Genomic DNA, 57,671 nt, shown 5'->3' on the forward strand with positions numbered 1-57,671 from the left:
AGCTCCAAGCTCCAAGCTCCAAGCTCCAAGCTCCAAGCTCCAAGCTCCAAGCTCCAAGCTCCAAGCTCCAAGCTCCAAGCTCGCCAGGGTGGCGGGAGGGCCTTCCCCAGCGTCAAGCCGCCTTTGCTCTCACTTGCTGCTTGCCGCTTGAAGCTTGTGGCTGCCCCTCTGCCGAACCGCTTCGAACAGGCAAACGCCCGTGGCGACCGACACATTGAGGCTGCTGACGCTACCGGCCATAGGCAGCTTCACCAAGTAATCGCAATGTTCGCGGGTCAAGCGGCGCATGCCCTTGCCTTCAGCACCCATGATCAGCACCGTGGGGCCGGTAAGGTCCTGCTGGTACAGCTCCTGCTCGGCCTCGCCGGCCGTACCGACCGTCCACAGTCCACGCTGCTGGAGCTTTTCCAGGGTCCGTGCGAGGTTGGTCACCGCCACCAACGGCACCACTTCGGCCGCTCCGCAGGCGACCTTGCGCACCGTGGCGTTCAGGGTGGCCGACTTGTCCTTGGGGATGATCACCGCCAGAACGCCCGCGGCATCGGCGGTACGCAGACAGGCGCCAAGGTTGTGCGGATCGGTCACACCATCCAGTACCAACAACAGGGGCGGCCCCTCGGCACGGTCGAGCAGTTCCTCGAGCATGGCCTCGCCCCAGACCTGGCTGGGGCTCACTTCGGCAACCACGCCCTGGTGGGCGCCGTCCTCGGCCCATTCGTCCAGTTCGCGGCGATCTCGCTGACCGACAGTGACCCTGGCCTCCTGGGCGAGCTGGATCAACGCCTGCACGCGCGGATCGTGTCGACCTTCCGCCAACCAGAGCTGCTTGACCCGCTTGGGATGATGACGCAGCAACGCTTCCACGGCATGCACGCCGTAGATTTTTTCCAACTGACTCATGACTTCGCCTTACGTTTACGCGGGGTCGCTCCCGGTTTGGCGGCTGAGGAGGACTTGGATGGCCCCTTGCGATGCTTCCTGGGGCCGCCGCTCTTCTCCGAGCCGCCCTTCTCGGTGCCGCCCGACGGCGCCTTGGGCGGGCTCTTCTTGCCCGGCTTGCCACTCTTCGCCTCGGCGAGCAAGGCCTGTTTCACGGCACGACTTTTCTTCACGTCGGTGTTGCCGAGCATGGCATCGGCCTGGGCCAGCAGCTCCGGCGCAACCGGGACCGCGGCTTTTTCAGTCTTGCCCTTGCCGCGCGGCACATCGCCCGCCTTTTCCTTCCGACCTTTCTTGGCCGGGCGCCGATCGCTGGTCGACTCAGGCTCCGGCGAGCGCTTCTTCCGCCCGACCGGCCGCTCCAACTGCGCCTCGGCCAGTTCGAAATCGATCTTGCGCTCGTCCAGATCGACCCGCATGACCCGAACCGCGACGCTGTCGCCAAGGCGGAAGCTGCGACCGCTGCGTTCGCCGGACAGGCGATGATGCACCGGATCGAAGTGGTAATAGTCCGCCGGCAGCGCGGTGACGTGCACCAGGCCCTCGACATAGATGTCCTTCAACTCGACGAAGATACCGAAGCCGGTCACCGCCGTGATGACTCCATCGAAGCTCTCGCCAACGCGGTCCTGCATGAACTCGCACTTGAGCCAGTTGACCACGTCGCGGGTCGCCTCGTCGGCGCGCCGCTCGGTCATCGAGCACTGTTCGCCGAGATGTTCCAGAGCCGGTTCGTCGTAGGGATAGATACGCGCCTTGGGCATGCTCGCCGCGCCAGCCCGGCGGACATGCGGCGTCTCGCGCTTGGAGCGGATCACACTGCGGATCGCACGATGCACCAGAAGGTCCGGGTAGCGGCGAATCGGCGAGGTGAAATGGGTATAGGCCTCGTAGTTCAGGCCGAAGTGCCCATTGTTGTCGGCGCTGTAGACCGCCTGGCTCAGCGAGCGCAGCATCACGGTCTGGATCAGGTGGAAATCCGGGCGTTCCTGAATCGACTCCAGCAGTTTCTGGTAATCCTTCGGAGTCGGACCGTCCTTGCTGCGATGCAGGCTCAACCCCAGCTCGCCGAGGAAGGCCTTGAGCTTTTCCAGACGCTCGGCCGGGGGGCCATCGTGCACGCGATACAGCGCGGGGATTTCATGCTTCTGCAGAAAGGCAGCGGTGGCCACGTTGGCCGCCAGCATGCACTCTTCGATGAGCTTGTGCGCATCGTTGCGCTGGGTCGGCAGGATCTCAGCGATCTTGCGGCCGGAGCCGAAGACGATCCGGGTTTCCTGGGTTTCGAAATCGATCGCACCCCGGGTGTGGCGTGCCTTGAGCAGCACTTTGTAGAGCGAATAGAGCTGCTTGAGGTGCGGCAGGATCTCGGCGTACTCACCGCACAGCCGCTTGCCCTCCGGGCTCTTCGCCTGTTCCAGCATGGCGCTGACCTTGTTGTAGGTCAGGCGCGCATGGGAGTGGATCACCGCCTCGTAGAACTGATAGTCGGTGAGTTTGCCACTGCGGGAGATGGTCATCTCACAGACCATCGCCAGCCGATCGACGTGCGGATTCAGCGAGCAAAGACCGTTGGACAGCTCTTCCGGCAGCATCGGCACCACCCGCTCGGGGAAGTAAACCGAGTTGCCGCGGTTCTTCGCTTCCTCGTCCAGGGCCGAGCCGACCTTCACATAATGGGAGACGTCGGCGATGGCGACGAACAACCGGTAGCTACCGGAAAACAACCCGCCCTTCTCGCAATACACGGCATCGTCAAAATCGCGTGCGTCCTCTCCGTCGATGGTTACGAAAGGCAAATGGCGAAGATCGACACGCTTGGCCTTGTCCTTTTCCTCAACCTCCGGATTGAGCTTCGCCGCCTCCTTGAGCACCGCGTTCGGCCAGACATGGGGGATGTCGTAGCTGCGCAGGGCCACGTCGATTTCCATGCCCGGCGCCATATAGTTGCCGATGACTTCGACGATGTCGCCCTGGGGCTGGAAGCGCGAGGTCGGCCAATGAGTGATCTTGATCTCGACGAACTGACCGATCTTGGCGCCCGCGGTACGCCCGGGCGTCACCAGCACCTCCTGCTGGATCTTCGGGTTGTCGGCCTCGACGAAGCCGATGCCACTTTCCTCGTAGTAGCGGCCGACAATTGTCTCGTGGGCGCGGGAAATCACTTCGACGATCGAGCCCTCGCGACGGCCACGCCGGTCGAAGCCCGAGACCCGGGCGAGCACCCGGTCGCCATCGAAGACCAGGCGCATCTGCGCCGGGCTGAGAAAGAGATCGTCGCTTCCGTCGTCCGGAATCAGGAAGCCGAATCCATCGCGATGACCGCTGATGCGACCGAGGATCAGATCGAGCTTGTCTACCGGGGCATAGGCACCGCGGCGCGTATAGATCAGCTGGCCATCACGCTCCATGGCGCGCAGCCGGCGACGCAGGGCCTCCTGTTGATCGTCGGTATGCAGCCCGAACTCATCGATCAACTGTTCACGGCTCGCCGGGGAGCCGCGTTCCGCCAGGTGCTTCAGGATCAGCTCGCGGCTGGGGATGGGATTCTCGTATTTTTCCGCTTCGCGAGCGGCCTCGGGATCGAGGGAGTGCCAGTCGGCCATCAGGAGGGGTTCACCTTGTCTATTCTTCGATGTGTTTGCCATGTCCCTATTGAAGCGCGAAACGCTGCTCGGGTCAGCCCGACAAACGGAATAAAATTTTTTCAACAACAGGGGTTTACAACCCAAAAGCTCATCCGTATAGTGCGCGCCACAACGACGGCAAACGTCGCTGTAGTTGAAAGTAGATGATGAATCGTCGAAATCAACGCCCAGGTGGCGGAATTGGTAGACGCACTAGGTTCAGGTCCTAGCGGTGGCAACACCGTGGAAGTTCGAGTCTTCTCCTGGGCACCAAATTCCAGACAAAACCGAGCCAATGGCTCGGTTTTGTCTTTTCTACGCTCGAAAAATTCGTCGAAAAGGGGCTGACAGTGCATCAGCCCCTTTTTCGTCAGGCGCGGAATTGTCCCAGGCTGGCCTTGAGCTGGCCGGCCAAGGTATCCAGCACACGCCCGCTGGCCGCGGTCGCCGCGACAGCTTCCGCCGCCCGCTGCGCTTCGCCGTGAATCACCTCGACCCTCCCCCTCACCGCCAGCGCTCCCTCGGCTTGGCGTGAGGCGGCCAGCGTCGCCGAGTCGATGGCACCATGCACATCCTCCACTGCCACTTGGATCGAACGCTGTAGCTCGCTGCTCTCCCGCAATGCCACCAACCCTTCACTCGCCTGCTGACCGGCTTGGCCGATGGCCGCCACTGCTTCCCGCGCCCCCTGCTGCAAGGCATTGATGTGCGCCTGGATATCGCCGGTGGACTGCTGCGTCTTGCTGGCCAGCGCCCGGACCTCGTCGGCCACCACGGCGAATCCACGCCCGCTCTCCCCGGCCCGGGCCGCTTCGATGGCAGCGTTGAGCGCCAGCAGGTTGGTCTGCTCGGCAATGCCATGGATCACGCTGAGCACCACTTCGATCTGCTCGCTCTGCCGAGCCAAGCGCTCGATTACCGCCGAGCCGGTTTCCACGCGCGCTACCAGCTCCTCGATGGAATGCCCGACCCGCCCGGCAATGGCCGCGTTCTCGCCAGCCGCCCTGCGAATCGACTCGACCCGCTGCAACGCCTCCTGCATCGCGCGGCTCTCCGCCTGGGCCTGCTCGGTCATTTCGGCCAGCGCCTGCAGGCTGCCGGAGACTTCATCGCGCTGGCGTCCCGCCGCCGCCTCGGCGGCCGCACTTCGCGAACTCAGCCCGGCGATTTCGACGCCGGTGCGCTGAGCCACCTCCCCTGCCTCGCGGACGATGGGTTGCAGCTTGGCAACGAAGCGATTGACGGCCGCAGCCATGTCGCCCACCTCGTCGCGACTGTGCAATTCGACACGCCGCGTAAGATCTCCCTCGCCGGCCGCCAGGTCGTTCAGCGCCGCGATCAGCAAACGCAGGCGGCTGACTACCGTGCGCCCAAGCACCAACGCCAGCACCATCAGGACGCCGATCCCGATGATCACCAGCCCGGTGCCAATCCGCCAACGCAACGTCCCGGCGGCCGTTTGGACGGACTCGCGGGCTCCGGCCGAAATACCGGCCGCCGCGTCCTGGGCCGCCTGCAACCGTGCACTCAACGCCGCCGAGCTGTCCGCCGCCGCCCCCGCCAGGCTGTCTGCCACCAGTTGCCCGCCGCTGGCGATGAGTGCGTTGAAGCGTGTATCCAAAGCCGCCAGCTCGGCCTCAACGGTGGCCGTCGAGACCCCCATCAGGACTTTGCCGATTTCGACCCCGTTCGGACTGATGGATGCCTCGACGAAATACACCGACTCATCGTGCCGGGCCGCCTCGAGCACCTGATCCAGTGCCCGCTCGCCCTGACCTTTAGCCAACAATGCCTTGATCTCCGGCCTTTGCCGGTTGAGATAGCGGGTCAGATGCTGGCCCTCGGCATCGTCGTAGATCACGAACAGCACATTAGGATTACGTTGCGCCCGTCGGGCGAATTCCGACAGCGTCGGTATGTCGTTATCCCACATCGCCCTGGGCGCCACAGCCGCCAGGAGTTGCGCCATGTCGTTGGCGGACTCTTTGAGGCTTTTCTCCAGCGCTGCCCGCAGTTGCTCCTGTTCACCCTGCAATCGCGAAGACAATCCCGTCGACAAGCGCTCGCGTGTACTGGCCGACAGGCTTTCCAGCCCTGCCGACAACTCGCCGCCCGCCTGTTTGAGCTCAACGCCCAGTCGCTGCATGTCGCCTTCCAGACGGCTGCCCAGATCAGCTTCCAGCACCTCGACTGTGCTTCGAGTCAGTGCAACCGCGACGAGGATTTGCACCAGCAAGGCGATTCCCAGCGCAAAAAAGACAGGACGCAGCAGGCGACTGCGCAACAGGGACAGGATGGCGGACACGACAGGCTCTCCTAAACGACCGTTACCGGGTTAACGGCGACTTCCGGAATTTATTCAGTGCCAGCAAGCAAAATGCCATAAAAATTTTTGCCGCAACGAAAAAGCCGCCCGAAGGCGGCTTTTCGATGGAGCGAAGCGAGATCAGGCGAACGGATGGCGCAGGATGATGGTTTCGATGCGGTCCGGGCCGGTGGAAATGATATCGATCGGCGCCCCTACCAGTTCTTCCACGCGTTTGATGTAGGCACGCGCATTGGCCGGCAGCTCTTCCAGGCTCTTCGCGCCCAGGGTCGATTCTTTCCAGCCGGGCACTTCCTCATAGACCGGCTGCAGGCCGATGTAGCTGTCGGCATCGGTCGGGGCGTCGGTCAGGAGCTGGCCGTGCTGGTCCTTGTAGCCGGTGCAGATGCGGATGGTGTCGAGGCCGTCCAGCACATCGAGCTTGGTCAGGCAAAGACCAGAGATGCTGTTGATCTCGATGGCGCGACGCAGGATCACCGCATCGAACCAGCCACAGCGGCGTGCACGGCCGGTGGTCGCGCCGAACTCGTGACCGCGCTTGGCCAGGAACGCACCGACGTCGTCGAACAGCTCGGTCGGGAACGGGCCGGAACCGACGCGGGTGGTATAGGCCTTGGTGATACCCAGCACGTAGTCCAGGTACAGCGGGCCGAAGCCGGAACCAGTGGCAGTGCCGCCAGCGGTGGTGTTGGAGCTGGTTACATAGGGGTAGGTGCCATGGTCGATGTCTAGCAGCGAGCCCTGGGCGCCTTCGAACATGATGTCGGCCCCTGCGCGACGCAGCTCGTGCAGACGTGCAGTGACGTCCAGCATCATCGGCTTGAGCTGGTCGGCATAGACCATGGCCTCATCCAGCGTCTTCTGGAAGTCGATCACCGGCTCCTTGTAGTAATGCTGGAGCGCGAAGTTGTGGTAATCGAGAATCTCACCCAGCTTGGCGGCGAAACGCTCACGGTGGAACAGATCGCCGACACGCAGGCCGCGACGCGCCACTTTGTCTTCGTAGGCCGGGCCGATGCCACGCCCGGTGGTACCGATCTTGGCGTCGCCACGTGCCTTCTCGCGAGCCAGGTCGAGGGCAACGTGGTAAGGCAGGATCAGCGGACAGGCCGGGCTGATGCGCAGGCGCTCACGCACCGGCACGCCCTTCTCTTCCAGCTTGGCGATTTCACGCAGCAGGGCGTCGGGGGCCAACACCACACCGTTGCCGATCAGACACTGCACGCCTTCGCGCAGGATGCCGGACGGGATCAGGTGCAGGACGGTCTTCTCGCCCTCGATGACCAGGGTATGGCCGGCATTGTGCCCGCCCTGGTAACGCACCACGGCGGCTGCCTGATCTGTCAGCAGATCGACGATCTTGCCTTTGCCCTCATCGCCCCACTGGGTACCCAGGACTACGACATTCTTACCCATAACGCTTGTCCTCATTCGCGGAAGCTTGATACCGGCCGCTGCCGGCGGAAATCTCAGGTCGCCAGCGGCACGACCTGCCATGAACCCTCGCGCAGCGACAGCTGGCGATCGCAGCCCAGCTCGACGGCATCCGCCTCGCTCTGGCCCGGCAAGGCCTGAACGACCCGCTCGCCGGCGCGACGCAGGCGCTGGATGGCCTGCCAGAGGTAAAGATCGTGGCTATCCGGCGCCCAGACACCGCCAGCCGTTTCGGCAAGCGGCATCCGGCCCAGGGTGACCAAGGTCTTCAGATCGGTGGAAAAACCCGTAGCCGGACGCGCCCGGCCGAAATCGGCGCCGATATCGTCGTAGCGCCCGCCTTGGGCGATCGATTGACCGACGCCCGGCACGAACGCCGCGAAGACCACTCCAGTGTGGTAGTGGTAGCCGCGCAGCTCGCCGAGATCGAAGTACAACGGCAATTCCGGATAGCGCAAGCCGAGTGCATCGGCGATGGCGATCAATTCATCCAAGGCCGCATGCACGTCGGATGGCGCCTCGACGAGGCACGCCTGCGCCAGCTCGAGCACTTCCCGTCCGCCGCAGAGCTCGGCCAGCGAACGCAGCATGGACGCCAGCGCCTGCGGCAGGCCTTCGGTCAGCTCGGCGACTTCGTCCATCGCCTTGCGCTGCAGGGCATCGAACAACCGTTGCTCGACCTCGCCGGACAGATCGGCCGCGCGAGCCAAGCCGCGATAGATACCGACATGCCCCAGGTCCATGTGCACATCGGGCACTTCAGCCAGTTCGAGCATGTCCAGCATCAGGCTGATGACTTCGACGTCGCTGGCGGGGCTCGCATCGCCGTAGAGTTCGGCGCCCAATTGGATCGGGCTGCGCGAAGTGGACAACGCGCGCGGCTGGGCATGCAGTACGCTGCCGGCATAGCAGAGGCGGCTCGGCCCTTCGCGACGCAGGGTATGCGCATCGATCCGCGCCACTTGCGGTGTGATGTCGGCGCGAAAGCCCATCAGCCGGCCGGAATAAGGGTCCGTCACCTTGAAGGTACGCAGATCCAAATCCTGGCCCGCTCCGGTGAGCAGCGACTCAAGGTATTCGATGTGCGGCGTCACGACGAATTCGTAACCCCAGCGATGGAACAGGTCCAGCACCTGACGCCGTGCGGCTTCGATGCGCGCCGCTTCCGGCGGCAGTACTTCTTCGATGCCATCTGGCAGCAGCCAGCGGTCTACCGTTGCCATTTCGCCTTCCTCTCGATCGGGCGGCAAGCCTTCAGTGAAGCAGATACAGGAGGGTGGTCCCCAGCAGCATGCTGGCCAGCCCCATGAGGCGCAGCTGGCGATCAGGCAATTGCAACAACTGCATGAGAGCCCCGCGCCAACGTCGCGGATAGAGGAAGGGCAGGATGCCTTCCAGCACCAACATCAAGCAAAAGGCTATGCCGAGTTCCTGCCACATGATTCCCGCAGACGCAAAAAAGCCGGGGTTTTTCCCGGCTGGCTCATCATAACACGTTTTAACCGGCGGTCATCCCGGCGGGCGACTGGCGCCCGCCGGACGGCCTCAGCGCTTGGCCTGTTCCAGGTAATTGAAGAACTCGCTCTTCGGGTCCAAGACCAGCACGTCGCCCTTGTTCGAGAAGCTCTCCCGATAGGCTTGTAGGCTGCGATAGAACGAGTAGAACTCCGGGTCCTGGTTGTAGGCACTGGCGTAGATGGCAGCTGCCTGGGCATCGCCGTCACCGCGGGTCTCTTCCGCTTCGCGGTAGGCCTCGGCAAGCAGGACGCGACGCTGACGATCGGCATCGGCGCGAATCCCCTCGGCAAGCTCGCGGCCCTTGGCACGGTGCTCGCGCGCCTCGCGCTCACGCTCGGTGCTCATCCGCTCGAATACGCTGCGGTTGACCTCTTTGGGCAGGTCGATGGCCTTGACGCGCACGTCAAGCACCTCGATCCCCAGCTCCTTGCGCGCCATCCGGTCCAGCGAGCCGGTGATTTCTGCCATCAGCGCATCGCGCTCGCCGGATACCACCTCATGCAGGGTACGCTTACCGAACTGGTCGCGAAGCCCCGACTCCAGGCGACGAGACAGACGCTCGTCGGCGATCTGCTTGAGGCCAGAGGTCGCGGTATAGAAGCGCTCGGCATCCGCCACGCGCCATTTGGCGTAGGCATCCACCATGACCGCTTTCTTCTCCAGCGTCAGGAAGCGCGAGGTAGCCGAGTCGAGCGTCAGCAGACGTGCGTCGAATTTGCGCACCTGGTTCACGATCGGCATCTTCACATGCAGGCCGGGCTGGACATCCGCCTCGACCACCTTACCGAAACGCAGCAGCACAGCACGCTCGGTCTGCGCCACGATGTAGAAGCTGTTCCAGGCGACCAGCGCCAGAACCACGCCGACAATCAGGGCGATCAGCGACTTGTTGCTCATCAGCGGCTCTCCCTCGAACGCAGGTTACGCTGCTGCAGATCGTCGACGATCCGCGTTCCCATATCGCTGCCCGTCGCCGACTGCCCGGAAGAGCCGGAACCGGAGGCACTGCCGCCACGGTTATCGATCATCTTGTCCAAAGGCAGGTAGAGCAGGTTGTTCTGGCCGTTTTCACCGGTCACCAGAACCTTGCTGGTGTTGCTGTACATCTGCTGCATGGTGTCCAGGTACAGGCGCTGACGGGTTACCTCGGGCGCCTTGCGGTATTCGGCAAGCAGCTTGGTGAAGCGATCCGCCTCACCCTTGGCACGGGAAACCACTTCGTCGCGGTAACCGTTGGCATCCTCGAGGATGCGCTGTGCCTGACCACGTGCCTCGGGCACCACGCCGTTGGCGTAGGCTTCGGCCTGGTTCTTCTCACGCTGCTCGTCCTCGCGGGCACGGATCACGTCGTCGAATGCCTCCTGCACTTCACGTGGTGCCTGGGCGCTCTGGACGTTCACCTGGGTCACGGTGATGCCGGTGCGGTAGGTATCGAGGAACCGCTGCAGGCGCTCCTTGATCTCGCTGGCCATGGCGACACGCCCCTCGGTCAGCACCTGGTCCATCTCGGTGGAGCCAACCACATGGCGCAAGGCGCTTTCGGTCGCGTGCTGCAAGCTGACTTCCGGCTGATCCACGTTCAACACGAAGTCCTGCAAATTGCTGATCTTGTACTGAACGGTCAGCGGTACTTCGACGATATTTTCGTCCATGGTCAACATCTGGCCCTGCTTGCTGTAGGCACGCTCGCGGGTGACATTTTCCTGGAATTTGCGATCGATCGGCGGGAAATAGATGTTCAGGCCCGGACCTACGGTCTCGTAGTACTTGCCGAAGCGCAGCACCACGGCCTGCTCCTGCTCATCGACTACATAGATTGCGCTCCACAGCCAGAGCGCAGCGAGAATGACCAGCACGATGCCGACCAGACCGAAGCCGCCACCTCCCCTGCCATCACCGTCGGCGCCGCGCTTCTTGCCGCCGAAGAGACCATTCAGGCTCTCCTGTAATTTGCGGAAGGCCTCGTCGAGATCCGGCGGCCCCTTGCGGTCGCCACCACGGCGCCCCCCCCAAGGATCCTGATTATTCGAATTGCCACCCGGCTCATTCCAAGCCATAGCGCTCTCCATACTGATAACGAAGACGCACCGAAGGCGCGTCCGCCAATGCTACCGAATGCCCGACTCCGCCGGCAAAGCCGCCGGGTCGCGCTTTATTGCAAAGTATGTTGCTCGAGGAACTCGTTCGGCTGCAGCCCCGCCCGGCTCACCAGCCGATGCAACTCAACCCTCGGCAAACGCACTTCCAGCAGGCTGCTGCCTGTCTCGTCGTGCCCTTCGCTCAGAACCGCCCCCATGGCGAAAAACTGTGAACGCAGCCGCCCCAACTGTTGCGGCAACTGCAAAGTACCGACGAACAGGTCGTCGCCCAACAGCTCGGCGATGGCCTGGCGCAACAGATCGAGACCGCGGCCGTCACGGGCCGACAGCCAGACACGCTGCGGCTTGCCCTGGGCATCGCGCTGAAGCTGCGGCTCCATGCCGTCGAGCAGATCGAGCTTGTTGTACACCTCGAGCATCGGCAAGCCTTCCGCGCCGATTTCCCCCAGCACCGCCATGACCTGCTCCATCTGAGCCATGCGCTCGGGCTCATGGGCGTCGATCACATGCAGGAGAAGGTCGGCATTGCTCGATTCCTCGAGCGTCGCGCGGAAGGCTTCCACCAGTTTGTGCGGGAGATGCCGGATGAAGCCCACCGTATCGGCCAGCACCACCGGCCCCAAGTCATCCAGCTCGAGGCGACGCAAGGTGGGATCGAGGGTGGCGAACAACTGGTTGGCCGCATAGACATCCGAAGACGTCAGGGCATTGAACAGCGTGGATTTGCCGGCGTTGGTATAGCCGACGAGGGAAACCGAGGGGATATCGGCGCGCTTGCGGCCACGACGGGCCTGCTCGCGCTGCCCTCGCACCTTTTCCAGCTTCTGCTTGATCTGGCGGATGCGAACACGCAACAAGCGGCGGTCGGTTTCCAACTGGGTTTCACCCGGACCGCGCAGGCCGATGCCGCCTTTTTGCCGCTCCAGGTGAGTCCAGCCTCGAACCAGGCGGGTGCTCATGTGCTCCAGTTGGGCCAACTCGACCTGCAGCTTGCCTTCATGGGTGCGCGCGCGCTGGGCGAAAATGTCGAGAATCAGACCGGTACGATCCAGCACACGACATTCGAAGGCGCGCTCAAGATTGCGTTCCTGACTGGGCGTGAGCGTGTGATTGAAGATCACCAGCTCGGCCTGTTCGGCCTTGACCCGCTGCTGAAGTTCTTCGACCTTGCCGCTGCCGATCAGATACCTGGCGGTCGGCTGGGTACGCGGTACGCTGACGAAAGCCACCGTATCGGCTCCAGCCGAAAATGCCAGTTCCTGGAATTCCTGCGGGTCTTCACGCGCTTCGGGATCTTGGCCATCCAGATGAACCAGGATGGCCCGCTCACCACCACCGGGGCGCTCGAAGAACAAGGCGGGCTCCTATCAGGCGTTACCGGGCTCGGGCTGTTCGGATTCGGTCGCGCTGGGCAGACGCACCGGACGGCTCGGAACCACGGTCGAAATGGCGTGTTTATAGACCATCTGGCTGACAGTATTTTTCAGCAGAATCACGAACTGGTCGAAGGATTCGATCTGGCCTTGCAGCTTGATGCCATTGACCAGATAGATGGAAACCGGGACGCGTTCCTTACGCAAGGTGTTGAGGTAAGGGTCTTGTAGCGAATGCCCTTTTGACATGTGCCGCACTCCTTTAAGGGTTAAATCGTTGTAGTAATCAAAAACCAATGGCTTATGCCGCCCCACCCCCAAGGATAGACGGCAACTGGAAAGATCTCAGGTCAATATGGAGACCGACTCCAGGTATTTCAAGGCACGTGGCAGATTGTCGCGGGCCAGGCTGTCAAGCCAGTGCAGATTGGTCCAGCTGCGCAACCAGGTGAACTGTCGCTTGGCCAGTTGGCGCGTGGCAATGATGCCGCGCTCCTCCATCTCGTCCCGGGTCAGTCTGCCGTCCAGATAATCCCAGACCTGACGGTAACCCACTGCACGTATAGACGGCAGGCCAGCATGCAAGTCACTTCGTTCACGCAGAGTTTCGACCTCCCCGACAAAGCCCTGTTCCAGCATCAGCCGAAAACGCTGGGCAATGCGCTCATGCAATACTTGGCGCTGTGCCGGAGCGATGGCCAAGTGCGCGACAGTATAAGGCAAATGCCCAGTACCGGAGCCGTCTAAAGCGGGATTTTGCGCGGCCTGACGCTGGCGATGTGCTGTCATTGTCACTCCACTGACCCGGTAAACTTCCAGCGCCCGCGTCAGACGTTGCGGATCGTTGGGGTGGATGCGCGCCGCCGACTCCGGGTCCACTTCCTGCAATTCCCGGTGCAATGCGGCCCATCCCTCCACCGCCGCGCGCGCCTCCAGTTCGGCACGTACCGCCGGATCGGCGCTGGGCATGTCTGCCAGACCTTCCAGCAATGCCTTGTAATACAACATGGTGCCGCCAACGAGCAGCGGAATGCGGCCCGCTGCCGTGATTTCAGCCATCGCTGCCAGTGCATCGTCGCGGAACTCGGCAGCCGAATAACTTTCGGCAGGGTCACGAATATCAATCAGGCGATGAGGGAACTCCGCGAGCACGTCCTTCGACGGCTTGGCGGTGCCGATGTCCATGCCGCGATAGATCAGAGCCGAATCGACGCTGATCAGTTCGCAAGGCAATACCCGCGACAGCTCCAGGGCGAGGTCGGTCTTGCCGGCTGCGGTGGGGCCCATGAGGAAGATGGCGGGAGGAAGGGACATGGAGACGGTACGGGCAACAGACTTGACCTAAAGGCTACAGGTTTTGCCGGAAACCTGCAGCCAGAGGACTCAACGTCCGCGAAGAAACAGCTTGTCGAGGTCGTCCATGCCCAGCTGGGTCCAGGTCGGGCGGCCGTGGTTGCACTGACCGCTCCGCTCGGTGTGCTCCATGTCGCGCAGCAAAGCGTTCATTTCCGGAAGGGTCAGCCGCCGGTTGGCGCGGACCGCACCATGGCAGGCCATGGTCGCCAACAGCTCGTTGAGATGCGCCTGAATGCGGTCGCTGGTGCCGTACTCCAGCAGATCGGACAGGACGTCACGAACCAGCTGGGTCGCCTCGGCCTGTTTGAGCAGTGCAGGAATCTGTCGGATCGCCAGGGTTTCCGGGCCGAGGCGCTGCAATTCGAAGCCCAGCCGCTGGAACCAGCCGCCATGCTCCTCGGCGCAATCCGCCTCGCGCTGGCTGACCGCAATGGATTCAGGCACCAGCAACGGCTGACCACGCAAGCCCTCGCTGGCCATCGCCGTTTTCAGGCGCTCGTAGGTGATCCGCTCATGAGCGGCATGCATGTCTACCAGCACGAGTCCCAGCGCGTTTTCGGCCAGGATGTAAACACCCTTGAGCTGCGCCAGCGCATAACCCAGCGGCGGGATATCCCCGCTGTTGTCCGGCAAAGACGTGGAACGCTGGGCATCGGGCAAGGGCGAGAAGAACTCCCGGTAGGCGCCCTGGGCTTCCGCCAGCGAGGGAGGCGTCTCCCGAGGCGTCGGCACGTAACCACCACCCGTTCCACGCCAGGATGTAGTGGCCGTCGGCTGCTCCAGCACACTGGCCGCCAGGCTCATCTCGCCCTGCGGCCCGAATTCACCGGCCGCCGGACCACTCGGCCGAACGACGGCGGCCGTGGCTGCGGGCGGCGCCAATTGGTCCTCGGGGCGCACCTCACCCAAGGCACGGTGCAAGGTGCCATAGAGGAAGTCGTGGACCATCCGGCTGTCGCGGAAGCGAACTTCGTGCTTGGTCGGATGGACGTTGACGTCGACCACGGCGGGATCGACCTCGAGGAACAGCACGAAGGTGGGGTGACGGCCGTTGTACAGCACGTCGCGGTAGGCCTGGCGTACCGCATGCGCCACCAACTTGTCGCGCACCATGCGGCCGTTGACATAGAAATATTGAAGGTCCGCCTGGCTGCGCGAGAAGGTCGGCAGACCGACCCAGCCCCAGAGGTGCAAGCCATTGCGCTCGATCTCGATGGGTAGCGCCTGTTCGAGGAACGCCGGACCGCAAACGGAGGCCACACGGCGCGCACGGGCGATCTCATCGGGCGCTTCGTGCAATGCCAGGACGCTCTTGCCGTTGTGCCGCAAATGGAAGGCCACATCGAAACGCGCCAACGCCAGCCGCTTGATGACTTCCTGCAGGTGATCGAATTCGGTCTTTTCCGCACGCAGGAATTTGCGTCGCGCCGGCGTATTGAAGAACAGGTCGCGCACCTCCACCGAGGTGCCGACCGGATGCGCGGCGGGCCGCACGCGCGGCGCCATGTCCCGCCCTTCGGTTTCCACTTGCCAGGCCTGTTCGGCATCGCGGGTTCGGGAGGTGAGGGTCAGGCGGGCCACGGAGCTGATCGACGCCAGGGCCTCGCCCCGAAAGCCCAGGCTCATCACCCGTTCGAGGTCTTCCAGCTCGCGAATCTTGCTGGTGGCGTGACGCGCCAGAGCCAGCGGCAGATCGTCAGCGGGAATGCCGCCACCGTCGTCACGCACCCGCAGCAGCTTGATGCCGCCCTGCTCGACCTCGACATCGATGCGGCGAGCGCCGGCGTCCAGGCTGTTCTCCAGCAATTCCTTGATGACCGAAGCCGGTCGCTCGACCACCTCGCCCGCCGCGATCTGGTTGGCGAGCCGCGGACTGAGCAGTTGGATGCGCGGCAACACCGCCGGTTCCTCGAAGTGGCTCATGGTTGAGCCGCCAGGGCCGTCGCCGGAATGCTCAGGACCTGCCCGACCTTGATGACATCGTTTTTCAGGCCATTGGCCGTACGCAGCGCCGGCAGGCTGACCTGGTAACGCTGGGCGATCAGCGCCAGGCTTTCGCCGGACGTCACCACGTGCTCGTGCGGCGCCTGGGTGATCTTGCCCTCGTCGCGCAGCCAGGCGATGTAGGTGCCAGGCGGCGGATTGCGCTGGAAGAATTGGCGAATGCCGGTGTGGATCGAGCGCGCCAGCGATTGCTGATGGCTGGCGCTGGCCAGCTTGGCCGCCTCACCGGGATTGGAAATGAAGCCCGTTTCCACCAGGATCGAGGGGATGTCCGGCGACTTCAGCACCATGAACCCGGCCTGCTCCACCCGTCGTTTGTGCAGCGGTGTGATGCGCCCCATGCTGCTGAGGACCTTCTGCCCCACGTCTAGGCTGGAGGACAGCGAGGCGGTCATCGACAGATCGAGCAGCACGCCGGCGAGCATGCGGTCCTTGTCGTCCAGGGTCACGCTGCCGGCGCCGCCGATCAGGTCAGAACGGTTTTCATTGTCGGCCAGCCAGCGAGCGGTTTCCGACGTCGCGCCCCGATCAGAAAGGGCGAATACCGAGGCCCCGAACGCGCTGCTGCGCGGTGCGGCATCGGCATGCACGGAAACGAACAGGTCCGCGCCCTGCTTGCGGGCGATCTCGGTGCGCTTACGCAAAGGAATGAAGTAATCGCCAGTTCGCACCAACTCGGCACGGAAACCTTTTTCCGCGTTGATCTGGCGCTGCAGCTCCTTGGCGATGGCCAGCACCACGTCTTTTTCCCGCGCCCCTTTCGGGCCGATGGCCCCCGGGTCTTCCCCACCGTGGCCGGCATCGATGGCAATGACGATATCGCGCTTGGCATTGGGCATCGCTGGCAACTTCACCGCCGGCTGAGTCGGCGTCACCGGGGTCTGCGGAACGGAAGCTGTAGTAGTAGCCGGCACCTTGGGAGCGGTATCGGCGCCCTGGTCGAACAGGTCGACGACCAGGCGATGGCCGTACTGCTGGTTTGGCGCCAGGGTGAAACTCTTCGGGTCGACCGCCGCGGAAAGGTCGAGCACCACCCGCAGGTCGGTGGGCGTGCGCTGCGCGGAGCGAATGCTCGTGATCGGCGTATTGCTGAGGGAAAGCTGCTCGAGCTGAGTGGCGAGCTGCGCACCGTTGACATCAATGACGATGCGGTTAGGCGCGGTCAGGGTGAATACGTTGTGCTGCACCGGCCCGGACAGATCGAAGACCAGACGGGTGTTGTCCGGAGCCCGCCACAGGCGTACGCCACGCACCTCGGTGGCCGCCAGGGCATCCGCGGCCACGGCCGCAAGCAGGACCCCCAAACCGGCGAACATCGCGCGCAAGCGCATACCCAACCCCATTATGTTTTTCATGCTCCCATGGCCAATGCGGCACACCAGGCTTCGCCACGCGCACCTTGCGCTTCCAGGCGAAGCGAACGGCCACCCATTTGCGGACTAATGGTAATGTCCAGGTCGGCCTTTGGCAAAACGCCGGCACCCCGCTGGGGCCATTCAACCAGACACAGGGCGTCGCCCTCGAAATAGTCGCGAATCCCCAGGAACTCCAACTCTTCCGGATCGGCAAGACGATACAGGTCGAAGTGATAGACCCTCGCTTCACCGACTTCGTAAGGCTCGACCAGTGTGAACGTCGGGCTCTTGACCGCCCCCGCATGCCCCAGCCCGCGCAGGATGCCGCGCGACAGGGTGGTCTTGCCGGCACCGAGATCGCCATGCAGATAGATCACCCCGCGTCCGGCGGTGGCCTCGGCGATGCGTGCCCCGAGCTCGAGCATCGCCGCTTCGTCGGCAGCGAACAACGTCATTTCAGACACGGCGACTGCTCCTCCAGCAGTTGACGAACGGTAGCGATCAGATCACCCGCGGCCAGCCCCCGCCCCAGCGCACCCACCTGTTCGCCGGCAGCGGCGTGCAGCCAAACGGCCAGGCAGGCCGCTTCGAAAGCGGGCAGCCCCTGCGCCAGGAGCGCGCCGGTCAGGCCGGCCAGGACATCGCCGAGCCCGGCACTGGCCATGGCCGGATGGCCCCGGTCGCAGAGTGCCAGCCGCCCGTCCGGTGCCGCCACCAGACTGCCGGCGCCCTTGAGCACCACGACTGCCTGGTAGCGCGCCGCCAATGCCCTGGCCGCGGCGGGACGGTCCCCTTGGATAGCCTGGACGGATTGCCCCAGTAAACGGCTGGCCTCCCCCGGATGCGGCGTGATCACGCAACCTTCCGGCAAAGAGACAGCGCCAGCCGCCAACAGATTCAACGCATCGGCATCCCAGACCTGGGCCAGCCCGACGCCGGCCACCGCCGAAAGCAGGCTGCGCCCCCAGGCCATCTGCCCGAGGCCCGGCCCGACCACCAGCACATCCGCCCGCTCGACGAGGGGAAGCAACTGGTTCGCCGACGCCACGGCGACAGCCATCACTTCCGGACGACGCGCCAACACAGCAGGCACGTGCTCGGCACGGGTCGCCAGGGAGACCATGCCGGCACCGGTGCGCAAAGCGCTTTCGGCCGCCAGCAGAGCAGCACCGCCCATGCCCCGGTCGCCGCCAACCACCAGCAGATGGCCATATTGCCCCTTGTGAGCCGTACGTGGGCGCGGCGCCAGTCTAGGTAAGCTTGAAGAGGCCAGCCGAATCGCTTGCACCGGTGTCTGAGCGACGATTGTGGCGTCACCCTGCAGATCGTCGAACACCAGCTCGCCGACCAAGGCCGGCGCCTCGGCGGTGAACAAGCCAAGTTTCAGCCCGATGAAGGTCACCGTCAGGTCGGAGCGCACCGCAACACCCAGGACCCGTCCGGTATCCGCGCAAAGCCCGGAGGGAATATCCACCGCCAGCACCGGCGCCTCGCTGGCGTTCATCAGACGAATCGCCTGGGCATAGGGCTCACGTACATCGCCGCTCAGGCCGGTACCGAGCAAGGCATCCACCAGTACCCCGTGCAGGGCGGCGCATTCGCTCCACGCCTGGATGGGGACGCCAGCGGCGCGCGCCTCGGCATGGGCCAGAGCCGCATCACCGGACAGTTGTGCCGGATCGCCTACGGCCAACACCTGCACCTGCCAGCCGGCGCGCCGGGCCAATACCGCCACTAGGTAGCCATCACCCGCATTGTTGCCGCGCCCCGCCAGCACGGTCACGCAGCCAGCATCCGGCCAGCGCCGGCGTAACGCGCGCCAGGTGGCATGGGCTGCCCGCTGCATCAATTCGAAACCGGGCGTACCCGCGGCAATCAGCCGGGCATCCAAGTCGCGGACCTGGGCGGCGGTGTGCAATCTCGTGGGGAAATCGTCGTGAGGATGCGGCATAGGTCGGCAGGATTCGGCGGCAGCGGCGAGGTCTGGCAGAATTATACGCACCTCGGTCCCGCGTTTCCCTGTCCCGCATGTCTATCCCCCTCGATGATCTTGCCGCACTCGCACACTCCATCAAGGAGTGGGGGCGCGAGCTGGGCTTCCAGCAGGTCGGCATCGCGGGCGTCGATCTGGCCGAGCATGAAGCCCATCTGCAACGCTGGCTGGACGCCGGCTACCACGGCGAGATGGACTACATGGCGGCTCACGGCACCAAGCGTTCTCGCCCCGCCGAGCTGGTCCCGGGCACCCTGCGGGTGATTTCGCTGCGCATGGACTACCTGCCGGGCGACACCCTCATGGCGCAGCGGTTGGCCGAGCCGGAGAAGGCCTATGTCTCGCGCTACGCCCTCGGACGCGACTACCACAAGCTGATCCGCAAGCGCCTGCAGCAACTGGCCGAACGCATCCAGGCGGCCATCGGCCCGCTCGGCTACCGCGCCTTCGTCGACAGCGCCCCAGTGCTGGAAAAGGCCATCGCGGAACAGGCCGGGCTCGGCTGGATCGGCAAGAACACCCTGGTGCTCAACCGCAAGGCCGGCAGTTACTTCTTTCTCGGCGAGTTGTTCGTCGACGTGCCGCTACCCGTCGATGCACCCCACGGCAGCGAACACTGCGGGCGCTGCAGCGCCTGCCTGGACATCTGCCCGACCGCCGCCTTCGTCGGGCCCTACATGCTGGATGCGCGACGCTGCATTTCCTACCTGACCATCGAACTCAAGGGCAGCATTCCCGAAGCGCTGCGTCCACTGATCGGCAATCGGGTGTTCGGCTGCGACGATTGCCAGATCGTCTGTCCTTGGAACCGCTTCGCCCGCCCCAGCGCGCAAGGCGACTTCCAGCCACGCCACGGCCTGGACAACGTGGAGCTGGCCGCGTTGTTTCTGTGGAGCGAAGAGGAATTCCTTAGCCGCACCGAAGGCTCGCCGCTGCGCCGTGCCGGCTACGAACGCTGGCTACGCAACCTGGCCGTAGGGCTGGGCAACGCCCCAGCGACGATTCCGGTGATCGAAGCCCTGAAAGCCCGGCGCGAGCATCCGTCGGAACTGGTGCGAGAGCATGTGGAATGGGCGCTCGCCCGCCATGGCGAGCGCTGACGCGATCAGTACTTGATGAAGTGTTCGCGGTAGTGGCGGAGCTCCGCGATCGACTCGCGAATGTCGTCCAGTGCCAAGTGCACGCCGCCTTTCTTGAAGCTGTCGCGAACCTGCGGCGCCCAGCGGGCGGCCAACTCCTTGAGGGTGGAGACATCCAGGTTGCGGTAGTGGAAATAGGCTTCCAGCTTCGGCATCCGGCGATAGAGGAAGCGACGATCCTGGCAGATGCTGTTGCCACAGATCGGCGATTTACCCTTCGGTACCCACTTTTCCAGGAACTCCAGCGTCATCGCCTCGGCCTGCGCGGTATCGATGCGGCTCTCCCGCACGCGCTGGGTCAACCCGCTCTGCCCATGGGTCCGGGTATTCCACTCGTCCATGCCCGCGAGAATCTCGTCGCTCTGGTGGATGGCGATCACCGGTCCTTCGGCAAGCACATTCAGGTCGCTGTCGGTAACGATGGTGGCCATTTCGATGATGACGTCGCGATCGGGGTCGAGGCCGGTCATCTCGAGGTCGATCCAGATCAGGTTCTGCGGGTTCTGCATGGGGGTACTCCTCGGCTAGGTGCGCAGTTTAGCGGTTTTCTTCGAGGCCAGCAGGCACTGCGCCATCCATCCGCCAGACCAACAGGCGAGACTGCCGCCAGTCCTCCAGCGGGATTTCCTCCGAGGGCGCCACGCCGGGAACGGCGAACGAATTGCTGACCAGCAATGCCTCCGGTTGCATTTCCGCCTGCGCCTTGCGCCACAGCGCTGCCATCGGCGCCGGAGAGAGGAAGCAATAAACGACGTCGAAGACCGCCAGATCGATTTTCCACAAGCTCAGATAGCGCACCCGGCAGTTACCGAGCGGCAGACTGCGCAACCAGGCCACCAAGAAGACCAGCGGCGCTGTCTCGACACCGACGAAGTGTCCCTGGGGATACCGCTTCGCCAGACGGCACAGGGTCCCGGCCAACCCGCAACCGAGGTCGACGAAAGCGAACCCCGGCGCCTGCCCGGCGAGCAACTCGTCCAGCTTCCGCTCGCACGCCTTGCCGCTGAGATACAACGGTACCCGCTCGCCGAAGCTGTTCCAGTTCACCAGCAACAGGACGAGAAAACCCAGGAGATAAGCCCAGGGCGGCAACGCCGACGTTATCGCCAGCACCAGCCCCGGCACGAAGAGCAGATTGATCGGCAGCCACCAGCGCGACAGCCCCAACCAAACACCCAGCCCGGCAGCCAGCGCGCCCTGGGCCAGCGCCGCCTGCATCAGCGTGGGGCGCCAGCCGGACAGTCCGGACAGCAGTTGCAGAGAAGCGAACACCAGCGCCACGGCGACAAGCTGACAGAGCAACGCCAGCAAAGCCGGAAATCTGTTGCGCAGCCGCGCGATCATCATGGAGCCCTCGAATGGTTCGGCGCCAGTGTAGCCAAGCCGGGACCGCCGTCCGCAATGGCCCATGCTAAACTCGCTGCCGCTTTTTCGCTCACCTCACTCGGACGCCAAATGGCCAAACGCCACCTCAGTCGCCGGCAAAGCTGGCGCATCGAGAAAATCCAGGAAGAACGCGCCGCCCGCGCAGCCAAACGCGAATCGCGCGCCCTCGAAGAGCTGGAGGGCGGCGATCTCGGCCCCGAGCAGACCGGCCTGGTGATCGCCCATTTCGGCGTTCAGGTGGAAGTCGAGGCGCAAGAAGGCGATCAGGCCGGTCAGGTATTCCGCTGCCATCTGCGCGCCAACCTGCCGACCCTGGTGACCGGCGACCGCGTGGTCTGGCGCCCCGGCAACCAGGGCGACGGAGTGATCGTGGCGCAACTGCCACGTACCTCCGAGCTGTGCCGACCGGACATGCGCGGCCAGCTCAAGCCGGTGGCGGCCAACGTCGACCAGATCGTGGTCGTCTTCGCGCCGCGCCCCGAACCCCATGCCAATCTGATTGATCGTTACCTCATCGCCGCCGAACATGCGGGCATCAGCCCGCTGCTGCTGCTGAACAAGGCCGATCTGGTGGATGAGGAAAACGCCGCGTCGCTGGACGCGCTGCTGAATGTCTATCGCCAGCTCGACTATCCCCTGCTGGAAGTGTCCGCGCACCAGGGCGGCGGCATGGCCGATCTACAGACCAAGCTGGACGGGCACGTCAGCGTCTTCGTCGGGCAGTCCGGCGTGGGCAAGTCGTCGCTGGTGAACAGTCTGCTGCCGGGCATCGACACCCGTGTCGGCGCGCTCTCGGAAATCACCGGCAAGGGCACCCACACTACCACCACCGCCCGACTGTTCCACTTCCCCGGCGGCGGCGAGCTGATCGACTCCCCCGGCATTCGCGAATTCGGCCTTGGCCATGTCAGCCGCGATGACGTCGAGGCAGGCTTCATCGAATTCCGCGACCTACTCGGCACCTGTCGCTTCCGCGACTGCAAGCACGACCGCGAACCCGGCTGCGCTCTGCTCAAGGCGGTGGAAGAGGGCCGCGTCCAACCGCAACGCATGGCCAGCTATCGGCACATCATCGCCAGCCTGCCGGAGCCCGAATACTGATCGAGCTTCAGCGTTACTGCCCCTCGACCTGCTCGAACTTGAGCACGCCATCCTCGAAGATATTCAGCTTCTGACGCAGCTCGCGCGGCTGCATTGGCCCATCGGGAGCGGTCGATGCCGGGGATTCCACACCCGCACCGGCATCGGCCGGCGGCTTCGCCTCCTGGCGTTCCTGACCGCTGTCCTGCTCCCCTTCGATCTCCCGCTGGGCGCGCTTGGTGAGCACGATGATGTCGATACGTCGGTTGACCGGATTCAGCGGGTTTTCACGATCGAACAGGGCCGACGAAGCATAGCCCACCACCCGCGCCACCTGCTCTTCCGGGTAGCCGCCGGCGACCAGCGCCCGCCGCGCTGCGTTGGCGCGGCTGGATGACAGTTCCCAGTTGCCAAAGTCACCTCGGCCGGCGAACGGCTTGGCATCGGTGTGTCCGCTGATGCTGATCTTGTTCGGCACCGCCTTGATGGTCTCGGCCATGGCCAGCAGGATGTCTTCGAAATAGGGTTGCAGTTCGGCACTGCCAAGGGCGAACATCGGCCGGTTCTCGGCATCCATGATCTGGATGCGCAGCCCGTCCTGGGTGATTTCGAACAGAATCTGATCCTTGAAGCGCTGCAACTCGGGGTTCTGCTCGACTTTGTTCTGCAGCTCCTGCAACAACAGTTCGAGCCGCTCGTGCTCGATCTGCTCGGCCATGCTTTCGACCTGATCAGGGCTCACTTGCACCGCTTCCTTGTCTACCTTGGACTCGTCCACCAGGGAGTCCTGCATCTCCGGGTTCAACGTCTTGTCCGGCGCAGGGGTCGGCGTGCCTCCGAGGTCGATGGCGTAGGGGCTGGCGCTTTCAGAGAAACCGATAGGGTCCTGGAAGTAACCGGAAATGGCTTTTTTCTGCTCTGGCGTTGCCGATGACATCAGCCACATCACCAAGAAGAAAGCCATCATCGCCGTGGCAAAGTCGGCGAATGCAATCTTCCAGGCGCCACCATGATGACCGGCAGCACTCTTCTTGACCCGTTTGACGATGATCGGCTGGTTGTTATCCATGGCTTAACGACCGCGAACAGCCTGCTCCAGCTCGGCAAAGGTCGGGCGGTGCGCGGGGAAAAGCACCTTGCGACCGAACTCCACCGCAAGCGACGGTGGCATTCCGGAAGCCGAAGCCACCAGCGTGGCCTTGACCGCTTCGAACAGGTTCAGCTCTTCCTTGGCATCATGTTCCAGCGCCGCGGCGAGCGGGCCGAAGAAGCCATAGGAGGCGAGAATACCGAGGAAGGTACCGACTAATGCCGCACCCACCTTGTAACCGATGGTTGCGTTGTCCGCCTCAGCCAGGATCGACATGGTGATCACAATACCCAACACCGCCGCCACGATCCCCATCGCCGGCAGGCCGTCGGCAATCCGGGAAACGGCATGGGACGGATGCTCCAGCTCCTCCTTCAGGCTGGCCAGCTCCATGTCGAACAGGCCTTCCAATTCATGTGGTGCCATGTTCCCGGAAGACATGATGCGCAGGTAGTCGCAGATATAGGCCGTCAGCCGCTCATCCTTCATTACGGCCGGATACTTGCTGAATATGGGACTGGCGTTCGGGTCTTCGATGTCCGCTTCGATGGCCATCATCCCTTCACGACGGCTCTTGTTGAGAATCTCGTAGAGCATGCTCAGTACCTCCAGATAGAAGGTATGCGTGAAGCGCGTGCTGAACATCTTCAGCGATTTCTTGAACACCAGCATGGTGGTACTACCAGGGTTGGCCTGGAGGAAACCGCCGAGCGCCGCACCACCGATAATCAACACCTCGAAGGGGTGAATGAGCGCGCCGATCTTGCCGCCGGAAAGCACGAATCCGCCGAGCACGCTGGCGAAGACGACGATAATGCCGATGATTTTTGCCATAGAGGATTGCTAGTGAGAGCCAGAAGGAAGGGTTTTAAAAATGACCCTTCTAATTATCGGAACTTATGCGCCAGACTATAGGCTGATCGGACGAAAAGCCAGTTGGCCCCCTCTACATGACGCCTCAGTCCCTACCGCGCAACCTCGAAGCCTGGGTCAAATACCTGGATGCGGTACGCCTGCCGATTGCCGAAGAGAACCATGCACAGGTGCTGAGAGCGCTCGGCGACAGCCGTCGCTCGCTACGCGATATCGCCGACCTGCTGCAGGGCACGCCGGCCATGGCACTGATCGTTCTGCGTGAAGCCAACAGCCATGGCAGCCAGCTCGGCGAGCCTGCGGAAAGCCTGGAAGTCGCCCTCACCCGCCTAGGGCTGAAACGCGCCGAAACATTGCTACAGCGACTTCCGCCTCTTCCCCGCAAGGACATTCCGCTCGCCCTGCGCCAATTGCAATTAATTAGCCAGCACGCCACGCAGCAGGCCAACGGACTGTTCGCAGCACGACTGGCGCGACTCTGGCAGGAGATTCATTGGGGCAGCCTGCTGTTTCTCGCACCGCTCTGGCCATTGGCGGCCGCCCAGCCACATCTGCTCGAAACCTGGGAGCAGCGTGTCATGGCCAAGGGCGAACCGGCCAGCAAGGTGGAACGCGACCTGTTCGGCACGGCGCTGCTGCCGCTGTGCCTGGCACTGGCCGAACGCTGGCGGCTGCCGGACTGGATCATCCAGGGCTACCGCCTGCTGGCCAATGATCACCGACTGCTGGTCAAGGCCCTGCACATCGCCCGCGACAACGAACACCCCCTGCAACAGCAGCACCGGCTCGACGACGATCCGCCGCTACGGCGCTGGCTGACCCAGCCAGCCAACACCATCCTGCTGGCCAACGGCCTCGCACTGTCCGCCCATCAGGCCTGGGATAGTCCGCACCTGCTGCGCTGGCAACGCCTGGCGGGGCTCTACTTACAGCTGCCACTGGGCGACGTGCAGCAAGCGATCCACCAGCAGGCGGCGCAAAGCGCACGGCAGCACGCCGAACAGGGACTCTGGCATCCCGCCGAGGCCCTGCTCTGGCCTTGGAGCACCCGACGCCTCAGTCCCCGCCCCACAACCGCACCAACGCCCAAATCCGACGCCCTGGGCGCATGGCGCAAGCAATGCGCATTGTTGCTCCAGGAGCCAACGCCCTTCGCCAACGTGCCGCAACTCACCGCCTGCGCCGGCGCTGCACTGGAAGCCTGCGGCCTGAAGCGGATCATGCTGCTGCTCGCCGACCGCCAGCACAGCCGCCTGCAGGCCCAGTTCATCGCCGGCCTGCCTCGGCAGGCACTCGGCCTGTCCCTGGATCCGGCACAGAGCCAGGTCCTGCGCCGCTTGCTCGCCGAGCCGGGGCAACTGCGCCTGACTCCAGACAATAGCGCGCAGTTCTCCGCGATGCTGCCCGGCAATCTCAAGTCCCTGTTTTCCGGCGATCAATTGCTGCTGCGTTCGCTGGCGAACAATGGGCGCGTCGTGATGCTGCTGGTCGCCGATCAGAGCGGCGCCCCTTTCGCCGACGTCACCCTGCAGGCCTTCACCAAGACCGCGCAGTGCATCGAGCGTGCCCTAGGCGCCTTCGCCCGACGCAGCCGCTGACAGCCACGACTGCATCCGCGGCGCTTTCCGTTACAATCCCACCCTCTTTGACTTCCGGAGGCCCGAATGTCCGCCTTCTCATCCTTGCCGCTGGTTATCGAGCCAGCCGATCTGGCTGCACGCCTCCAGGCGCCGGAGCTGATCCTGGTGGACCTGACCAGCCCGGCCCGCTATGCCGAAGGGCATATCCCCAGAGCCCGTTTCGTCGACCCCAAGCGCACCCAACTGGGCCAACCACCGGCGCCCGGCCTGCTGCCACCGCAAGCGCAACTGGAAACCCTGTTCGGAGAACTGGGCCATCGCCCGGATGCGGTCTACGTGGTCTATGACGACGAAGGCGGCGGCTGGGCAGGGCGTTTCATCTGGTTGCTCGACGTGATCGGCCACGGTCGCTACCACTACCTCAATGGCGGGCTGCACGCCTGGCTCGCCGACGGCCGCGAACTGTCCCGCGAAGTCCCGGCGCCAGTCGGCGGCCCGCTGCCGCTGACCCTGCATGACGCGCCCACCGCCACCCGTGAGTACCTGCAAAGCCGCCTCGGCGCCCACGACCTGGCGGTCTGGGATGCGCGCGCTCCCGGCGAATACCGGGGTGAGAAGGTTCTCGCGGCAAAAGGCGGCCACGTGCCCGGCGCGATCAACTTCGAGTGGACCGCCGGCATGGACCCGAGCCGGGCCCTGCGTATCCGCGATGACATCGCCGACGTGCTGAACGCCCTGGGCATTACCGCGGACAAAGAAATCATCACCCACTGCCAGACCCACCACCGCTCCGGCTTCACCTATCTGGTGGCCAAGGCGCTCGGTTATCCGCGCGTGAAAGGCTACGCCGGCTCCTGGTCGGAGTGGGGCAACCATCCCGACACCCCGGTCGAGGTCTAAGGAATCGCCATGTCCATCAAAGATCGCCTGTTCATCCTCAGCCAGTACCTGCTGCCACATCACCTGGTGTCGCGCCTGGCCGGCTGCCTCGCCGAATGCCGCGTCCCATGGATCAAGAACCCCTTCATCAAGTGGTTCGCCCGGCATTTCGACGTCGACATGAGCCAAGCCCTGGTCGAAGACCTCACCGCCTACGAGCACTTCAACGCCTTCTTCACCCGAGCCCTGAAGAGCGACGCGCGCCCGCTCGACCCGACGCCCAACGCCATTCTCTGCCCCACCGACGGTGCCATGAGCCAGCTCGGCCCGATCGAGAGCGGCCGCATCTTCCAGGCCAAGGGCCACAACTTCAGCGTGCTCGAACTGCTGGGCGGCGACGCCGAACGCGCCGCGCCCTTCATGGGCGGCGACTTCGCCACCATCTACCTGTCGCCGCGGGACTACCACCGCGTGCACATGCCGCTCGCCGGCACCCTGCGCGAGATGATCTACGTGCCGGGACGCATCTTCTCGGTGAACACCGTCACCGCGCAGAACGTGCCGGAGCTGTTCGCCCGCAACGAACGGGTGGTCTGCCTGTTCGATACCGAGCGCGGGCCGATGGCGATGGTGCTGGTGGGCGCCATGATCGTCGCCAGCATCGAGACGGTCTGGGCCGGCCTGGTGACGCCGCCCAAGCGCGAACTCAAGACCTTCCGCTACGACGAAGCCGCTCGCGCGCCGATCCATCTGGAAAAAGGCGCAGAAATGGGCCGTTTCAAACTGGGCTCCACGGTGATCCTGCTGTTCGGCCCCGAACAGGTTCGCTGGACCGAAAGCCTCGCCGCCCTGAGCCCTGTCCGCATGGGCGAATGCCTGGGCCAGGCCCGCTCCGCCTGAGCCGTCGGGCGGCCCCGGCCGTCCGGCGAACGAATCCGCAAGCACTCGACGATGACCGTACTCGCCACTTTCTGGGCGCGCCTGCTGCATGTGTTCGGCTGGCGCGCCAACGCCACCAGCCACCTAGAAAAAACCCTGTCGGCCCTGGGTGCCTTTTGCGGCATCGGGCTGATCTATGCCGTCACCCATTGGCTGTTGCCCAGCGAAGCCGCGCTCTGGGTCGTCGCCTCCATGGGCGCCAGTGCCGTCCTGCTGTTCGCCGTACCCCACGGCGTACTGTCGCAGCCTTGGGCGGTGCTCGGCGGGCAATGCCTTTCCGCCGTGATTGGCGTGGCCTGCGCCCGCTGGCTCCCGGACAGCCCGCTGGCACCGGCCCTGGCCGTGGCACTGTCGATCCTGGCCATGCATTACACCCGCTGCATCCACCCACCGGGCGGAGCCACTGCCCTGACCGCCGTGGTCGGTGGGCCGGCGATCCATGACCTCGGCTTCAGCTTCGTTCTCCTGCCGGTGCTGATGAACGTCAGCGTGATTCTGCTCGCCGCCTTCCTCTTCAACAGCCTGTTCCCCTGGCGCCGCTACCCGGTGGCACTGGCGCGCCTGCCCGAGCCGCCGAAAGCGCCATCCGGCATGGCACCGGAAGACTTCTACCACGCCCTGCGCCAGGTCGATTCCTACATCGATATCCAATTCGACGACCTCTTGGAAATCATGCAACTGGCCGAACAGCACGCCCGCGCGCAACGCCTCGAAGCGGACGACATCCTGCTCGGCGCCTGCTACAGCAATGCTCTGCCAGGCGCCGGCTGGGCCGTGCGCCAGGTGATCGATGACGCACCGAAGCAGCGTGGCCGGCGCGATTTGGTTATCTACAAAGTGGTGGCGGGCGCCGGCCAGGGCAACACCGGCGTCTGCCGTCGCCTGGACATGGCCAATTGGGCCGCCCATGCCGTGGCCACGGAAGGTAAGGGCTGGATTCGGGTCAGCCCGGAAGAATCCGCCCAACGCGCCGCACAAAGCTAAGGTGGTCGGAACGGGAACGTATCAGGAGGAGTCGAAAAAGCAGGCCGCAGACAGCGGCAAGATGCCACAAGGCCACTATCAAATGGCTGCGAGTCAAGTGTGATGCTGCTAGAGTTTCGGAAATCCTTTTAGACAGCGGTCACACACTGAGGCCGAGGAGTGTCCAAATCTACATGGATAAACAGAGCCCTCACCTGCTGCTACGCGTCCCCACTCCCACCCAGCCGAGCCTGTCTTTCTGCGACGCAACGCCTCGCGACCTGAAACGCTGGCTGGACGGGCTGCCGAAGGCCAATATCGGGGAAACCGCCCGCCAGCTCTACCAGGGGCTGGTCGAACTCAATCAGTTGGTGACGCCGAGCACCAACAGACTGCAGTTGTTGGAACTGTTACGTCCCGAGGTGCACTTCGTCTGCCAGCACCTGGAACGGCACTTTCTCAACCAGGCCATCGTGCTGGACGACCGCCCGCGCAAGGTCGCCAACCTCTGCCAGGCCCTGCAGAACCACCTGGCGCTCGGCTACAAGCTGATCATTTCCCGTGTGGTTCAGCGCTTCACCCGCGAACGTGCCCAATTGCTCACCATCGCCCTGCAACGCGCCGGCCATAGCCTGTGCGGCCCGCTGGTGCGCTCCAACCAGTTGTATTGCCCGGTGCCGGAAGGCCTCTGGCTGGAATTGCACCAGATCTACCAGATCGCCCGCAGTCACGATCTGCACCGGCTGGTGGTGCGCGATCCGCTGACTCGCCACACCCAGGGACTGAGCGTCGAACAGACCTACCTCATCGCCCTGTTGCTGGGCTGCGCCCGCTGCAACCAGATGCGTCAACAAGGCATCGCCCGGCTGGCCGACATGCTGGAGACTTGGTGCACCCTGGCACGCCTGCAAAGCCCCGACACCCCCACGAGCCTGTTCCTCGTCGCTCCCCAGGTGGACGGGCCGCCGCGCTACCGGTCGCTATTCCAGAACGAACCCCGCGACAACCTGCTCGGCATGAACCCGGAACCGCTGGTCGATGCCATCAAAGAGTATCTGCTGCTCGCTCCCGAGGATCGCCCCAAGGCACGGCTTCAGGTACCTGAAGGGTTCAGCCTGGACCTGCTACAGCACCTCAGCTCGGCCTGGGGCGACATTTCCGAACGCACCTTCCAGCGCAATCCCGGCCAGGGCACGCTGACGCTGTGCATCGGTATGTCTGCCCTGCATTACTTCCTGGCCGGCCGCCGGCCTTTCGCCGATGTGCTCAAACAGGAAGCCCAGCCGGTGCAATTCAAGCCGGTCACCGGTGGCCCGGACGTTTGGAGCAAGGCCTTCGATGCCCAGCCGCAGACCCAATGGGAGGCCGGCCTGCCGCTGGAGGAAATCGAGTACAAGGTGGAAAAACCCGGCACCGCCACTGTGTCGAGCGCCAGCCAGGAGGAGAACCATCCCACCTACGAATTGCCCATCGTCAATCACAGCCCCGGCGGCTATTGCCTGGCATGGCCCAAGGAAGTGCCGGGCCAGTTGCAAGCCGGCGAGCTGCTCGGCGTCCAGGACACCCCGGGCCAGGATTGGAGTGTCGCCGTGGTGCGCTGGATCAGGCAGGTACGCGGCGGCGGCACGCAGATGGGGATCGAGCTGATAGCCCCCCAGGCTCAGCCCTGTGGCCTGCAACTGGTACGCAAGACCGAACAGAGCAGCCAATACCTACGCGCTCTGTTGCTGCCGGAAATCAGCGCGATTTCCCGCCCATCGACGCTGATTACGCCGCGTCTGCCATTCCAGGAAGGCAGTAAGGTCATGATCAACCTGCACGGCGACGAACGCCGCGCCGTACTCAGCCAACGGCAGACCAGCACCGGCAGTTTCAGCCAGTTCGAATACCGGGAAGTCGACCGCTCCCTCACAGAACGAGGGACGCCCGTCACAGCCCAAGGAACCCAGGCGAGCAGTGGCGAGGAAGACTTTGACTCACTTTGGAAGTCACTGTAGATTGCCGGCACACCTGATTTTGTCGCTTTTTCGCGCCCGGTTCGGCGCGGTCTGACTTATGGCCATCGAAAAAAAAACCATTCGACTGTTGCTTCTGGAAGACTCGCAGAACGAGGCCGAGCGCCTCGTCAGTCTGTTCCGTAACGCCGGCCACGCTACCCGCGTCCACCGCCTGACCTCCAGCGAGGATCTCAGCGAAGCCCTGCAACAGAGCTGGGACCTGCTGATCGCCGCACCCAGCAGCGAGAATCTCGACCCCACCGAAGCGATCCACACCATTCGCCGCCTGTCCAAGGACATCCCCTTCATCCAACTGGTGGCGGGCAACGATTCCGACGACATCACCGAAGCGCTCGCCATGGGCGCCCAGGATGCCCTGCCGCAAGGCGAAGACGAACGTCTGGTGATGGTCGCCAACCGCGAGCTGGCCAACCTGGAAGAGCGCCGTGCCCGACGCATGGCCGAAGTGGCCCTGCGCGAGGCGGAAAAACGCTGCCAGTTGCTGCTGGAAAGCTCCGTGGACGCGATCGCCTACGTCCACGACGGCATGCACATCTACACCAACCGCGCCTACCTGGAGCTGTTCGGCTACGAAGACGCCGACGAGCTGGAAGGCATGCCGCTGATCGACCTGATCGCCAGCTGCGACCAGGGCAACTTCAAGGAATTCCTGAAGAACTACCGCAGCGCCGAGGGTAATGCCGAGCTGAACTGCTCCGGCATCCGCTCCGATGGCCAGGGCTTCCAGGCGAACATGACGTTCTCGCCGGCCACCTACGACGGCGAACCCTGCATCCAGCTCGTCATCCGCACCGAAAGCGGTAACGCCGAACTGGAAGAAAAGCTGCGCGAAATCAGCAGCCAGGACCTGGTGACCGGCCTGTTCAACCGCAACCACTTCCTCGAATTGATGGATGCCGCCGCCGAGCGCGCGGTGAATGCCGGTCAGCCGGCGAGCCTGGGCTACATCCGGGTCGACCGCTACGCCGCCATACTGGCCGACATCGGCATCGCCGGCATCGACCTGCTGCTGACCGACCTGGCCAACCTGCTGCGCGCCCACTTCGCCGGCGACGCCCAACTGGCCCGCTTCGGCGATGACGTCTTCACCGTGCTACAGCCCGGTATGACACCCGAACAGGCCGCTCCCGGCCTTTCCAGCCTGTTGAAGAAAGTGGAGGCCCATCTGTTCGACGCGGGCGGCCGGACTGTCCAGACCACCCTGACGATCGGCGCCGCCGGGCTCAACGAGAAAACCGCCAAGGCCCAGGAAGTCATCGATCGCGCGCACCGCTGCGCCGACGAACTGGCCGACGGCAACGCCCTGAAGCTGTTCAACCCGGCCGACGAACTGGCCGCCGCGGCCAACCGCGGCAACGTCGTCGCCATGGTCCAGCAGGCGCTGGAGAACAACAGCTTCCGCCTGCTGTTCCAGCCGATCATCAGCCTGCGCGGCGACACTCACGAGCACTACGAAGTGCTGCTGCGTCTGCTCAATCCGCAAGGCGAAGAGGTCCCCCCGAACGACTTCCTGAACGCCGCCAAGGAATCCGGGCTGGCCGAGAAGATCGACCGCTGGGTCGTGCTCAACTCGGTCAAGCTGCTCGCCGAACACCGCGCCAAAGGCCACAGCACCCGACTGTTCGTGCATCTCTCCAGCGCCAGCCTGCAGGACCAGACACTCCTACCGTGGCTCAGCGTGGCGCTCAAAGCTGCCCGTCTGCCCTCGGACGCGCTGGTGCTGCAATTCAGCGAGCCGGATGCCATTGCCTACCTCAAGCAGGCCAAGGCCCTCACCCAGGGGCTGGCCGAGCTGCATTGCAAGGTCGCTCTGAGCCAGTTCGGCTGCGCCCTGAACCCGTTCAACACGTTGAAGCACCTGAACGTCGACTTCGTGAAGATCGACGGTTCCTTCTCCCAGGACCTGTCCAAGCCGGAGAACCAGGAAGCGCTCAAGACCCTGCTGACCAGCCTGCATGCCCAGGCCAAGCTGACCATCGTTCCCTTCGTCGAGAGCGCCAGCGTACTGGCCACCCTCTGGCAAGCCGGGGTCAACTATATCCAGGGCTACTATTTGCAAGGCCCCAGCCAGTCGATGGACTACGACTTCTCGGCTGGGGAGGAATAAAGGAGCAGCCGCAAGAGAATCAGGGTGAGGCCGCTGCTCTTTCTTGTGGCTTGCCGCTCTAAGCTGACCGCTGCCTTTATTCCGTTTCCCGGTCGCGGAAGCCCAGCAGATAGAGAATGCCATCCAGCCCCAGGGTGGAAATCGCCTGCTTGGCCGACTGCTTCACCAGCGGCTTGGCGCGGAAGGCGACGCCGAGACCGGCCAAACCCAGCATCGGCAGGTCGTTGGCGCCATCGCCGACAGCAATGGTCTGTTCCAGACGCAACCCTTCCTTTTCCGCCAACTGAGTCAGCAAGTCCGCCTTGCGCTGGGCATCGACGATGGGCTCAACAGCCACGCCAGTCACTTTGCCATCGACGATCTCCAGCTCGTTGGCATAGACGTAGTCGATTCCCAGCCTGGCCTGGAGCTGGCGAGCGAAATAAGTGAAGCCACCGGACAGGATCGCCGTCTTGTAGCCCAAGCGCTTGAGTTCGACGAACAGCGTTTCGGCGCCCTCGGTCAGACGCAAGGATGCACCGACCTCAGCCAGCACGCTTTCCGGAAGCCCTTTGAGCAATGCCAGGCGCTCCTTGAAGCTGGCGCGAAAGTCCAGCTCGCCGCGCATCGCCCGCTCGGTGATTTCCGCTACCTTCTCGCCCACCCCGGCCGCCTTGGCCAGCTCGTCGATCACCTCGGCCTCGATCAATGTGGAATCCATATCGAATACCGCCAGGCGGCGGTTGCGACGGAATACGCTGTCGCGCTGGAAGGCGATGTCTACGTCCAGCTCCTGGGCCACGCTGAGGAACTCAGCGCGCAATGCCCCCGGATCGACCGGCTCGCCGCGCACGGAAAACTCGATGCAACCCTTGCCCTGGTCGGCCGGCATATCCAGCGGCATACGCCCCGACAGACGGTCGATGTGGTCAATGTTCAAACCGTACTTGGCGGTGATCGAGCTGACCCGCTGCAGTTGCTCGGCCGTGACCTTGCGGGTCAGCAGCGTGACGATGTGGCGGGGCTTGCCCTGGCCACTCACCCATTGCTGATAGTCGGCTTCGGAAACCGGTGTGAAGCGCACCTGCTGGTCCAGCTTGTAGGCGGTGAACAGCACATCCTTGAGCACCGTGGACGCCTGCTCGGTATGAGGAATCTCGATGAGGATACCGAACGACAAGGTGTCGTGAATCACCGCCTGGCCGATGTCGAGGATGTTCACGCCACCCTGTGCGAGCACGCCGGTGATGGCGGCCGTCAGACCGGGACGGTCGCCACCGGTGATATTGATCAGGACGATTTCGCGCAAGAGGACCTCCCAAGGCGGCGGAGCGACAAAAAAGGCGCCTATTCTAGCCAGTTTTACGGCCGTGGAACGTGCCGGTCGCTCGCAGAGTCAACGGTCTGCGCATTTCATGCGCCGATCACGTCCAATGCGGCCAGCCCGACGCTTTGCCCACTGGAGGGCGGTGGTTATACTGCGCGGCAAATCCCTTCGAGAAGAGCCGAGCTCTGTGAACCGGCCCGCGCCCGTCAAGCCCGACAATTTTTTCCTGTTGATCTTCCACGCCCTGCGCCAGCGCCGAGTGCCCATCGCCCTGCGCATCGCCAGCCACAGCCTGCTGCTGGTTGCTCTGGCCCTGCTCATCTACGCCTGGGTCATGGGCATGCAGTTCAAGCAGGCCATGCAGCATCAGGCGGACGCCCTGGGCCAGAGCCTGATCACCCAGACCGCCAGTTCCGCCACCGAACTGCTGGTGTCCAACGACATCCTCAGCCTCAACGTACTGCTCAACAATCTGGTGAAGAACCCGTTGGTGGCCCACGCGGCGATCTACAGCGTGGACAACCGCATCCTCGCCGAAGCCGGTGCGCGTCCCAGCAAAGGGCTGCTGGGCGAGGCCGAAGGGCTCTACTCGACCCCCATCACGTTCCAGGAAGTGATCGCCGGGCACCTGCGCATCAGCCTGGACATGCAGCAATTCCAACAACCGATGACCATCAGCCTGCAAAGCATGGGACTGCTCAGCCTCATCCTGCTGGCCCTTACCCTCTCGCTCAGCCTGCGCCTCGGCCGACACATCTCCACCCCACTGCTGCAACTGCGCTTGTGGCTGCGCGACCCCGACGATCCGGCCCCGGGTGCCGGGCGCCAGGATGAAATCGGCGACCTCGCTCGCCAATTACAAGCACGACTGGTTCCGGAAAAACCGGAGCCAGCCGTGGAACACGACTACGTCGAAGAAGAGGAACGCCTCTTCGAAGAAGACGACGTGCCGTTGTTCGACGAACACGACGACCGCCCGATGGACTTGGCCGACGACGAGCCGCTCCCTGTGCGAAGCCACCTCGAAGCCGAGGACAGCGACGAAGACCCCTTTGCAGACCTGCGCCCGCAGGACGAGGCGCCTGTGCCGATCCACGAAGAACCGGTGAAAAGCGCTGTACTCGCCATCCAACTGGGTGCCCAGGAGCAATTGCGCCGCCTGCCGCGGGCCCGTCTGGTGGACTTGCTGGAACGCTACCGCGGCTGCCTGGATCAAGCCGCGTCGCTTTACCAGGGCGAACTGCACACCCTGAACGACGGCAGCAGCCTGATGCTGTTCCACAGTCTGGACAGCGGCGAAGACTACCTGACCCACGCACTCTGCTGTGGGGAACTGATGCGCGCCCTCGGCCATGCCCTGCAAATCGAAGTCGCCGACAGCGGCATCACCCTGCAACTGCAACTGGGCCTGACCCAGGGCGAGGATCTGGTCGATCTCAGCCAGGGCGACCTGTTGCTCAGCGAAACCGCCCAGAATGCCCTGGCGCTGTCCCAGCACAGCCGCAACCTGTTGCTGGTCGAGCGCAGCGTCAGCGAAGACCTGCTCGTCCGCGAGCGGGCGCGCATCCGAGCCATCGCCAGCCCGGAAGGCGCCAGTTGCGTCGAGCGCCTGCTGGAGCCCTATCCTTCGCTGCTGGAACGGCAGCTTGCGCTGATGCATGAGAGCCACCCTTGATCCCACGCCAAGGAACGGCCGCATGACTACGCTGATCACCCATCCGATACCCATCCTGGCCCTCGGTGCCGCGCTCGGCAGCCGGGTCGTTTCTCCGCGGCTGGTGCTGGCCGGGATGCTTTTCGCCTGCCTGCCGGATGCCGATGTCCTGGCCTTCAAGTTCGGCATCGCCTATGCCGACGCCTTTGGTCATCGTGGCTTTAGCCATTCACTGCTGTTCGCGGCTCTTTGCGGCATTTTCGCTGCGCTCTGTTGCCGCTGGCTCGACAGCGGACCGCTCAAGGCGGGACTGTGGATAACCCTGGCCACCGCCTCCCATGGCCTGCTCGATGCCCTGACTAACGGAGGGCTCGGCGTGGCCTGGCTATGGCCCTGGAGCGACCAGCGCTACTTCCTGCCCTGGCGCCCCATCGAGGTATCGCCGTTCCTCTCCGGCTTCTTCAGCCCGCGCGGGTTGTCCGTCCTGCTCTCGGAAGCACGCTGGATCTGGCTGCCTTCATTGGCGATCGCAACGACTGGCCTGGCGATGCGCTTGGCCTTGAGGCGACGCGCGACGGCGGCGGCAGGCTGATCGCATCCCAGAGAGAGGGAAACAAAAAGCCCGCTTGATCGAAGCGGGCTTTTGATTAATCAGAAACGGTAGATTTCCACGTCCTGCCGGACCGGCGACGGTATGGGAATCTGCGGCTTTGCCGGCTCGACCTTTTTCGGCGTGCGGGTCGCCGCATTCTTGCGCGCCTCTTCGGCCGCTGCCGCCTCGGCTTCGGCTGCCGCCAGCGGTTGAATGGCGGAAGCAAGCTGCTCAGCAAGACGCTGCAGTACCAGACTCTGGGCCTTCACCTGATCCGCAGGCGCGCCCTGGTGCGGCTCCTCCAGGCGAACCAGACGGGTGTCACGCAGTTGTCCACGCTTGTCCAGCAGGCGCCACTGCGCCTCCAGCACGGCAGGCTGCTTCGGACCGGAGTCCAGCCGGGTAATGGAAAGCTGCACCTGCACCTCGGGCGTGAAGCCCGGCGCGGCGGGAGCCATGGCCAGCCGCTGGCTGTCCAGGCGGCCGGCGAGCTGACGCAGCAGCAGTTGATCGATATCGTTCGGCAGGTTGCCGGCCCAGCGGGCACGCCTGGCCGCAGTCAGACTCCCATCGGCCTGGCGTTGCAGCAGCAGATCGCAGTTCAGATAGTCGGCGACCTCCACCGGCCCCAGCAGCACGGCCGGACCGGTCTTCTGCTCGGGAACGCGGGGGTTGCCGCTGTCCAGTTGATAAAGCGGTACCGGTTGAAAAGCGGTACAGCCGGTCAGGCCAATCAGTCCGGCCAGCAATACACCATGAGCAAAACGCACCACACTCATCCTCTCAGCCGTCGGCTGCCGGAGGGCAGCCCAGTAGAAATCCAGCTCCCTGTTGGGGCACGACCGTCGTCGGCCTACCCCATGCGGGCGCGTATCATCCCCTAAACCGCCCGACGACTCCAGCCTGAAACGCCGGCCGGAGGCCATGCCAGACGTTCGGCAGGGTTCAACCCGCGGTTTCCACCTGCAGCCCATCGACCCGCTGGAAGCCACGCGGCAGCTTGTTGCCACGGCGTCCGCGCTCGCCTTTGTAATGCTCCAGATCATCCGATTTGAGCGACAACGTGCGTTTGCCCGCTTGCAGCACCAGGGTGGCGCCAGCCGGCAACACCGCCAGATCGGACAGATACTCTTCGCGACTCGCCACCCGATCACCCGGAATTCCGATGATCTTGTTGCCCTTGCCCTTGGCCAGCTGCGGCAGGTCGGAGACCTTGAACAATAGCAGACGGCCCTCAGTGGTCACGGCCGCCAGCCAATCTTCCTCGATATTCCCGACCGGCTGCGGCGGGACCACCTTAGCCCCCGCCGGCAGGCTGAGCAGGGTCTTCCCGGCCTTGTTCTTGGCCTGCAGGTCCTCGCCCTTGACGACGAAGCCGTAGCCGGCATCCGAGGCGATCACGTACAGCGCCTCGTCCTCGGGCAGCAGAACACATTCAAAACTTGCGCCAGGTGGCGGTGCCAGCCGTCCGGTCAGCGGCTCACCCTGCCCCCGCGCCGATGGCAACGAATGGGCGGCGAGCGAATAGCTGCGACCGGACGAATCGATGAATACCGCGAACTGGTTGGAGCGACCCGGTGCGGCCGCCTTGAAGCCGTCGCCGGCCTTGTAGGAAAGTCCGGTCGCATCGATGTCGTGGCCCTTGGCGCAACGCACCCAGCCCTTCTCCGACAGCACCACGGTGACCGGCTCGGTGGGCATCAGCTCGGTTTCCGACAGGGCACGCGCCTCCGCACGCTCGACCAGCGGCGAACGACGGGCGTCGCCGTACGTCTCGGCGTCTTCGATCAGCTCCTTACGCACCAGCTTGCGCAGCTTGGTCTCGCTGCCGAGCAGCGCCAGAAGATTGTCGCGCTCCTTGGCCAACTCGTCCTGCTCGCCGCGAATCTTCATTTCTTCCAGCCGGGCCAGTTGGCGCAGACGGGTGTCGAGGATGTAGTCGGCCTGCACGTCAGTGAGGCCGAAACGCTCCATCAGCACCGGCTTGGGCTGGTCCTCGGTGCGGATGATGCGGATCACTTCGTCGATGTTGAGGAACGCGATCAGCAAGCCTTCCAACAGGTGCAGGCGTTTCTCCACCTTGTCCAGGCGGAATTGCAGGCGACGGCGCACCGTCCCGATGCGGAAGGTCAGCCACTCGCCCAGCAGCATGCGCAGGTTCTTCACCTGCGGCTTGCCATCGAGGCCAATGATATTGATGTTGACCCGGTAGCTGGACTCCAGGTCGGTGGTGGCGAAGAGGTGCTGCATCAGCTCCTCGGCATTGACCCGGTTGGAGCGCGGGATGATCACGATGCGCGTCGGGTTCTCGTGGTCCGATTCGTCACGCAGATCGGCGACCATCGGCAGCTTCTTCGCCTGCATTTGTCCAGCGATCTGCTCCAGCACCTTGGCGCCGGAAATCTGGTGCGGCAACGCCGTGATGACAATATCGCCATCCTCGACGCGGTACACCGCGCGCATGCGTACCGAGCCGCGGCCGGCCTCGTAGAGTTTCAGCAGTTCGGCGCGCGGCGTGACGATTTCCGCCTCGGTGGGAAAATCCGGGCCGGGCATATGCTCGCAGAGCTGCTCCACGCTGGCGTTCGGCTCGTCGAGCAGACGGATGCACGCGGCAGCCACTTCACGCAGGTTGTGCGGCGGCACGTCGGTGGCCATGCCCACGGCGATCCCGGTGGTGCCGTTGAGCAGCAGGTTGGGCAGGCGTGCCGGCAGCACCGCAGGCTCGTTCAGGGTGCCGTCGAAGTTGGGAATCCAGTCCGCCGTGCCCTGCCCCAGTTCGCTGAGCAGCACTTCCGAATAGCGCGACAGGCGTGCCTCGGTATAGCGCATGGCGGCGAAGGACTTGGGATCGTCCGGCGCACCCCAGTTACCCTGGCCATCGATCAGCGGATAGCGGTAGCTGAACGGCTGAGCCATCAGCACCATCGCTTCGTAGCAAGCGCTGTCGCCGTGCGGATGGAACTTGCCGAGCACGTCACCGACGGTACGCGCTGATTTCTTGTGCTTAGCGTCAGCATCCAGCCCCAGTTCGCTCATCGCATAGACGATGCGCCGCTGAACCGGCTTCAGGCCGTCGCCGATGTGCGGCAGGGCGCGGTCCATGATCACGTACATGGAATAGTTGAGATAGGCCTGCTCGGTGAAGTCGGCGAGGGAGCGGCGCTCCACGCCTTCCAGGCTCAGGTCGAGGGATTCGCTCATCTGCGTCCTCTAGTTTTCCGTGTAATGGCGCAGCACCAGAGTGCCGTCGCGCTGGGTGAATTCGAGTTGTTTCAGGGCGCTCATGCCAAGCAGCACTTGTTCGCCATCCATACCGGGAACGATCAGGGCGCGTACGTCGTGAAGACGGATGTCACCCAATTGCAGTTCGGCCAGGCGGGTTCGGAACCCGGTCCCGCGGCCGTTGGCAGTCAGCACCGTGATCGGCGCGCCGCGCGCGAGGCCGAGTCGTTTCGCCAGCTCGCCCGGAACCGCCACGTCAGTGGCGCCGGTATCCAGCATGAACTCCACGGGCCGGCCATCGATCTCGCCACTGGCGACGAAATGCCCCCGGCCATCGCTGGCCAGTCGCACCTCGATGAACCCATCGCCATGGCGGGACTCCGGCGTCTGATTGGGATTGCGCTTGGCCTCCTCCCATTCGCCGAAGAAACGGGTGGCCAGCAGCAGCGCAGCGCCCCAGGCGAGCACCAGCATGACCCGCCCGGCACGACGCCCCGGCGCCTGCTCGCTCAACGAGCATTCCCCCAACCGCCCTTGGGCGCGGCAAAACGCCAGACGATCGGCCGGCTTTCGCCATCGCCGCGAGCATGACCGCCGTTATCGACACCGATCCAGGCGCCTTCTTCATCGATCCAGAGAGCTTCAGCCATGCCGTAGGGTTGGTCATAGCGCCGCTCCGGGGTCAACGCCTCGTCGGCGAACGACCAACAGCGCTCCACCTCGCCGTTGCTCGGCTTGCGCCGGCAGATACGGTGGGCCAAGCGTTCCAGGGTGAAGAGTTTTTCGTTGAAGAAGGCCAGCCCGGAGAAATCCCGCGGCAACGGTTCGTTGCTTTCCAGCGGTGCCGGCGGCAGTTCCATACCGCCTTCGCTGAGCAGCACGCAGCCACCGGTACACTTCCATAGACCACGCTGCCGGTGCATGACCACCAGCCCACGGCGTTCCCGCTCGGCCGCCAGCCAGAGGCGTTCGCCGGCCGGGTCCACCGCGATGCCTTCGAACAGAGCGTTGAAGTGCAGCAGCATGCCGCTGGCCCGCGCCTGTCGCACCAGACTCTCTGGCAGAGCCAGCCACTGCGGCTCGCCTGCCGGCGGGACCTGCAGTACGCCGGCGTGGGCTTCGCTGATCAGGTAGCGGTTGCCCATGGTGTCGCAGGACAGCCCTTCGAAATCCATGTCGCCGCCACGCACCTTGCCCATTACCCAACTGCGCATACGCAGCCCCCAAGGCAGGCCGCTGTCGGGCCGCTCGGGAGCGACGAACGTCTCGGCCTCGGCGTGAAGCTCGCCCTGTGCCGGGGTCAACCGGTAGAGCCGATCGTCATCGCGGTCAGAAACCGCCCAGAGCCCATCGCCGCACCAGGCCAAACCGGACAGGTTACCGCCGCGCATGCCTTCCACCGGATGTTCGGTGAACAGCTTGAGCGGCTCCACGGAGGGTTCGGCGGCGGCGCTGGCGCTGAGAAAGACGCAGGCGAACAGCAGGCGCCGCATCAAATCAACACCTCGGCCAAGTTGCCCTTCGACTCCAGCCAGGCCTTGCGGTCGCTGGCGCGCTTCTTCGCCAGCAGCATGTCCATGATCTCGCTGGTCACTTCGAAATCGTCCAGGGTCAACTGCACCAGGCGTCGCGTGTTCGGGTCCATGGTGGTCTCGCGCAATTGCAGCGGGTTCATTTCGCCAAGGCCCTTGAAGCGGGTCACTTGCGGCTTGCCGCGCTTCTTCTCGGCGGTCAGGCGCTCGAGGATGCCGTCGCGCTCCGCCTCGTCCAGCGCGTAGTAAATATCCTTGCCGAGGTCGATGCGGTATAGCGGCGGCATGGCAACGTATACATGCCCAGCCTCCACCAGCGGACGGAAATGACGAACGAACAGCGCACACAGCAAGGTCGCAATGTGCAGGCCGTCGGAGTCGGCGTCGGCGAGGATGCAGATCTTGCCATAGCGCAGTTGGCTCAGATCGGACGATCCCGGATCGATGCCAATGGCCACGGCGATGTCATGCACCTCCTGGCTGGCGAGCACTTCGCCGCCGTCCACTTCCCAAGTGTTCAGGATCTTCCCGCGCAGCGGCATGATTGCCTGGAACTCCTTGTCCCGCGCCTGCTTGGCCGAGCCGCCAGCCGAATCGCCCTCGACCAGGAACAGCTCGGAGCGCATGGGGTCCTGACCGGCGCAGTCCGCCAGCTTGCCGGGCAACGCAGGACCTTGGGTGATCTTCTTGCGCTCCACCTTCTTGCCCGCCTTGAGGCGCCGGCCGGCGTTGCTGATGGCCAGTTCCGCCAGTTGCAGGCCGAGTTCCGGGTGCGCATTGAGCCAGAGGCTGAAGGCATCCTTCACCACCCCGGAGACGAACGCCGCCGCCTCGCGGGAGGACAGGCGCTCCTTGGTCTGCCCGGAGAATTGCGGCTCCTGCATCTTCATCGAGAGTACGAAGGCGATGCGTTCCCAGACATCTTCCGGTGCCAGCTTCACGCCGCGCGGCAACAGATTGCGGAATTCGCAGAACTCGCGCATCGCATCGAGCAGCCCTTGGCGCAGGCCATTGACGTGGGTGCCGCCCTGGGCGGTGGGAATCAGGTTGACGTAGCTTTCCTGCACACTCTCGCCACCCTCAGGCAGCCACAGCAAGGCCCAGTCCACCGCTTCCTTGCTGCCAGCCAGGCTGCCGCAGAACGGTTCGTCGGGCAGGCGCGGATACTCGCTCACCGCGTCGACGAGATAGGAACGCAGGCCGTCCTCGTAGTGCCACTCGACCTTCTCGCCGCTGGCCTTGTCCTCGAAGCTGACCGCAAGGCCTGGGCACAGCACCGCCTTGGCCTTGAGCACGTGCTTGAGCCGGCTGATGGAAAACTTGTACGAATCGAAGTACTTGGCGTCCGGCCAGAAGTGCACGCTGGTCCCGGTGTTGCGCTTGCCCACGGTGCCGATCACTTCCAGTTCGCTGGCCTTGAAGCCGTCAGCGAAGGTCATGCGGTATTCATTGCCGTCACGCTTGACGCGAACCTCGACGCGAGTCGAAAGGGCGTTGACCACCGAGATACCGACGCCGTGCAGACCACCGGAGAACTGGTAGTTCTTGTTGGAGAACTTGCCGCCGGCATGCAGCTTGGTGAGGATCAGCTCGACCCCCGGCACGCCCTCATCCGGGTGGATGTCGACCGGCATGCCGCGTCCGTCGTCGATCACTTCCAGGGAGTTGTCTTCGTGAAGAATCACCTGCACCGACTTGGCGTGGCCAGCCAGGGCCTCGTCGACGCTGTTGTCGATGACTTCCTGGGCCAGGTGGTTGGGGCGCGTGGTGTCGGTATACATGCCCGGGCGCTTGCGCACCGGGTCGAGGCCGGAAAGGACTTCGATGGCGTCTGCGTTGTAACTGGCCATGGGGTCTCGTTCAGTTCAGAGTGGAAAAGTCGAAATCGTTCCAGAGCTGGGGAGCGAAGCCGGCGAACGCCAGGAGTGCCGGCAGGCGCTCGGCGAATCCCTGGAAGCCATGGTCGCCGCCGGCCTGGATACGCAAGGCGCATCCCCTGTAGAAGGCTTCCGCCTGACGGTAATCCAGCGTTTCGTCGGCCGTCTGCAGCCACACCTGGTAGCGCGCCGGATCGTTCGGCGGCGCCACTTCCAGCTCGGCGAGGGCATCCACGTGATCCTTCGTCAGCTCCCAGGTCTCTCCGCTGTAGTAGTTCGTCTGCGGCCCGAGATGGCCGTCGAACAAGCGGTGCGGGTTCACCGCCGGGTTGATCAGCAACGCCTTCAAGCCATGGCGTTCGGCCAGGTGGGTGGCATAGTAGCCGCCCAGGGAACTGCCGACCAGCACCGGTCGGCCCAGCTCGCCGATCAGCGTCTCGAGCAGCGCGGTGGCCTGGCGAGGATGGTGCGGCAGTGCCGGCACCCGCAGGTGCTCGGCCAGACCGAGGCTCTGCATGGCGCGCAGCAACTGGCTGGCCTTGAGCGAGGCCGGCGAGCTGTTGAGGCCGTGGAGATAGAGAATCGAAGGCGTGACGTCGGACATGTGCGGGTTTGGAACTCGAACCTGGACTGAAACCGGAACGGTACCAGCTTTCGACCGCCCGCCTCCAGCGACAGCCCCGCGTCAGTACCCCTTGATGCTGTAGTCGATCTCGAAATCGATGCCGGTGACACGGGAAACACCGGTCTCCAGCCGCCCGTCGCCGAATAGCCGCAACCAGCGGTATCCCGGCGGTTCCTTATCGACCCGGAACTCGTCGCTACCGGGGGCGAACTGCACGCAGGTGGACGGCGATGCCAGCAGCCGCACGTCCTTGCGCACCTGATCGTATTCTTGGTGGACGTGCCCCCAGAGCACCGCCCGCACCTGCGGGTAACGGTCGAGCACGGCGAACAGCGCATCCGGATTGCACACACCGATCGGGTCCAGCCAGCGGCAACCGACCGGCACCGGATGATGATGGAAGCACACCAGGTGATGGCGTTCGGGCGCCTCGCTCAGGGCCTGGTCGAGCAGCGCCAGTTGTTCATCGCTCAGATGCCCAGGCACCGCACCGGGAATAGAGGAGTCGAGAAGAATGATGCGCCAAGCGCCGAGATCGACGACCGGCTCCAGCAGCTCGCTGCCGGCACAGGCCTCGCGCATGCTCGGCAGCTCGTCGTGGTTGCCGGGAAACCAGCGAGCCGGAGCAGGAATTTGCGCCGTCAGCTCGCGAAAATGCTCGTAGGACTCCAGCGAGCCATCCTGCGACAGATCCCCGCTGGCCAGCACCAGGTCGATCTGCGGCTGTTCGCTGAGAACACGTTCTATCACCCGCTGGAGGCTGTCCTGGGTATCCATGCCCAGAAGCTTGCCATCGGCCGTGGCGAATAAATGACTGTCGGATAGCTGCACCAGCAGTACCGACGAATCAGCAGCGAAATTGGGCACGCTCGGCAAGGCCATCTCCTTGAGCGGAATTAGCAGGAATTATGGTGGTTCTCGTCGAAAAGGGTATACCCGAGAAATAGAAGCAGATCACAGTTAGCAGTGAATCGGCGCGGCTCCCGATTACTGTAGGGTATCGCGGAACTTTCGCTGGCTCAGGAACGGATACTCGCCGGTCACGATGCAACGCACACCTAGAGTGTGCGGCCCGCAACAATTCGCTCAGAGCACGGGAACCAGCTCGTGGCCACAGGCGAGGCAATGGCTGAGCCACTCGCCCAGGAACAGGTTGAGCTGCGACTTCTCGTCCGGCTGGTGCATGGCGGCGTTGGGGTAGGCGTAGATGCTGCGGAAGCGCCGCGCATTTTCCGCACTGATCACTTCGGCCATGCGCGCATCGTGATAGACCCGCACCTCCATCCGCGGCACCGGCAGCCAGGGCAGGCTGTGTTCCTGGCGAACCTGCAGCGTGGTGGTGTAAGGGCAGGTTTCCACTACGTCCAGCGCCAGCACGCCGAGCAGATACTCGCCCTGACTCAGCGCCACGCGCCGCGATCCCGGCCCGTCGCGCATTTCCGGCAGCAGGCGCATCAGCCGGGCATAGTTGGCTTCGCAGGCGGCCTGGAGCTCGACCAGATCGACCCGGTAGCGCTCGCGCAACAGATTCACGACCACAGCCCTCGCACTTCGGCGCGGTTCAGCGCCAGCCACTGCAAGGCGATGATGCTGGCGGCATTGCTGATCCGCCCATCCTTCACCGCCTGCAAGGCGTCTTCCAGCGGCCAGACATGGACCTTGATGTCCTCGCCCTCCTCCGGCAGCCCGTGGATACCGCCGGCCCCCTCGCTGTCGCAGCGACCGAGGTACAGGAACACGCGTTCATCGCTGCCACCCGGCGATGGGAAGTAGGTGGTGATCGGCCACAGCGAGCTGAGCGTCAGCCCCGCCTCTTCGGCCGCTTCGCGGTGAGCCACCTCTTCCGGCTCCTCGGCCTTGTCGATCAAGCCGGCGACCAGTTCGAGCAACCAGGGGTTGCTGCATTTCTGCATGGCGCCGACCCGGAATTGCTCGATCAGCACGACGCAATCGCGCTGCGGATCGTAGGGCAGCACACAGACCGCATCGTGCCGCACGAACAGCTCGCGACTGAGTACCGGCCCCATGCCCCCGGCGAACTGGCGATGGCGCAAATGCAGGCGATCGAGCCTGTAGAAGCCCTGGAAACAGGACTCGCGCTGGATGATCTCGACATCCGGATGTTCCACCCGCTCCGCCATTCGATTCCCCCTACCTCATACAAAGAACGGGCCCCGTATGGCCACGTGAACACCGTATTGGCACAGCCCGCGCATCCGGGAGCGCTTCCGCTCCCGCATCGCTTCGACTGTTCGCCACTCCGGCGCGGGCCGATCGGCAAAATCGGCGCCGCTGTTCACACAGCCTGCGTGGGCCCGTCCCGGTCAGTCAACCACTCCCTCACACCTTGTGATAGAGCTGCGCCCCCTGCGCCTTGAATTCCTCGGCCTTGCTCCTGAGCCCCTCCTCGACATTCAGATCGACCGTGTCGATACGCTGTTCTTTAGCATAGTCGCGCACTTCCTGGGTGATCTTCATCGAACAGAACTTGGGACCGCACATGGAGCAGAAATGCGCCACCTTGGCCGAATCCTTCGGCAGCGTCTCGTCGTGGAAGGCGCGCGCGGTGTCCGGGTCCAGCCCCAGGTTGAACTGGTCTTCCCAGCGGAACTCGAAGCGCGCCTTGGACAGCGCGTTATCGCGAATCTGCGCGCCTGGATGGCCTTTTGCAAGATCGGCGGCGTGGGCGGCGATCTTGTAGGTGATGATGCCGGTCTTCACGTCGTCCTTGTTCGGCAGGCCGAGGTGCTCCTTGGGCGTAACGTAACAGAGCATGGCGCAGCCGAACCAACCGATCATCGCCGCGCCGATGCCCGAGGTAATGTGGTCGTAGCCGGGGGCGATGTCGGTGGTCAGCGGGCCCAGGGTGTAGAACGGCGCCTCGTCGCAGCACTCGAGCTGCTTGTCCATGTTTTCCTTGATCAGTTGCATCGGCACATGGCCGGGGCCTTCGATCATGGTCTGCACGTCATGCTTCCAGGCGATCTTGGTCAGTTCGCCCAGGGTTTCCAGCTCGCCGAACTGGGCGGCGTCGTTGGCGTCGGCGATGGAGCCGGGACGCAGGCCATCGCCCAGCGAGAAGCTGACGTCGTAGGCCTTCATGATTTCGCAGATTTCCTCGAAATGGGTGTAGAGGAAATTCTCCTTGTGATGCGCCAGGCACCACTTGGCCATGATCGAGCCTCCGCGCGAGACGATGCCGGTGACCCGCTTGGCGGTCAGCGGCACATAACGCAGCAGTACGCCGGCGTGGATGGTGAAGTAGTCCACGCCCTGCTCGGCCTGCTCGATAAGGGTGTCGCGGAACAGCTCCCAGGTCAGGTCCTCGGCGATGCCGCCAACCTTCTCCAGAGCCTGGTAGATCGGCACGGTGCCGATCGGTACCGGCGAGTTGCGGATGATCCACTCGCGGGTTTCATGGATGTGCTTGCCGGTGGACAGGTCCATCACGGTGTCCGAACCCCAGCGGATGCCCCAGGTCAGCTTGGCGACTTCTTCCTCGATCGAGGAGCCCAGGGCGCTATTGCCGATATTGCCGTTGATCTTCACCAGGAAGTTGCGGCCGATGATCATCGGCTCCAGCTCCACATGGTTGATATTGGCCGGAATGATGGCGCGGCCGCGGGCGACTTCGCTGCGCACGAACTCGGGGGTGATTTCTTTGGGGATGGCGGCGCCGAAGCTATGGCCGGCGTGCTGCTCGTTGAGCAGGCCGGCTTCGCGCGCCTCGGCCAGTTTCATATTTTCACGGATGGCGACGAATTCCATCTCGGGAGTGATGATGCCCTTCTTGGCATAGTGCATCTGGCTGACGTTGTGCCCGGCCTTGGCCCTGCGCGGGTTGCGTACGTGGGCGAAACGCATGGCGGTCAGCTCGGCGTCGTTCAGGCGACGCTGGCCGAATTCCGAGGAAAGCCCCGGCAGCTTCTCGGTGTCGCCGCGATCCTCGATCCAGGCACTGCGCACATCGGCCAAGCCCTTGCGCACGTCGATCTGCACATTGGGGTCGGTATAGGGGCCGGAGGTGTCGTAAACGGTGACCGGCGCGTTGATCTCGCCACCGAAGTCGGTGGGAGTGACGTCCAGGCTGATCTCGCGCATCGGCACGCGGATATCCGGGCGCGAGCCCTGGACGTAGATTTTCTGCGACCGCGGGAAGGGTTGGACGGACTGTTGGTCGACCTGGGCGCTTTCGCTCAGATTCTTTTGTTGTTGTGCACTCATCGGCGGGCTCCTGGGTTGGATGTCGGAGCGAACCTGGGGCGGGCGGTCGAGGCGGAGGGCACCGGGACACGGTGCAGAGGGACTCGCGGAGCGAGGACATCTTGTTCCCTACGCAGGCCTTAACCTGATCAGGTTCAACGGGATCCGGAACTGTCCGATCTCAGCCTTCGATTCAAGGCACCCCGACAAGAACCTGCGCAGTCTAATCAAGCCGGGAAGAGAAAACCAACCCGAGGGTCAAAAAGCCTTGACCGTTTCGTCGGAAAACGACCGAATGACCGACTGTCGCCACATTGTTCCCGCCAGGCAACATAGCTTGTTGCAAACTACACTCATGGGCTGGCCGGCACACCTTGACCCGCTTGGGTGGCGCCCGTAGCCTTGCTCGACTCTCCGGAATCTAGGATTGATCATGCTGCGCAGACTCTCCCTGGCTATCGCCATAGCCGCCGCCTCTGCCGGACCGGCCTGGGCAGAAGAAGCCCCTTTGTCAGCCAAGACCGACCTGGTCACTGTCTACCAGGAAGCGGTCGCCAACAACGCCGACCTCGCCGCTGCCCGCGCCAACTACGAGGCCAGCCGCGAAGTCGTACCGCAGGCACGCGCCGGACTGTTGCCGAACCTGTCCGCGGGCGCCTCGATGAACGACACCCGCACCGAGCTGGATTCGCCGTCGGCCTCGTTCTCGCGCAGCGGAACCGTGTACCAGGCCAACCTGACCCAGCCGATCTTCCGCGCCGACCGCTGGTTCCAGTTGCAGGCCGCCGAAGCCACCAGCGAGCAGGCCGCCCTGGAATTCTCCGCGACCCAGCAGAACCTGATCCTGCAAAGTGCGGAAGCCTATTTCGCCGTACTCCGCGCCCAGGACAATCTGGCCGCCACCAAGGCCGAGGAAGCCGCGTTCAAACGCCAGCTCGACCAAGCCAACGAACGCTTCGACGTCGGTCTCTCGGATAAGACCGACGTGCTCGAGGCCCAGGCCGGCTACGACAGCGCCCGCGCCAACCGCCTGATCGCCCAACGCCAGGTGGAGGATGCCTTCCAGGCGCTGGTCACCCTGACCAACCGCGACCACGGCTCGCTCGAAGGCATCGAGCACACCCTGCCGGTACTGGCGCCGACCCCTAACGACGCCACCGCCTGGGTGGACACCGCCGCCAAGCAGAACCTCAACCTGCTGGCCAGCAACTATGCGGTCGACGCGGCCGAAGAGACCCTGCGCCAGCGCAAGGCCGGCCATGCGCCGACCCTCGACGCGGTGGCCAGCTACCAGAAAGGTGACAACGACGCCATGGGCTTCACCAACAGCCTGGGCAGCAGCACCCGCATCAGCGGCGACGTCGAGCAGCGCAGCATCGGCCTGCAGCTCAACATCCCGATCTACAGCGGTGGCCTGACCAGCTCCCAAGTGCGCGAGTCCTATCAGCGCCTGACCCAGGTCGAGCAGCAGCGCGAAAGCCTGCGCCGCCAAGTGGTGCAGAACACCCGCGACCTGCATCGCGCGGTGAACACCGACGTCGAGCAGGTGCAGGCGCGCCGGCAAACCATCATCTCCAGCCAGAGTGCACTGGAAGCCACCGAGATCGGCTATCAGGTCGGCACCCGCAACATCGTCGATGTGCTGGATGCCCAACGCCAGTTGTACAGTTCGGTACGCGACTACAACAACGCGCGCTACGACTACATCCTCAACAACCTGCGCCTGAAGCAGGCCGCCGGCACCCTGAGCCCGGCCGACCTGGAAGACCTGGCCCGTTTCCTCAAGTCGGACTACGACCCGGACAAGGACTTCCTGCCACCAGACCTGGCTAAGGCCGCCGAGGCCAGCCTGCGTAACAACCAGGACTATTGATCGGCCCCGGCATGGATACGCGCAAGGCGTATTCATGCCGGCCCTAATCTACCCTCCCTGCGTCCCCGCCGCCTTGGCCCTTACGGGTACCCGACCAGATACGCCACCGGGAAGTGGTCGCTTCGCAACGCCTTCCCCAGATAGACCCGCTGCACCGTGGCATAGACCTTGTTCGAGTTGATTTGGCCGACGGAATCGAAGCTCTTTGTCTTGTCGCTCCAGGTCCTGACCGATATCGACGCGTGGCAGATCGATTTCCACTGACAGCTTTCGTGGATATAGGCGTAGTCCAGCAGTGACGGAACCGCGATGTCGCCGGCCTCGACATCCGTGCCCATCGTGGCGTTCACGTACTGGCTCTCGCTCAGTTGCATCGGCCCCAGCGAATTCTTCTTCTCCTGCTGATACAACTGCTTGGCCAGCGCCACGGAGCTGCGGATGGAGATATGGGTGAAACCTGCATTGCCGGGCTCGCAGCGATACATCTTGTCATGCCCCGGCAAGGTGATGCTCTCCGGCGCATCGCTGGCATGGGTGTTCAGATCGCCGCCGAAGAATACCAATCGCTTGATGCCCTCGCCCCGGAAGCCGCCCAGCAACTTGATATCGTCCTGGACCTGCTCCAACGCGGCCTTCGAAGCATTCGCGTGACAGAAGGCGAAGACGTTGCCGCTCTTATCGCTCAGCAGCAGGGTGGCGCGTATGGCCTTCTCGCCCAGCGGCAATTCGAACGGTTCGACGTAGTCAGCCGCGATGTCGTTGCGGACGAACACCATCGACCCCAACGTCGTACCCTTGCGCAAGCCGCCCTCCAGGCTCAGCGACACTTTCATTTCGTAGGCGCCCTTGAGGTCCTCAACCAATCGCAGATTGGGATTGCCGGTAGTGCCCACTTCGAAGAGCGCGACGATCTCGGGCTTAAGGGTTGCCAGCGTGGTCAACAACGCATCCAGCTTTTCCTCGTACGCCTCGCTCATCGGCTTGCGTTCGTTCTGGTGGTTGAGGTGCTGGGTATTCCACATGAGGATCTTGACGGTAGGCACTGCGGCTCCTCCCTGACGGCCCCGCGACTGCATGGCCACCCGCAACGATTACGGGCGACGCATCAAAGGTAGCAGGCGTGGGGCAAAGCGCGAGGTGTTCAGCGGGGATTGGCGAATAGCCGGTCCAGGCCATCCAGCAGCCGCTGCAAGGCGCCCTGGTTGTTTTGCAGAACCGCCAGGCCGGCCGCGCGCATCCGTTCGGCACACGCGGGCTCGTCCCAGAGCTGCAGCAGCGTTTCGGCCAGTGCCGGGGCGTCGTCCGTTTCGCACAGCGCCCCGGCGTCCCGGAGCTGCGCGGCGATGTCGAGGAAGTTGAACAGGTGCGGACCGCTCAACACCGGCTTGCCCAGGGCGGCCGGCTCCAGCAGGTTATGCCCGCCATTCGGCACCAGACTGCCGCCGACGAAAGCCTGATCGGCCAGCGCATAGAGAAACAGCAGCTCGCCCATGGTGTCGCCGACCAGTACCTGAGTCTGCCCCGTGACCGCTACGCCGGTCGAGCGCCGCTCGGTGGCGAAACCTTCGCGGCGACACAGTTCGAACACACCGTTGAAACGCTCCGGATGACGCGGCACCAGGATCAGCAATGCCTCCGGATGACGCTGCAAGACTTGCCGATGGGCCGCCAGGACGACCTCGTCCTCGCCGGCATGGGTGCTCGCTGCGATCCACGCCGGCCTGCCGTTCAGACCCCATTGCTCGCGCAAGAGCGCGGCGCGCTCCAGCAGTGCGGGATCGATGGTCAGATCGAATTTGATCGAGCCGGTCACGCTGACCGTCTCCGCACGCGCACCCAAGCGACGGAAGCGCTCCGCTTCGGCCTCGGTCTGCACGGCCAGCCAGCTCATCTCCGCCAGCATCGGCGCGGTCAGCTTGGCGAAGCGTGCATAGCCACGGGCGGAACGTTCGGACAGCCGCGCGTTCGCCAGGGCCACCGGGATGTCGCGCCGGGCGCAGGCATGGATGTGGTTAGGCCACAGTTCGGTTTCCATGATCACCGCCAGGCGCGGCTGCACCCGATCCAGGAAGCGCGCGGCTGCCCAGGGCAGGTCATAGGGCAAGTAGCAATGCCGGACGCTGTCGCCGAACAGCGCGCGAATGCGCTCCGAGCCGGTCGGGGTCATGCAGGTGACGGTGATCGGCACCCCCGGGTGGCGCGCCTGCAAGGCACGGATCATCGGCGCGGCGGCGATGCTCTCCCCCACTGATACCGCATGCACCCAGATGCCGCCGGCCGACACCGCCGGCAATCCAAAGCCAAACCGCTCGCCGATACGCCGCGCATAGGCCGGCGCACGCCAGGCCCGCCAAGCCAGGCGAAGGGCAATCAGGGGCAAACCGAGGTGAAACAGCAAGGTATAGAGGAGACGATTCATGGCGGCGGAGCTTAGCGCTTCAAGGGATGAAGGGTAAGGGGCAGGAAGTGAGGGGGAGGTGCACTTGCTCCCCCTCCTCACCCCTCACGCCTCACTCCCCAAATGTCTCGCCAGCGCATCGCCCAGCCAGCGCGCCGCCGGCCCCAGCGCCTCGTCGCGACGACAGACCAGTTCCACCACCAGCGGCGGTGGCGTCCAGTCGCTGCGCAATTCCAGCAAGTGGCCTTGGTAGGTGGGATACGAGGCGACGTGACGCGGCAACCAGGCCCAACCCAAATCGCGCATCACCAGCTCGGCCATGGCGTAGAAACTGTCGGCACGCCAGACCAACGGGCTAATCTGTTCGCCACCGGAATAGTGGCTGTCCTGCGGTGTCATCAACAGTTGCCGGTGCTGTGCAAGGGTTCGGCGGTCGGCATAGAGCACTCGCGCCAGCGGATGACCGGCCCCGCAGACAGTCACCATTTCGATGGTGCCCAGGCGCTGCCGCTCCAGGGCTTCCGGCATCTGCTCGTGGTGGAACAGCAGGCCGAGGTCGGCGCGCCGCTCCACCAGCTTGCGCGCCACGTCGCCCTGGGCACCGCTGGCCAGTTGCACTTCCAACAGCGGAAAGGCATGGGCCAGTGCCTCCAGACTGGCGAGCACCGGCTGATAAGGCATGGCTTCGTCCTGGGCCAGGCGCAGGCGGGCTTCCTCACCCCGCTGCAGCCCATTGGCACGCCCTTGCAGGCGCTGGCACTGCTGCAACACCGCACGCGCCTCCTCGTGCAAGGCCTTGCCCGCCTCGGTGAGCCGCGGCATTCGACCGCCGCTGCGCTCGAACAGCCGTAGGCCGAGGTCCTCTTCCAGCAAGGCCACCGCCTGGCTCACCGCCGATTGCGCACGACGCAAATCGCGGGCCGCCGCGGAGAAGGAGCCGTATTCGCATACGGCGACAAAAGCGCTGAGCTGATCCAGATTCCACTGCACAACCTATCTCCAAATCAGATAGCTGTTAGCTTGAGCCCATCATTCAAGCTTCTAGAATGGCGACCGTCAAAACTTCTCGTTTCAGGAGTCGCCACCATGCCGGGCTATCTGTATCTGGGCATTGCCATCGCCGCCGAAGTGATCGCCACCACCTCGCTGAAAGCCGTGGAAGGTGTAGCTAAGCCGATTCCGCTGGCCCTGGTGGTACTGGGCTACGGGCTGTCGTTCTGGATGCTGACACTGGTGGTGAAGAGCATTCCGATCGGCATCGCCTATGCCATCTGGGCCGGGCTCGGGATCGTGCTGGTGAGCATCGCCGCCGTATTCCTCTACCAGCAGAAGCTCGACCTGCCGGCCATGCTCGGCATGGCGCTGATCGTGTGTGGGGTGGTGGTGATCCAGCTCTTCTCCCGGTCCGTTGCACACTAATAAGCTGTTGAAAAACTATCTGCTAAAGCAGCGACAAGCCTCAGGCTGAAGCGAAGAGCTGAGCGAGGAGCTTGCGCCGGGGCTTGTCGCTTGTCGTCGATGGCTTGCAGTTATACTGGCGGCAATTTTTTCGACCAAGGCAGCCCCATGTCCCAACACCTTTCCACCGACGTGCTCATCGTCGGCGGCGGTATCGCCGGTCTCTGGCTCAACGCGCGCCTGCGCCGCCAGGGTTTCTCCACCGTGCTGGTGGAGAACGCCAGCCTCGGCGGCGGACAGAGTCTGAAATCCCAGGGCATCATCCACGGTGGCACCAAATACGCCCTGCACGGAGCCCTGACCGGCGCCTCCGAGGCCATCGCCGACATGCCGCGCCGTTGGCGCGAAGCGCTGGCCGGCATGGGCGAGCTGGACCTGCGCGGCGTACGCCTGCTTTCCGATGCCCACTACCTCTGGTCGCCCGGCACCCTGGCCGGCAACCTGACCAGCTTCTTCGCCAGCAAGGCCGTGCGTTCGCGGGTCGACCAGGTGAAGGGCGACGCCCTGCCGCCGGCCCTGCAGCATCCCCGCTTCAAGGGCAAGGTCTACCGTCTCACCGAACTGGTGCTCGACGTGCCCAGCCTGATCGCCCGCCTGGCCGAGTTGGCCGGAGACAGCCTGCTCGCCGCCGACGAGATCGCCCCGCTGCGCGACAACGGCGAGCTGGCCGGCCTTGTCGTCGACGGTCGTGAAATCCGTGCCCAACGCATCGTGCTCAGTGCCGGCGCCGGCAATGCCACCCTACTCAGCGCGCTCGGCCTGTCCGAACCGGCCATGCAGCGCCGTCCGCTGCACATGGTGCTGGTCAAGGCACCGACGCTGAAACCGCTCTATGCCCACTGCCTCGGCGGCGGGCCCAAGCCACGGGTCACCGTGACCACCCATCCGGCTGCCGACGGCCAGTGGGTCTGGTACCTCGGCGGCGATCTCGCCGAAGCCGATGGCGTCGCCCGAGACGAGGCCGCGCAAATCGCCGCTGCCCGCAAGGAGTTGAGCGAATTGCTGCCCTGGATAGACCTGTCCCAGGCCCGTTTCGCCTGCCTGCGGGTGGACCGTGCCGAGCCGGCCCAGTCCGGGCTGGTCCGCCCGGACAACGCCTTCCTCGCCGAACAGAACCGCCTGCTCATCGGTTGGCCGACCAAGCTGGCGCTGGCCCCGGACTTCGCCGATCGCGTGCTGGCCAACCTCGACCGCGACGGCATCCAACCCGGCGAACACGGCGAGCGGCCCGTCCTGCCCAAGCCGCCCGTCGGCCAGCCGGTATGGGAGGAGCTGCTGCCATGAAGACCCTGCACGGCCTCGATCGTCCCCTCGGCGACACCGGCCTCGTGGTCTCCCCGCTCGGCCTCGGCACGGTCAAGCTCGGGCGCGACCAGGGCGTGAAATACCCCAGCGGCTTCACCATTCCCGACGACCGGGAAGCGCGCCAGCTACTGGATCTGGCCCGCGAACTCGGCATCAACCTGATCGATACGGCACCTGCCTACGGCCGCAGCGAAGAACGGCTCGGCCCGCTGCTGCGCGGCCAGCGCGATGCCTGGGTGATCGTCAGCAAGGTGGGCGAGGAGTTCGAGGGCGGCCAGTCGCGCTTCGACTTCTCCCCGGCGCACACCCGCCTCTCCCTGGAACGCAGCCTGAAGCGCCTGGAAACGGACATTATCGATCTGGTACTGGTGCACTCCGACGGCAACGACGTCGCCATCCTGCGCGACAGCGGCGTCTACGAGACCCTCGCCGAGCTGAAGCGCGAGGGCAAGCTCCGCGCCTTCGGCCTCTCCGGCAAGACGGTGGAAGGCGGCCTACTGGCCTTGGAGCGCGGCGACTGCGCCATGGTCACCTACAACCTCAACGAGCAGGGCGAGCGGCCGGTACTGGACTACGCCGCCGAGCACGGCAAGGGCATCCTGATCAAGAAGGCCCTGGCCAGCGGCCACGCCTGCCTGGGTGCCGGCGTGGACCCGGTGCGCGCCAGTTTCGAGCTGCTGTTCGGCCATCCTGGGGTGGCCAGCGCGATCATCGGCACCATCAACCCGCTGCATCTGTCCCATAATGTCGCGACGGCCGCCGCCGTGATTCGTGGCGGCCACTGAAACTGTCATCAAGCCGCCGCCTGAGCGCGGCATACTCGAACAGGCCATGCGCCGCTTCCGCGGCCCCCTGACGCCAGCAAGAAGGAGACGACATGTCGCGTACCCTTGCCCGCAAGGACCCCAGTGCCTTTAAGACCCTGCCGCTTTTCGTCGAGGCCAGCCCGGACGGGCTCAGCTACCAGAGCCTCGGCCGACCGCTGAACTTCGCCCAGATGCTGGAAAAGCGTCGGCCGATCGAAGTGAACGATCCTGACCGTTTCGCGGTGGAACTGGCCAACCTCGGTGTCTCGGTGCGCCTGACGCTGTCCTGGCAGGGTCGCGAGTATTGGCTGCTGGTGCGCCAACGCCGCCTCGACCGGGGCGACGTGGTGCTCAAGCTGATCTCCGGCTACGTCCCGGCCCACGAACTCAACCTGCCATTGCTGACCGCCATCCAGGAGGTCGCCGAGGAATGCCTGCTGGAAACCCCGGAAGGCTGGCTGGCCGGCCGCTTCGGCGACACCTGGCTGCCAACGCCCTACCAGGGCGCCCTGCGCTATCGCGAGGCCACGCACTTCCGCCTCAGCCCCCTGTCCGGTGCGGCGCGCCCGATACGCTGCGGCAACCTGACGCTGATGGAGCGCCCGCGCGCCTACGTGCATCAGCCCACCGCTTCGCTGCAGCTGGTCTACGACCTGCGCCTGGAGCTGCCGAAGGAGGCGCGTCAGCTTAGCCTCTTCCATGTCGACGAGCGCTTGGAAGACGGCCGGCTCATCGCCCGCCTCGAACGCAGCCGACCAGACCTGTACCTGATTCCCCTCGACCAGGGCCGCCCCACCGGCGAATTGCTCACCCTCAAGCGCGGCATGCTGGCACCGGCAGCGACCCGCGGCCTGTGGCTGGCAGAAAGCTTCGCCCCGCAGGATGGCTGGCTGGTACGCGACGAACGCATCCGCTGGAAGGACTGGCTGGTCCAGCAGAACCTGGCCCCGACAAAAAAAGCAGCGGCTGGCAGACGGTAAGTGCAGAGGCGAAGTCATTCGCCCGTCGGGGCCTCTCACATGGGCGAAATAAATTCGCCTCTACAGGGCATGGCGTGGGACCGCTTCCTCACGCCACGTGCCTTACTCACTTCAACTCACTGGAACTCTTGCCCAACTGCCGGCGAGCGACGATCAGCAACTGGATTTGCTGGGTGCCTTCGAAGATGTCGAGGATCTTCGAGTCGCGGGCCCACTTCTCCAGCAATTCGTCTTCGCCATAACCCAGGGCGCCGGCCAGCTCCACGCACTTGAGAGTGACTTCATTGGCCACCCGTCCGGCCTTAGCCTTGGCGATAGAGGCCTCCTTGGAGTTGGGTAACTTGTTGTCCGCCATCCAGGCCGCTTTGAGGGTAAGCAGCCGCGCCGCCTCCCACTCAGCTTCCAGGCGATACAGGGTTGCCTCGGCATGGCTGACTGACAACAACGGGCGGGCATAATCGAAACGGCAGGGTTTCTTCAGCAGTTCGCGGGTACGGTCCAGCGCCGCCTTGGCTACGCCCACCGCCATGCCAGCCACCAACGGGCGGGTGTTATCGAAGGTCTCCATGACCCCGGCGAAGCCCTTCTGCACGTCGATTTCCGGGTTGCCTAGCAGATTGGCAGCCGGCACGCGGCAATCGTTGAAGCTGATGGAGGCAGTGTCCGAGGCCTTGATCCCGAGTTTTTTCTCCAACCGGGTGACAGTCATCCCCGGCGTGCCCTTCTCCACCACGAAGGACTTGATCGCCGCCCGTCCCA

General features: G+C 64.3%; 49 protein-coding genes, 1 tRNA gene, 1 pseudogene and 1 riboswitch (1 of these 52 running past the window's edge). Of the genes and pseudogenes, 16 read left to right on the forward strand and 35 right to left on the reverse strand.

The window, feature by feature from the left end; genetic code table 11:
* Positions 1-129 precede the first annotated feature (129 nt).
* Positions 130-900, reverse strand: a complete 771-nt coding sequence (rlmB, locus tag BZL41_RS14600; RefSeq protein ID WP_095599965.1) for a 23S rRNA (guanosine(2251)-2'-O)-methyltransferase RlmB — start codon at positions 898-900, stop codon at positions 130-132.
* Entirely contained in the window at positions 897-3,545 is a 2,649-nt protein-coding gene (rnr, locus tag BZL41_RS14605) for a ribonuclease R (protein WP_095599966.1), read from the reverse strand. Before rnr ends, rlmB begins: the two co-directional genes overlap by 4 nt.
* 207 nt (positions 3,546-3,752) lie before the next feature.
* Here rnr and BZL41_RS14610 point away from each other — a divergent pair.
* Positions 3,753-3,839, forward strand: a tRNA-Leu gene (locus BZL41_RS14610).
* 97 nt (positions 3,840-3,936) lie between these two features.
* Here BZL41_RS14610 and BZL41_RS29445 read toward each other — a convergent pair.
* From BZL41_RS29445 to BZL41_RS14675, 14 genes and pseudogenes are all read right to left on the reverse strand, one after another.
* Entirely contained in the window at positions 3,937-4,821 is an 885-nt protein-coding gene (locus tag BZL41_RS29445) for a methyl-accepting chemotaxis protein (RefSeq protein ID WP_371916533.1), read from the reverse strand.
* A pseudogene (locus BZL41_RS29450) lies at positions 4,795-5,712 on the reverse strand (HAMP domain-containing protein); the annotation flags it as partial. The gene BZL41_RS29445 and the pseudogene BZL41_RS29450, both read right to left, overlap by 27 nt.
* A 300-nt stretch (positions 5,713-6,012) precedes the next feature.
* The gene (locus BZL41_RS14620) at positions 6,013-7,308 is read right to left on the reverse strand and encodes an adenylosuccinate synthase (protein WP_095599968.1); all 1,296 of its coding nucleotides are present in this window, start codon (positions 7,306-7,308) and stop codon (positions 6,013-6,015) included.
* A gap of 53 nt (positions 7,309-7,361) precedes the next feature.
* Positions 7,362-8,549, reverse strand: a complete 1,188-nt coding sequence (locus BZL41_RS14625; protein WP_095599969.1) for an ATP phosphoribosyltransferase regulatory subunit — start codon at positions 8,547-8,549, stop codon at positions 7,362-7,364.
* Between the two features lie 31 nt (positions 8,550-8,580).
* Positions 8,581-8,766, reverse strand: a complete 186-nt coding sequence (locus tag BZL41_RS14630) for a DUF2065 family protein (RefSeq protein WP_095599970.1) — start codon at positions 8,764-8,766, stop codon at positions 8,581-8,583.
* Positions 8,767-8,871: 105 nt separating this feature from the next.
* Complete coding sequence (hflC, locus tag BZL41_RS14635; protein ID WP_095599971.1) at positions 8,872-9,741, reverse strand: protease modulator HflC; 870 nt, start codon at positions 9,739-9,741, stop codon at positions 8,872-8,874.
* Positions 9,741-10,901, reverse strand: coding sequence for an FtsH protease activity modulator HflK (gene hflK, locus BZL41_RS14640; RefSeq protein WP_095599972.1), 1,161 nt, complete (start codon positions 10,899-10,901; stop codon positions 9,741-9,743). Before hflK ends, hflC begins: the two co-directional genes overlap by 1 nt.
* Positions 10,902-10,996: 95 nt before the next feature.
* Positions 10,997-12,298 (reverse strand): ribosome rescue GTPase HflX, encoded by a 1,302-nt coding sequence (gene hflX / locus BZL41_RS14645; RefSeq protein WP_095599973.1) that lies wholly within the window; start codon positions 12,296-12,298, stop codon positions 10,997-10,999.
* A 12-nt stretch (positions 12,299-12,310) separates the two neighbouring features.
* A complete protein-coding gene (gene hfq / locus BZL41_RS14650) occupies positions 12,311-12,565 on the reverse strand; it encodes an RNA chaperone Hfq (RefSeq protein WP_084332807.1) in 255 nt (84 codons plus the stop codon).
* 96 nt (positions 12,566-12,661) lie between these two features.
* Positions 12,662-13,630, reverse strand: a complete 969-nt coding sequence (miaA, locus tag BZL41_RS14655; protein ID WP_095599974.1) for a tRNA (adenosine(37)-N6)-dimethylallyltransferase MiaA — start codon at positions 13,628-13,630, stop codon at positions 12,662-12,664.
* Between the two features lie 69 nt (positions 13,631-13,699).
* The gene (gene mutL / locus BZL41_RS14660; protein WP_095599975.1) at positions 13,700-15,595 is read right to left on the reverse strand and encodes a DNA mismatch repair endonuclease MutL; all 1,896 of its coding nucleotides are present in this window, start codon (positions 15,593-15,595) and stop codon (positions 13,700-13,702) included.
* Complete coding sequence (locus tag BZL41_RS14665) at positions 15,592-17,019, reverse strand: N-acetylmuramoyl-L-alanine amidase (RefSeq protein ID WP_168191007.1); 1,428 nt, start codon at positions 17,017-17,019, stop codon at positions 15,592-15,594. The genes mutL and BZL41_RS14665 overlap by 4 nt, the downstream gene beginning before the upstream one ends.
* Positions 17,020-17,027: 8 nt before the next feature.
* Entirely contained in the window at positions 17,028-17,486 is a 459-nt protein-coding gene (gene tsaE, locus BZL41_RS14670) for a tRNA (adenosine(37)-N6)-threonylcarbamoyltransferase complex ATPase subunit type 1 TsaE (protein ID WP_371916534.1), read from the reverse strand.
* Positions 17,483-18,982, reverse strand: coding sequence for an NAD(P)H-hydrate dehydratase (locus BZL41_RS14675; protein ID WP_095599977.1), 1,500 nt, complete (start codon positions 18,980-18,982; stop codon positions 17,483-17,485). Before BZL41_RS14675 ends, tsaE begins: the two co-directional genes overlap by 4 nt.
* Before the next feature lie 77 nt (positions 18,983-19,059).
* Between BZL41_RS14675 and queG the strand changes: the two genes are divergently transcribed.
* Complete coding sequence (queG, locus tag BZL41_RS14680) at positions 19,060-20,124, forward strand: tRNA epoxyqueuosine(34) reductase QueG (RefSeq protein WP_095599978.1); 1,065 nt, start codon at positions 19,060-19,062, stop codon at positions 20,122-20,124.
* Between the two features lie 5 nt (positions 20,125-20,129).
* Here the strand turns inward: queG and orn are convergent, their stop codons facing one another.
* Positions 20,130-20,672 (reverse strand): oligoribonuclease, encoded by a 543-nt coding sequence (gene orn, locus BZL41_RS14685; protein WP_095599979.1) that lies wholly within the window; start codon positions 20,670-20,672, stop codon positions 20,130-20,132.
* A 28-nt stretch (positions 20,673-20,700) separates the two neighbouring features.
* The gene (locus BZL41_RS14690; RefSeq protein WP_095600035.1) at positions 20,701-21,507 is read right to left on the reverse strand and encodes a class I SAM-dependent methyltransferase; all 807 of its coding nucleotides are present in this window, start codon (positions 21,505-21,507) and stop codon (positions 20,701-20,703) included.
* Between the two features lie 111 nt (positions 21,508-21,618).
* Here BZL41_RS14690 and rsgA point away from each other — a divergent pair, with 111 nt between their 5' ends.
* The gene (gene rsgA, locus BZL41_RS14695) at positions 21,619-22,650 is read left to right on the forward strand and encodes a small ribosomal subunit biogenesis GTPase RsgA (RefSeq protein ID WP_095599980.1); all 1,032 of its coding nucleotides are present in this window, start codon (positions 21,619-21,621) and stop codon (positions 22,648-22,650) included.
* A gap of 13 nt (positions 22,651-22,663) precedes the next feature.
* On the opposite strand, the gene motB is transcribed toward rsgA, so the two are convergent.
* Positions 22,664-23,698 (reverse strand): flagellar motor protein MotB, encoded by a 1,035-nt coding sequence (gene motB / locus BZL41_RS14700; RefSeq protein ID WP_095599981.1) that lies wholly within the window; start codon positions 23,696-23,698, stop codon positions 22,664-22,666.
* Between the two features lie 3 nt (positions 23,699-23,701).
* Positions 23,702-24,553, reverse strand: coding sequence for a flagellar motor stator protein MotA (gene motA, locus BZL41_RS14705; RefSeq protein WP_095599982.1), 852 nt, complete (start codon positions 24,551-24,553; stop codon positions 23,702-23,704).
* 116 nt (positions 24,554-24,669) lie between these two features.
* Between motA and BZL41_RS14710 the strand changes: the two genes are divergently transcribed.
* From BZL41_RS14710 to BZL41_RS14735, 6 genes are all read left to right on the forward strand, one after another.
* Positions 24,670-26,190, forward strand: a complete 1,521-nt coding sequence (locus BZL41_RS14710) for an HDOD domain-containing protein (protein ID WP_095599983.1) — start codon at positions 24,670-24,672, stop codon at positions 26,188-26,190.
* 66 nt (positions 26,191-26,256) lie between these two features.
* Positions 26,257-27,072, forward strand: a complete 816-nt coding sequence (rhdA, locus tag BZL41_RS14715) for a thiosulfate sulfurtransferase (protein WP_095599984.1) — start codon at positions 26,257-26,259, stop codon at positions 27,070-27,072.
* A gap of 9 nt (positions 27,073-27,081) precedes the next feature.
* Positions 27,082-27,951, forward strand: a complete 870-nt coding sequence (gene asd, locus BZL41_RS14720) for an archaetidylserine decarboxylase (protein WP_168191005.1) — start codon at positions 27,082-27,084, stop codon at positions 27,949-27,951.
* 51 nt (positions 27,952-28,002) lie between these two features.
* Complete coding sequence (locus BZL41_RS14725; protein WP_095599985.1) at positions 28,003-28,974, forward strand: HPP family protein; 972 nt, start codon at positions 28,003-28,005, stop codon at positions 28,972-28,974.
* Between the two features lie 173 nt (positions 28,975-29,147).
* Positions 29,148-30,950 carry a molecular chaperone gene (locus BZL41_RS14730; protein WP_095599986.1) on the forward strand — a complete coding sequence of 601 codons (1,803 nt, stop codon included), beginning with the start codon at positions 29,148-29,150 and terminating at the stop codon, positions 30,948-30,950.
* A gap of 58 nt (positions 30,951-31,008) precedes the next feature.
* Positions 31,009-33,078 carry an EAL domain-containing protein gene (locus BZL41_RS14735; protein ID WP_095599987.1) on the forward strand — a complete coding sequence of 690 codons (2,070 nt, stop codon included), beginning with the start codon at positions 31,009-31,011 and terminating at the stop codon, positions 33,076-33,078.
* A gap of 76 nt (positions 33,079-33,154) precedes the next feature.
* On the opposite strand, the gene serB is transcribed toward BZL41_RS14735, so the two are convergent.
* Positions 33,155-34,366: a phosphoserine phosphatase SerB gene (serB, locus tag BZL41_RS14740; RefSeq protein ID WP_095599988.1), complete on the reverse strand. Its 1,212-nt coding sequence runs from the start codon at positions 34,364-34,366 to the stop codon at positions 33,155-33,157.
* Positions 34,367-34,571: 205 nt separating this feature from the next.
* Here serB and BZL41_RS14745 point away from each other — a divergent pair, with 205 nt between their 5' ends.
* Both BZL41_RS14745 and BZL41_RS14750 read left to right on the forward strand, forming a co-directional pair.
* A complete protein-coding gene (locus BZL41_RS14745; protein WP_095599989.1) occupies positions 34,572-36,059 on the forward strand; it encodes an AhpA/YtjB family protein in 1,488 nt (495 codons plus the stop codon).
* A 22-nt stretch (positions 36,060-36,081) separates the two neighbouring features.
* Positions 36,082-36,630, forward strand: a complete 549-nt coding sequence (locus BZL41_RS14750) for a metal-dependent hydrolase (RefSeq protein WP_095599990.1) — start codon at positions 36,082-36,084, stop codon at positions 36,628-36,630.
* Between the two features lie 59 nt (positions 36,631-36,689).
* Here the strand turns inward: BZL41_RS14750 and BZL41_RS14755 are convergent, their stop codons facing one another.
* The 10 genes from BZL41_RS14755 to thiC all read right to left on the reverse strand — a co-directional run bounded on the left by BZL41_RS14755 (position 36,690) and on the right by thiC (position 48,113).
* The gene (locus tag BZL41_RS14755) at positions 36,690-37,409 is read right to left on the reverse strand and encodes a membrane integrity-associated transporter subunit PqiC (protein WP_095599991.1); all 720 of its coding nucleotides are present in this window, start codon (positions 37,407-37,409) and stop codon (positions 36,690-36,692) included.
* Positions 37,410-37,575: 166 nt separating this feature from the next.
* On the reverse strand, positions 37,576-39,834 hold the full coding sequence (gene parC / locus BZL41_RS14760; protein ID WP_095599992.1) for a DNA topoisomerase IV subunit A: 2,259 nt from the start codon (positions 39,832-39,834) through the stop codon (positions 37,576-37,578).
* Between the two features lie 9 nt (positions 39,835-39,843).
* Complete coding sequence (locus BZL41_RS14765; protein ID WP_095599993.1) at positions 39,844-40,368, reverse strand: TIGR02281 family clan AA aspartic protease; 525 nt, start codon at positions 40,366-40,368, stop codon at positions 39,844-39,846.
* Positions 40,365-41,351 (reverse strand): esterase-like activity of phytase family protein, encoded by a 987-nt coding sequence (locus BZL41_RS14770; protein ID WP_371916532.1) that lies wholly within the window; start codon positions 41,349-41,351, stop codon positions 40,365-40,367. The genes BZL41_RS14765 and BZL41_RS14770 overlap by 4 nt, the downstream gene beginning before the upstream one ends.
* Positions 41,348-43,237: a DNA topoisomerase IV subunit B gene (gene parE, locus BZL41_RS14775; RefSeq protein WP_095599995.1), complete on the reverse strand. Its 1,890-nt coding sequence runs from the start codon at positions 43,235-43,237 to the stop codon at positions 41,348-41,350. The genes BZL41_RS14770 and parE overlap by 4 nt, the downstream gene beginning before the upstream one ends.
* A gap of 10 nt (positions 43,238-43,247) precedes the next feature.
* Entirely contained in the window at positions 43,248-43,868 is a 621-nt protein-coding gene (locus BZL41_RS14780; protein WP_095599996.1) for a YqiA/YcfP family alpha/beta fold hydrolase, read from the reverse strand.
* A gap of 81 nt (positions 43,869-43,949) precedes the next feature.
* The gene (cpdA, locus tag BZL41_RS14785; RefSeq protein WP_174706174.1) at positions 43,950-44,771 is read right to left on the reverse strand and encodes a 3',5'-cyclic-AMP phosphodiesterase; all 822 of its coding nucleotides are present in this window, start codon (positions 44,769-44,771) and stop codon (positions 43,950-43,952) included.
* A gap of 204 nt (positions 44,772-44,975) precedes the next feature.
* Positions 44,976-45,428 carry a DUF1249 domain-containing protein gene (locus BZL41_RS14790; RefSeq protein WP_084332832.1) on the reverse strand — a complete coding sequence of 151 codons (453 nt, stop codon included), beginning with the start codon at positions 45,426-45,428 and terminating at the stop codon, positions 44,976-44,978.
* Positions 45,419-46,030 (reverse strand): NUDIX domain-containing protein, encoded by a 612-nt coding sequence (locus BZL41_RS14795; RefSeq protein WP_095599997.1) that lies wholly within the window; start codon positions 46,028-46,030, stop codon positions 45,419-45,421. Before BZL41_RS14795 ends, BZL41_RS14790 begins: the two co-directional genes overlap by 10 nt.
* 199 nt (positions 46,031-46,229) lie before the next feature.
* Complete coding sequence (gene thiC, locus BZL41_RS14800; protein WP_095599998.1) at positions 46,230-48,113, reverse strand: phosphomethylpyrimidine synthase ThiC; 1,884 nt, start codon at positions 48,111-48,113, stop codon at positions 46,230-46,232.
* An 88-nt stretch (positions 48,114-48,201) separates the two neighbouring features.
* Positions 48,202-48,308, reverse strand: a riboswitch (TPP riboswitch).
* Between the two features lie 217 nt (positions 48,309-48,525).
* On the opposite strand from thiC, the gene BZL41_RS14805 reads away from it, so the two are divergent.
* Positions 48,526-49,965, forward strand: coding sequence for a TolC family outer membrane protein (locus BZL41_RS14805; RefSeq protein WP_095600038.1), 1,440 nt, complete (start codon positions 48,526-48,528; stop codon positions 49,963-49,965).
* Positions 49,966-50,045: 80 nt separating this feature from the next.
* Here the strand turns inward: BZL41_RS14805 and BZL41_RS14810 are convergent, their stop codons facing one another.
* From BZL41_RS14810 to BZL41_RS14820, 3 genes are all read right to left on the reverse strand, one after another.
* A complete protein-coding gene (locus BZL41_RS14810; RefSeq protein ID WP_095599999.1) occupies positions 50,046-51,008 on the reverse strand; it encodes an endonuclease/exonuclease/phosphatase family protein in 963 nt (320 codons plus the stop codon).
* A gap of 98 nt (positions 51,009-51,106) precedes the next feature.
* Entirely contained in the window at positions 51,107-52,384 is a 1,278-nt protein-coding gene (gene waaA / locus BZL41_RS14815) for a lipid IV(A) 3-deoxy-D-manno-octulosonic acid transferase (RefSeq protein ID WP_095600000.1), read from the reverse strand.
* Positions 52,385-52,468: 84 nt separating this feature from the next.
* A complete protein-coding gene (locus BZL41_RS14820; RefSeq protein ID WP_095600001.1) occupies positions 52,469-53,353 on the reverse strand; it encodes a LysR family transcriptional regulator in 885 nt (294 codons plus the stop codon).
* A gap of 96 nt (positions 53,354-53,449) precedes the next feature.
* On the opposite strand from BZL41_RS14820, the gene BZL41_RS14825 reads away from it, so the two are divergent.
* The 4 genes from BZL41_RS14825 (at position 53,450) to BZL41_RS14840 (ending at position 56,912) form a co-directional block, all read left to right on the forward strand.
* On the forward strand, positions 53,450-53,782 hold the full coding sequence (locus BZL41_RS14825; RefSeq protein ID WP_095600002.1) for a multidrug efflux SMR transporter: 333 nt from the start codon (positions 53,450-53,452) through the stop codon (positions 53,780-53,782).
* A gap of 147 nt (positions 53,783-53,929) precedes the next feature.
* Complete coding sequence (locus BZL41_RS14830; protein ID WP_095600039.1) at positions 53,930-55,105, forward strand: FAD-binding oxidoreductase; 1,176 nt, start codon at positions 53,930-53,932, stop codon at positions 55,103-55,105.
* The gene (locus BZL41_RS14835) at positions 55,102-55,911 is read left to right on the forward strand and encodes an aldo/keto reductase (RefSeq protein WP_095600003.1); all 810 of its coding nucleotides are present in this window, start codon (positions 55,102-55,104) and stop codon (positions 55,909-55,911) included. Before BZL41_RS14830 ends, BZL41_RS14835 begins: the two co-directional genes overlap by 4 nt.
* A gap of 92 nt (positions 55,912-56,003) precedes the next feature.
* Entirely contained in the window at positions 56,004-56,912 is a 909-nt protein-coding gene (locus BZL41_RS14840) for a metal ABC transporter ATPase (protein WP_095600004.1), read from the forward strand.
* A gap of 106 nt (positions 56,913-57,018) precedes the next feature.
* On the opposite strand, the gene BZL41_RS14845 is transcribed toward BZL41_RS14840, so the two are convergent.
* Positions 57,019-57,671: the 3' portion of an acyl-CoA dehydrogenase family protein gene (locus BZL41_RS14845; protein ID WP_095600005.1), read on the reverse strand. Its footprint extends 553 nt past the window's final position; only the last 653 of its 1,206 coding nucleotides appear in the window; the start codon falls outside the window, past its right edge — the gene reads right to left on this strand; it ends in the stop codon at positions 57,019-57,021.

Source organism: Pseudomonas sp. PIC25, from assembly GCF_002286785.1.
Classification (GTDB): Bacteria; Pseudomonadota; Gammaproteobacteria; order Pseudomonadales; family Pseudomonadaceae; genus Pseudomonas_M.

Excerpts from the sequence above, each read along its gene's own strand:
- rlmB (WP_095599965.1), bottom strand. The coding sequence starts at position 900 with ATGAGTCAGTTGGAAAAAATCTACGGCGTGCATGCCGTGGAAGCGTTG.
- rnr (WP_095599966.1), bottom strand. The coding sequence starts at position 3,545 with ATGGCCGACTGGCACTCCCTCGATCCCGAGGCCGCTCGCGAAGCGGAA.
- BZL41_RS29445 (WP_371916533.1), bottom strand. The coding sequence starts at position 4,821 with ATGGCTGCGGCCGTCAATCGCTTCGTTGCCAAGCTGCAACCCATCGTC.
- BZL41_RS14620 (WP_095599968.1), bottom strand. The coding sequence starts at position 7,308 with ATGGGTAAGAATGTCGTAGTCCTGGGTACCCAGTGGGGCGATGAGGGC.
- BZL41_RS14625 (WP_095599969.1), bottom strand. The coding sequence starts at position 8,549 with ATGGCAACGGTAGACCGCTGGCTGCTGCCAGATGGCATCGAAGAAGTA.
- BZL41_RS14630 (WP_095599970.1), bottom strand. The coding sequence starts at position 8,766 with ATGTGGCAGGAACTCGGCATAGCCTTTTGCTTGATGTTGGTGCTGGAA.
- hflC (WP_095599971.1), bottom strand. The coding sequence starts at position 9,741 with ATGAGCAACAAGTCGCTGATCGCCCTGATTGTCGGCGTGGTTCTGGCG.
- hflK (WP_095599972.1), bottom strand. The coding sequence starts at position 10,901 with ATGGCTTGGAATGAGCCGGGTGGCAATTCGAATAATCAGGATCCTTGG.
- hfq (WP_084332807.1), bottom strand. The coding sequence starts at position 12,565 with ATGTCAAAAGGGCATTCGCTACAAGACCCTTACCTCAACACCTTGCGT.
- miaA (WP_095599974.1), bottom strand. The coding sequence starts at position 13,630 with ATGTCCCTTCCTCCCGCCATCTTCCTCATGGGCCCCACCGCAGCCGGC.
- mutL (WP_095599975.1), bottom strand. The coding sequence starts at position 15,595 with ATGAGCCACTTCGAGGAACCGGCGGTGTTGCCGCGCATCCAACTGCTC.
- BZL41_RS14665 (WP_168191007.1), bottom strand. The coding sequence starts at position 17,019 with ATGGGGTTGGGTATGCGCTTGCGCGCGATGTTCGCCGGTTTGGGGGTC.
- tsaE (WP_371916534.1), bottom strand. The coding sequence starts at position 17,486 with ATGACGTTGTTCGCTGCCGACGAAGCGGCGATGCTCGAGCTCGGGGCA.
- BZL41_RS14675 (WP_095599977.1), bottom strand. The coding sequence starts at position 18,982 with ATGCCGCATCCTCACGACGATTTCCCCACGAGATTGCACACCGCCGCC.
- queG (WP_095599978.1), top strand. The coding sequence starts at position 19,060 with ATGTCTATCCCCCTCGATGATCTTGCCGCACTCGCACACTCCATCAAG.
- orn (WP_095599979.1), bottom strand. The coding sequence starts at position 20,672 with ATGCAGAACCCGCAGAACCTGATCTGGATCGACCTCGAGATGACCGGC.
- BZL41_RS14690 (WP_095600035.1), bottom strand. The coding sequence starts at position 21,507 with ATGATCGCGCGGCTGCGCAACAGATTTCCGGCTTTGCTGGCGTTGCTC.
- rsgA (WP_095599980.1), top strand. The coding sequence starts at position 21,619 with ATGGCCAAACGCCACCTCAGTCGCCGGCAAAGCTGGCGCATCGAGAAA.
- motB (WP_095599981.1), bottom strand. The coding sequence starts at position 23,698 with ATGGATAACAACCAGCCGATCATCGTCAAACGGGTCAAGAAGAGTGCT.
- motA (WP_095599982.1), bottom strand. The coding sequence starts at position 24,553 with ATGGCAAAAATCATCGGCATTATCGTCGTCTTCGCCAGCGTGCTCGGC.
- BZL41_RS14710 (WP_095599983.1), top strand. The coding sequence starts at position 24,670 with ATGACGCCTCAGTCCCTACCGCGCAACCTCGAAGCCTGGGTCAAATAC.
- rhdA (WP_095599984.1), top strand. The coding sequence starts at position 26,257 with ATGTCCGCCTTCTCATCCTTGCCGCTGGTTATCGAGCCAGCCGATCTG.
- asd (WP_168191005.1), top strand. The coding sequence starts at position 27,082 with ATGTCCATCAAAGATCGCCTGTTCATCCTCAGCCAGTACCTGCTGCCA.
- BZL41_RS14725 (WP_095599985.1), top strand. The coding sequence starts at position 28,003 with ATGACCGTACTCGCCACTTTCTGGGCGCGCCTGCTGCATGTGTTCGGC.
- BZL41_RS14730 (WP_095599986.1), top strand. The coding sequence starts at position 29,148 with ATGGATAAACAGAGCCCTCACCTGCTGCTACGCGTCCCCACTCCCACC.
- BZL41_RS14735 (WP_095599987.1), top strand. The coding sequence starts at position 31,009 with ATGGCCATCGAAAAAAAAACCATTCGACTGTTGCTTCTGGAAGACTCG.
- BZL41_RS14750 (WP_095599990.1), top strand. The coding sequence starts at position 36,082 with ATGACTACGCTGATCACCCATCCGATACCCATCCTGGCCCTCGGTGCC.
- BZL41_RS14755 (WP_095599991.1), bottom strand. The coding sequence starts at position 37,409 with ATGAGTGTGGTGCGTTTTGCTCATGGTGTATTGCTGGCCGGACTGATT.
- parC (WP_095599992.1), bottom strand. The coding sequence starts at position 39,834 with ATGAGCGAATCCCTCGACCTGAGCCTGGAAGGCGTGGAGCGCCGCTCC.
- parE (WP_095599995.1), bottom strand. The coding sequence starts at position 43,237 with ATGGCCAGTTACAACGCAGACGCCATCGAAGTCCTTTCCGGCCTCGAC.
- BZL41_RS14780 (WP_095599996.1), bottom strand. The coding sequence starts at position 43,868 with ATGTCCGACGTCACGCCTTCGATTCTCTATCTCCACGGCCTCAACAGC.
- cpdA (WP_174706174.1), bottom strand. The coding sequence starts at position 44,771 with ATGGCCTTGCCGAGCGTGCCCAATTTCGCTGCTGATTCGTCGGTACTG.
- BZL41_RS14795 (WP_095599997.1), bottom strand. The coding sequence starts at position 46,030 with ATGGCGGAGCGGGTGGAACATCCGGATGTCGAGATCATCCAGCGCGAG.
- thiC (WP_095599998.1), bottom strand. The coding sequence starts at position 48,113 with ATGAGTGCACAACAACAAAAGAATCTGAGCGAAAGCGCCCAGGTCGAC.
- BZL41_RS14805 (WP_095600038.1), top strand. The coding sequence starts at position 48,526 with ATGCTGCGCAGACTCTCCCTGGCTATCGCCATAGCCGCCGCCTCTGCC.
- waaA (WP_095600000.1), bottom strand. The coding sequence starts at position 52,384 with ATGAATCGTCTCCTCTATACCTTGCTGTTTCACCTCGGTTTGCCCCTG.
- BZL41_RS14825 (WP_095600002.1), top strand. The coding sequence starts at position 53,450 with ATGCCGGGCTATCTGTATCTGGGCATTGCCATCGCCGCCGAAGTGATC.
- BZL41_RS14830 (WP_095600039.1), top strand. The coding sequence starts at position 53,930 with ATGTCCCAACACCTTTCCACCGACGTGCTCATCGTCGGCGGCGGTATC.
- BZL41_RS14835 (WP_095600003.1), top strand. The coding sequence starts at position 55,102 with ATGAAGACCCTGCACGGCCTCGATCGTCCCCTCGGCGACACCGGCCTC.
- BZL41_RS14840 (WP_095600004.1), top strand. The coding sequence starts at position 56,004 with ATGTCGCGTACCCTTGCCCGCAAGGACCCCAGTGCCTTTAAGACCCTG.